This window comes from Pseudomonas sp. PDNC002, from assembly GCF_016919445.1.
Classification (GTDB): Bacteria; Pseudomonadota; Gammaproteobacteria; order Pseudomonadales; family Pseudomonadaceae; genus Pseudomonas.
In genome coordinates this window covers 6,351,657-6,393,486 of record NZ_CP070356.1, presented here as the reverse complement: position 1 = coordinate 6,393,486, position 41,830 = coordinate 6,351,657, and the positions used below count along the sequence as shown (strand labels likewise).

At 64.4% G+C, this 41,830-nt stretch carries 38 protein-coding genes and 3 tRNA genes (1 of these 41 running past the window's edge); 24 read left to right on the top strand and 17 right to left on the bottom strand.

Annotated elements, in window-relative coordinates:
* Window positions 1-113: 113 nt before the first annotated feature.
* The 3 genes from JVX91_RS28950 to JVX91_RS28940 are packed head-to-tail and all read left to right on the top strand — an operon-like array spanning window position 114 to window position 3,670.
* Entirely contained in the window at window positions 114-770 is a 657-nt protein-coding gene (locus JVX91_RS28950) for a paraquat-inducible protein A (RefSeq protein WP_205337444.1), read from the top strand.
* Entirely contained in the window at window positions 757-1,377 is a 621-nt protein-coding gene (locus JVX91_RS28945; protein ID WP_205337443.1) for a paraquat-inducible protein A, read from the top strand. The genes JVX91_RS28950 and JVX91_RS28945 overlap by 14 nt, the downstream gene beginning before the upstream one ends.
* Window positions 1,370-3,670 (top strand): MlaD family protein, encoded by a 2,301-nt coding sequence (locus tag JVX91_RS28940; protein ID WP_205337442.1) that lies wholly within the window; start codon window positions 1,370-1,372, stop codon window positions 3,668-3,670. The genes JVX91_RS28945 and JVX91_RS28940 overlap by 8 nt, the downstream gene beginning before the upstream one ends.
* Window positions 3,671-3,834: 164 nt before the next feature.
* Here the strand turns inward: JVX91_RS28940 and mksF are convergent, their stop codons facing one another.
* Genes mksF through mksB form a run of 3 tightly spaced genes read right to left on the bottom strand, consistent with a single transcriptional unit; the run spans window position 3,835 to window position 8,682 of the window.
* Window positions 3,835-6,669 (bottom strand): Mks condensin complex protein MksF, encoded by a 2,835-nt coding sequence (mksF, locus tag JVX91_RS28935; protein WP_205337441.1) that lies wholly within the window; start codon window positions 6,667-6,669, stop codon window positions 3,835-3,837.
* Complete coding sequence (mksE, locus tag JVX91_RS28930; protein ID WP_205337440.1) at window positions 6,666-7,415, bottom strand: Mks condensin complex protein MksE; 750 nt, start codon at window positions 7,413-7,415, stop codon at window positions 6,666-6,668. Before mksE ends, mksF begins: the two co-directional genes overlap by 4 nt.
* Window positions 7,405-8,682, bottom strand: coding sequence for an Mks condensin complex protein MksB (gene mksB, locus JVX91_RS28925; RefSeq protein WP_205337439.1), 1,278 nt, complete (start codon window positions 8,680-8,682; stop codon window positions 7,405-7,407). Before mksB ends, mksE begins: the two co-directional genes overlap by 11 nt.
* Before the next feature lie 203 nt (window positions 8,683-8,885).
* Here mksB and JVX91_RS28920 point away from each other — a divergent pair, with 203 nt between their 5' ends.
* The 13 genes from JVX91_RS28920 (at window position 8,886) to JVX91_RS28860 (ending at window position 22,044) form a co-directional block, all read left to right on the top strand.
* Window positions 8,886-9,491, top strand: a complete 606-nt coding sequence (locus JVX91_RS28920) for a hypothetical protein (RefSeq protein WP_205337438.1) — start codon at window positions 8,886-8,888, stop codon at window positions 9,489-9,491.
* 235 nt (window positions 9,492-9,726) lie between these two features.
* On the top strand, window positions 9,727-10,809 hold the full coding sequence (locus JVX91_RS28915) for a hypothetical protein (protein ID WP_205337437.1): 1,083 nt from the start codon (window positions 9,727-9,729) through the stop codon (window positions 10,807-10,809).
* 1 nt (window position 10,810) lies between these two features.
* The gene (locus JVX91_RS28910) at window positions 10,811-12,379 is read left to right on the top strand and encodes a hypothetical protein (RefSeq protein ID WP_205337436.1); all 1,569 of its coding nucleotides are present in this window, start codon (window positions 10,811-10,813) and stop codon (window positions 12,377-12,379) included.
* An 18-nt stretch (window positions 12,380-12,397) separates the two neighbouring features.
* On the top strand, window positions 12,398-12,913 hold the full coding sequence (locus JVX91_RS28905) for a DUF6160 family protein (RefSeq protein ID WP_240201679.1): 516 nt from the start codon (window positions 12,398-12,400) through the stop codon (window positions 12,911-12,913).
* Between the two features lie 113 nt (window positions 12,914-13,026).
* Entirely contained in the window at window positions 13,027-13,842 is an 816-nt protein-coding gene (locus JVX91_RS28900; protein WP_205337434.1) for an energy transducer TonB, read from the top strand.
* Window positions 13,839-14,291, top strand: coding sequence for a ribosomal protein S18-alanine N-acetyltransferase (gene rimI, locus JVX91_RS28895; RefSeq protein WP_205337433.1), 453 nt, complete (start codon window positions 13,839-13,841; stop codon window positions 14,289-14,291). The genes JVX91_RS28900 and rimI overlap by 4 nt, the downstream gene beginning before the upstream one ends.
* A gap of 965 nt (window positions 14,292-15,256) precedes the next feature.
* Window positions 15,257-16,735: a flavin monoamine oxidase family protein gene (locus tag JVX91_RS28890; RefSeq protein WP_345890300.1), complete on the top strand. Its 1,479-nt coding sequence runs from the start codon at window positions 15,257-15,259 to the stop codon at window positions 16,733-16,735.
* Entirely contained in the window at window positions 16,710-17,954 is a 1,245-nt protein-coding gene (locus tag JVX91_RS28885) for a C69 family dipeptidase (RefSeq protein WP_205337431.1), read from the top strand. Before JVX91_RS28890 ends, JVX91_RS28885 begins: the two co-directional genes overlap by 26 nt.
* Before the next feature lie 63 nt (window positions 17,955-18,017).
* A complete protein-coding gene (gene can, locus JVX91_RS28880; RefSeq protein WP_205337430.1) occupies window positions 18,018-18,662 on the top strand; it encodes a carbonate dehydratase in 645 nt (214 codons plus the stop codon).
* Between the two features lie 10 nt (window positions 18,663-18,672).
* The gene (locus JVX91_RS28875; protein ID WP_205337429.1) at window positions 18,673-19,680 is read left to right on the top strand and encodes an isocitrate/isopropylmalate dehydrogenase family protein; all 1,008 of its coding nucleotides are present in this window, start codon (window positions 18,673-18,675) and stop codon (window positions 19,678-19,680) included.
* A gap of 118 nt (window positions 19,681-19,798) precedes the next feature.
* Window positions 19,799-20,338 (top strand): hypothetical protein, encoded by a 540-nt coding sequence (locus JVX91_RS28870; protein WP_205337428.1) that lies wholly within the window; start codon window positions 19,799-19,801, stop codon window positions 20,336-20,338.
* A gap of 4 nt (window positions 20,339-20,342) precedes the next feature.
* Window positions 20,343-21,035 carry an SOS response-associated peptidase gene (locus JVX91_RS28865; protein WP_205337427.1) on the top strand — a complete coding sequence of 231 codons (693 nt, stop codon included), beginning with the start codon at window positions 20,343-20,345 and terminating at the stop codon, window positions 21,033-21,035.
* 631 nt (window positions 21,036-21,666) lie between these two features.
* Window positions 21,667-22,044, top strand: a complete 378-nt coding sequence (locus JVX91_RS28860; RefSeq protein WP_205337426.1) for a hypothetical protein — start codon at window positions 21,667-21,669, stop codon at window positions 22,042-22,044.
* A gap of 553 nt (window positions 22,045-22,597) precedes the next feature.
* On the opposite strand, the gene JVX91_RS28855 is transcribed toward JVX91_RS28860, so the two are convergent.
* The 10 genes from JVX91_RS28855 to JVX91_RS28810 all read right to left on the bottom strand — a co-directional run bounded on the left by JVX91_RS28855 (window position 22,598) and on the right by JVX91_RS28810 (window position 29,829).
* A tRNA-Met gene (locus JVX91_RS28855) sits at window positions 22,598-22,674 on the bottom strand.
* A gap of 178 nt (window positions 22,675-22,852) precedes the next feature.
* A complete protein-coding gene (ychF, locus tag JVX91_RS28850) occupies window positions 22,853-23,953 on the bottom strand; it encodes a redox-regulated ATPase YchF (protein WP_205337425.1) in 1,101 nt (366 codons plus the stop codon).
* 40 nt (window positions 23,954-23,993) lie between these two features.
* Window positions 23,994-24,578 carry an aminoacyl-tRNA hydrolase gene (gene pth / locus JVX91_RS28845; RefSeq protein WP_024767097.1) on the bottom strand — a complete coding sequence of 195 codons (585 nt, stop codon included), beginning with the start codon at window positions 24,576-24,578 and terminating at the stop codon, window positions 23,994-23,996.
* Between the two features lie 38 nt (window positions 24,579-24,616).
* Window positions 24,617-25,231, bottom strand: a complete 615-nt coding sequence (locus tag JVX91_RS28840; RefSeq protein WP_205337424.1) for a 50S ribosomal protein L25/general stress protein Ctc — start codon at window positions 25,229-25,231, stop codon at window positions 24,617-24,619.
* A 112-nt stretch (window positions 25,232-25,343) separates the two neighbouring features.
* The gene (locus JVX91_RS28835) at window positions 25,344-26,285 is read right to left on the bottom strand and encodes a ribose-phosphate pyrophosphokinase (RefSeq protein ID WP_015478849.1); all 942 of its coding nucleotides are present in this window, start codon (window positions 26,283-26,285) and stop codon (window positions 25,344-25,346) included.
* A gap of 52 nt (window positions 26,286-26,337) precedes the next feature.
* Window positions 26,338-26,412 (bottom strand) — tRNA-Gln (locus tag JVX91_RS28830).
* Between the two features lie 62 nt (window positions 26,413-26,474).
* Window positions 26,475-26,549, bottom strand: a tRNA-Gln gene (locus JVX91_RS28825).
* 30 nt (window positions 26,550-26,579) lie between these two features.
* On the bottom strand, window positions 26,580-27,428 hold the full coding sequence (gene ispE, locus JVX91_RS28820) for a 4-(cytidine 5'-diphospho)-2-C-methyl-D-erythritol kinase (protein ID WP_205337423.1): 849 nt from the start codon (window positions 27,426-27,428) through the stop codon (window positions 26,580-26,582).
* A gap of 1 nt (window position 27,429) precedes the next feature.
* Window positions 27,430-28,059: a lipoprotein insertase outer membrane protein LolB gene (gene lolB, locus JVX91_RS28815; protein WP_205337422.1), complete on the bottom strand. Its 630-nt coding sequence runs from the start codon at window positions 28,057-28,059 to the stop codon at window positions 27,430-27,432.
* 3 nt (window positions 28,060-28,062) lie between these two features.
* Window positions 28,063-29,829 carry a tetratricopeptide repeat protein gene (locus tag JVX91_RS28810; RefSeq protein ID WP_205337421.1) on the bottom strand — a complete coding sequence of 589 codons (1,767 nt, stop codon included), beginning with the start codon at window positions 29,827-29,829 and terminating at the stop codon, window positions 28,063-28,065.
* A gap of 145 nt (window positions 29,830-29,974) precedes the next feature.
* Between JVX91_RS28810 and hemA the strand changes: the two genes are divergently transcribed.
* The 6 genes from hemA (at window position 29,975) to JVX91_RS28780 (ending at window position 35,356) form a co-directional block, all read left to right on the top strand.
* On the top strand, window positions 29,975-31,243 hold the full coding sequence (gene hemA, locus JVX91_RS28805; RefSeq protein ID WP_205337420.1) for a glutamyl-tRNA reductase: 1,269 nt from the start codon (window positions 29,975-29,977) through the stop codon (window positions 31,241-31,243).
* Window positions 31,240-32,322 carry a peptide chain release factor 1 gene (gene prfA, locus JVX91_RS28800; protein ID WP_205337419.1) on the top strand — a complete coding sequence of 361 codons (1,083 nt, stop codon included), beginning with the start codon at window positions 31,240-31,242 and terminating at the stop codon, window positions 32,320-32,322. The genes hemA and prfA overlap by 4 nt, the downstream gene beginning before the upstream one ends.
* A gap of 30 nt (window positions 32,323-32,352) precedes the next feature.
* Entirely contained in the window at window positions 32,353-33,183 is an 831-nt protein-coding gene (prmC, locus tag JVX91_RS28795) for a peptide chain release factor N(5)-glutamine methyltransferase (protein WP_205337418.1), read from the top strand.
* Window positions 33,177-33,932, top strand: a complete 756-nt coding sequence (locus tag JVX91_RS28790; protein ID WP_205337417.1) for a molybdopterin-synthase adenylyltransferase MoeB — start codon at window positions 33,177-33,179, stop codon at window positions 33,930-33,932. Before prmC ends, JVX91_RS28790 begins: the two co-directional genes overlap by 7 nt.
* Window positions 33,925-34,719, top strand: coding sequence for a glutamate racemase (murI, locus tag JVX91_RS28785; RefSeq protein ID WP_205337416.1), 795 nt, complete (start codon window positions 33,925-33,927; stop codon window positions 34,717-34,719). The genes JVX91_RS28790 and murI overlap by 8 nt, the downstream gene beginning before the upstream one ends.
* A gap of 115 nt (window positions 34,720-34,834) precedes the next feature.
* Window positions 34,835-35,356: an acyloxyacyl hydrolase gene (locus JVX91_RS28780; protein WP_205337415.1), complete on the top strand. Its 522-nt coding sequence runs from the start codon at window positions 34,835-34,837 to the stop codon at window positions 35,354-35,356.
* A 199-nt stretch (window positions 35,357-35,555) separates the two neighbouring features.
* Here JVX91_RS28780 and phrB read toward each other — a convergent pair whose 3' ends face one another.
* The 4 genes from phrB to JVX91_RS28760 all read right to left on the bottom strand — a co-directional run bounded on the left by phrB (window position 35,556) and on the right by JVX91_RS28760 (window position 40,066).
* A complete protein-coding gene (gene phrB, locus JVX91_RS28775) occupies window positions 35,556-36,983 on the bottom strand; it encodes a deoxyribodipyrimidine photo-lyase (RefSeq protein ID WP_205337414.1) in 1,428 nt (475 codons plus the stop codon).
* Complete coding sequence (locus JVX91_RS28770) at window positions 36,980-37,930, bottom strand: MerR family transcriptional regulator (RefSeq protein ID WP_205337413.1); 951 nt, start codon at window positions 37,928-37,930, stop codon at window positions 36,980-36,982. The genes phrB and JVX91_RS28770 overlap by 4 nt, the downstream gene beginning before the upstream one ends.
* Before the next feature lie 18 nt (window positions 37,931-37,948).
* A complete protein-coding gene (locus JVX91_RS28765; protein WP_240201678.1) occupies window positions 37,949-38,923 on the bottom strand; it encodes a DUF523 and DUF1722 domain-containing protein in 975 nt (324 codons plus the stop codon).
* A 159-nt stretch (window positions 38,924-39,082) separates the two neighbouring features.
* A complete protein-coding gene (locus JVX91_RS28760) occupies window positions 39,083-40,066 on the bottom strand; it encodes an NAD(P)/FAD-dependent oxidoreductase (RefSeq protein ID WP_205337412.1) in 984 nt (327 codons plus the stop codon).
* Between the two features lie 274 nt (window positions 40,067-40,340).
* On the opposite strand from JVX91_RS28760, the gene JVX91_RS28755 reads away from it, so the two are divergent.
* Together JVX91_RS28755 and hemH are read left to right on the top strand one after the other, a co-directional pair.
* Complete coding sequence (locus JVX91_RS28755) at window positions 40,341-41,246, top strand: TIGR01777 family oxidoreductase (protein ID WP_205337411.1); 906 nt, start codon at window positions 40,341-40,343, stop codon at window positions 41,244-41,246.
* A 111-nt stretch (window positions 41,247-41,357) separates the two neighbouring features.
* Window positions 41,358-41,830: the 5' end (the start) of a ferrochelatase gene (gene hemH, locus JVX91_RS28750; protein ID WP_205337410.1), read on the top strand. Its footprint extends 550 nt past the window's final position; the window shows 473 of its 1,023 coding nt (coding positions 1-473); its start codon is at window positions 41,358-41,360; the stop codon falls past the right edge of the window.

Genomic DNA, 41,830 nt, shown 5'->3' with positions numbered 1-41,830 from the left:
GAAAGTTGGTGACTGCGGCGCGGCCGATCTTCCAGTTTGTTTGAGACATTCTCACGGCACCGAAGAGGGGGTGGCGTCGTCTACAATAGCGACAAATTTCTCCGAGTCTCTCCATGCCTCACATTGAAGGACAGGCCTTGCGGGATCTCCCTCTGGAAGAGCTGATGGCTTGCCACGAGTGCGACCTGTTGATGCGCCGCGAGCCGGTTCCCCTTGGACACAGATCGGTTTGCCCGCGCTGTGGCTACGAGCTGGAAATCCACCGCCCCCATATGGTTCGTCGAGCGCTGGCATTGGTGCTGACGGCGTTGTTCCTGTACATACCGGCCAATTTCCTGCCGATCATGCACATCACCATTCTTGGACAGACCAGCATGGATACTGTCTGGAGTGGGGTACTCGGGTTGTACGGATCGGAGATGAGAGGCGTCGCCGTGCTGGTGTTCCTGTGCAGCATGGTGATCCCACTGGCGAAGCTTCTCTGCCAGCTGTTCGTCTTGCTGACACTGCGCTTCAAGGTCCTGCGCGAACACGGCATGCTGATGTTTCGCGGCTACCAGCATCTGCGTGAGTGGGGGATGCTCGAGGTGTACCTGATGGGCATCATCGTGGCCATCGTCAAGCTGATCGATATGGCGGAGCTGCATATCGGCGTCGGCCTCGCCTGTTTCGTGGCCCTGTTGTTCACCCAGGTGTGGCTGGAAGTGACCATGTCCCATCATCAGGTGTGGGCTGAGCTGTCCGGGGAGTTCGACGATGCGGGCCATTGATGCGGATATCCTCGTTTGCGGTGAGTGCCATCTGCTCAACCGTCGCGACGAGGATGACGAAACCCACTGCAGCCGTTGCGGAGCGCTCATCCATGATCGCCGCCCCAACAGCATCATTCGTACCTGGGCGCTGCTGATCACGGCGGCGATCCTGTACATCCCCGCCAACCTGCTGCCAATCATGACGGTGAACTTCCTTGGCAATGGCATGCCGGCAACCATCATGGAAGGCGTGGTAGAGCTGATCAACGCCGATATGCTGCCGGTGGCGGCGGTGGTGTTCATCGCCAGCATCCTCGTGCCTACTTTCAAGTTGGTGGGCATCGCCCTGCTGCTTTACTCCGTGCAGCGGCATCAGCCGCTTTCTGCCAAGCAGCGGATCGTGATGTACCGCTTCATCGAGTGGATCGGCCGTTGGTCGATGCTCGACATCTTCGTCATCGCCATCCTGGTGACGCTGGTGAACTTCGGCAATCTGGCCAGTATCGAGGCAAACCTTGGTGCTGCTGCCTTTGCCAGTGTGGTGGTGCTCACCATGCTGGCGGCTGTGACTTTCGATCCCCGGTTGATCTGGGATAACACGGACGCGGAAAACGACGATGAGTGATCTCCCCACCCCCAAGATGCGCAAGACCACCAACTGGTCGGCTATCTGGATCCTGCCGTTGATTGCACTGGCGATTGGCGCCTGGCTGGCATGGCGTGCCTACGACCAGGCAGGGATCATGATCAACATCCAGTTCGAGAGCGGCGAAGGGATCCAGGCCAACAAGACCGAGGTGATCTTCAAGGGCATCGGTGTCGGCAAGGTCGTCGACCTGCACGTCAACAAGCCGACCATGGGCGTAACGGCAGCCGTGGAGATGCGCAAGGAAGCCGCTGAATACCTGAGCAAGGGCACGCGCTTCTGGTTGGTCAAACCGCGTGTATCGATTGCCGGTGTCACCGGACTGGAAACGCTGGTTTCGGGCAACTACATCGCCATCGATCCGGTAAAGGGCGAGCAGGAAAAGGACTTCGTCGCGCTGAAGGAGCCGCCGCCGCTCTCGGATTCGCTGCCGGGCCTGCACCTGACTTTGAAGGCCGAGCGCCTCGGCTCGCTGGAGCAGGGTAGCCCGATCTACTATCGGCAGATCCAGGTGGGCCAGGTGAAGAGCTATCGACTGGCCGAGGACCAGAAAACCATCGAGGTGAAGATTCACATCGAGCCGGCCTATGCCAACCTGGTGCGCAAGCACACCCGCTTCTGGAACGCCAGCGGCATCACTCTCTCCGGCAGTCTGAGCGGCCTGAAGCTGCGGACTGAATCCCTGGCGAGCATCGCCGCCGGTGGCATTGCCTTCTCCACGCCGGATAACTATCCGGATAGCCCGCCCACCGACCCGACCAAGCCCTTCCGCTTGTATGAGGACTTCGACGCCGCCCAGGCCGGCCTCAGCGTCAAGGTGAAGGTCAGCGACGTCAGCGGCCTGACCCCGGGCAGCACGCCAGTGATGTACAACGGCGTACAGGTCGGTACGGTGAAGAGCATCGACATGGACAAGGACTTCAACGGCGCCACCGCCACCCTGTCCATGGACCCGCGCACCGAGGACTTCCTCAACAGCAAGACCGAGTTCTGGATGGTCAAGCCGAGCATCTCGCTGGCCGGCATCACCGGGCTCGAGGCGCTGGTGAAGGGTAATTACCTCAGCGTGCGATTCGCCAGCGACGGCGAGCCAACCCGTGATTTCGTCATCCGGCCGAAAGCGCCGCCGTTGAATCTCGATGCGCCTGGGCTGCACCTGGTGCTGACGACGGACAAGCTGGGCTCCCTGGAAGTTGGCACGCCGATTCTCTACCGCCAGATGAAGGTCGGTAGCGTACAGAGCTACCAGCTCTCGCGTCATGACCCGTCGCGGCTGGTCATTGGCGTCCATATCGAGCCGGAATACGCCCAACTGGTGAACACCTCGACCCGCTTCTGGAATGTGAGTGGCGTTACCGTCAGTGGTGGGCTGGACGGCATCAAGCTCAAGAGCGAATCGCTGCAGACATTGATTGCCGGCGGTATCGCTTTCGATACGCCCGATCCCAAGGCTGCGCCCGTGACCCGTGTGCGCCGCTTCGCGTTGCTCGATAGCGAGGAAGCCGCGCATACCGCGGGCCAGATGATCGAGCTGCGTGCGAGCACGGCCGATGGGCTCAAGGAAGGTACCGTCCTGCGCTACAAGGGCCTGGAAGTGGGCCGTGTCGAACAGGTCGAGCTCAGCAAGGACCTGCAGGGCGTACAGCTGAAGGCGCGCCTGACCCGTGCGGCTGAGCGCATCGCTCGCCAGGGCACGCGTTTCTGGGTGGTCAAACCGGAAGTCGGCCTGTCCGGCGTTGCCAACCTGGGCACCATCGTCAGCGGCCAGTACATCGAAGTGCTGCCGGCCGAGACGCCGGGTCAGGCGCAATCGAGTTTCAGCCTGCTGGAGAACGAACCGAACCGACTGCTGGATGCCGATGGCCTGCGCCTGACCCTCAGTGCCGCCCGTCGCGGTTCGCTCAAGCCGGGGGTGCCCGTGACTTACCGTGAAGTGCAGGTGGGCAAGGTGACTTCCTTCGAGCTGGGGGAGACCGGCGATCGCGTGCTGATCCATATCCTGATCGAGCCGCGCTACGCGCCGCTGGTGCGCACCGGCAGCCGCTTCTGGAACACCAGTGGCTTTGGCGTGGACGCCGGTCTGTTCAAGGGGGTGAAAGTGCGTACCGAGTCGATGGAGACCATCCTCGCTGGCGGAGTGGCCTTTGCGACGCCGAACAACAATGAAATGGGCTCGCCGGCCAAGCCGGGGCAGACTTACGCGTTGTTCGACGAGGCCAACGACGCGTGGCTGGACTGGGCGCCGAAAATCCCGCTGGGTAAGGCGAAGTGAGTTAAAGCTGCTCAAAAAAGGGCCGCATTTGCGGCCCTTTTTATTGGGTGATCAAACGGGGAGGGGAGCGGACGGAGTCCGCTTCTACGCAAGACCGGGCCATTGTGCTCCGGAAAAGAAAAAGCCCTCCATCGGAGGGCTTTTTCGTTAACGCTGAGAAAGGATCACGCCGGCTCGGCGCTCGCTTCCACGTCGTTGTGCGCGGCTTTCTCGGTGTCGCGGCGACGGATGTACTTCCAGTCCGCTTCATCGATGTAGATGCCGCTGGGGCCGCTGCCGCCTTCCAGGTCGATGGCTACCTGCGCCGAGACCTGCGGCTTCACGCTCGCCAGGATCGGCACGAAGCCCAGCTGCAGGCTGGTCTCCAGCAGTGCCGACTGGTTGCGTTCGTCGATGTCCGCCGCTTCGTCGAGGTAGTAGGGCAGACGCACGCGGCCGGCCTGCTCGCGGTCCATCAGGTGCAGCAACAGGTACATGTTGGTCAGCGCCTTGATGGTCATGGTGGTGCCGTTGGATGCCGCACCGTCGATGTCGGTGTGCATGATCGGCTGGCCGCCCATCTTGGTGATTTCGAACGCCAGCTCGAACAGGTCCTTCAGGCCCAGCTGGTTGTTGTTCGCCGCCACCAGGCGCGACAGGTAGTCCTTGGCTTCCTCGTTCTTCGCATCCTGCTCGGCGCTCTGGGTCAGGTCGAAGACGGAGAGGTTCTCGCCTTCCTCGTACTGACCGGCGCTGTGGATGATCTGGTCGATGTGCTTGAGTGCGTCCTTGTTCGGCGCCAGCACGATGCGGAAGCTTTGCAGGTTCGACACCTGGCGCTTGTTGATCTCGCGGTTGAACAGCGCCAGCTGGTGTTCCAGGCTGTCGTAGTCGCTGCGGATGTTGCGCAGGGTCCGGGCGATGTCGGTGACCGCCGCGCGGCGGGCCTTGGCCAGCGTCATAGCCTCATCGGTGCGGTGCGCGTAGGCGTTGATCAGAAGCTGCAGGCGACGCTCCGGATCATCCTCGCTGTCGAACTTGGCCACGCCCTTCAGGCGAACCTGGGCATACAGTGCCTCGATCTGGCCGTCCACGCGCTGCAGTGACTGCCAGGTGTCCTGGTAGTCGTTGAGCAGGGGCAGCAGGTTGTCCATGGAATCGTCGACCGGGTCCATGAACGGGATGCCGAAGGGTAGGTTGGCCGGCAGCAGCTGGCGGCGGCGCAGGGCGTCGTCGAGGGTGCGCTGCTTGGCTTCCATGTCGGCCAGTTGGCGGCCGATCAGTTGCAGCTTGGCGGAGATCTGCTGGACGCGTTCGGTGAAGGCGTCGGCGGAGCGCTTGAGTTCGTCCTGGGTCGCTTCCAGCTGGGCGAGCTGCTCCAGCTTGCCCGGCTCCTCGGCGTTCAGGGTCTGGCTGCGGCGGAAGTCTTCCAGCGCCTTCTGCGCATCGAGCACCTCCTGGTACAGCTTGTCCGCCTGCGCCTTGCTGGCGTTGCGGTCGGCGGCCACAGCCTGCTGGGTCTTGAGCTGCTTGAGCTCCTTCTCCAGGCGTTCCTTCTGGTCGCGCAGGGCGGCACGGTCGGCCAGGGCCTGCAGGGCCGGCGGCTCGATGGTGGAGATGTCGATGGAGAGGCCGGGCACTTCGAAGCGCTCGCCCTTGAAGGCATCGAGGATTTTTTCGACGCTGCCGACCCACTGGCCGGCTTCGTCCAGGTCCACGCCTTTCTCGCCCAGCGGTAGGCTGAACAGCGCGCCGTTGAACAGGCGCATCAGGCGCTCCACGTCCTGCTGGGAGAACTCCTCGCGCAGGCGGGCGTAGCTGTTGTTGTCGGCGTGTTCGAGCTGCTGGCGAACGCCCTTCAGGCGTTTCTCCAGGTCGCGCATGCGCTCTTCCAGGTCTTCGCTGGAGAACTGCCGGGAGTGCGCCAGGGCACCGGCCAGTTCGTCGTGGGCGTCCTTGGCGGCGAGCAGTTGCTGCTCCAGTACCTTGGCGTCCTCGACCAGCGCGAAGCGGTTCTTCAGCACGGCGAGCTCGCCCATCCAGCGCTGGAGTTCGCTGATCTCGCGCTCAAGGCGCATCAACTCGGCGGTGCTGCCGCGCTGCTCGTTCTGCAGGCCATCCTGTTCGCGGCGGTAGTGCTCGGCCTGGATGACCAGCTCTTCCTTGCGCGCGCCGGAATAGTCTTCCCAGGTGCCCAGCAGGTTATCCAGCAGCGGCGAGAGACGGTGCATCTTGCCGCGCAACAGTTCGCGCTGTTGCACGCCGTTGGCCAGCGCTTCGACCAGAGGGCCGGCGGCCACCAGGGCCTGGTAATCACCTTCCATGCGGCGTACGTCGCGGAAGGCTTCCTCGCAGGCGGCGATGTAGTCGACGCTACCCGAGCGCAGGCTGTGCTCGAAGGCGTCGAGGAACAGCTGCTTGAGCTTGGCCGCGGTGATCTCGCGCATGTGCAGCAGGTTGATGAACAGCGAGCGGAAGGTCTTCAGGCTCTGTTCGCTGGTAGAGCGCAGCGGGATCAGGGTCAGGTCCAGCGGGATCGACGTGTGGCCGCCAACCAGCAGGCGGCGCAGTTCGTCCGGCTTCAGCTCATAGGACTTGATGCCCTCGCGTTCGAGGTTGGCGTACAGCTCGCGCAGGCGCAGGCAGGTGCCGTTCTTCTGGTAGTGCTCCAGGTCCAGTCCGCCCTGGTAGGCGAAGAACTGGTGGCCGAAGCCGCCGCCCGGACCGCGCCCGCCGACGCCGATCACGTGGCGGCCGTGGGGCAGGTCGAGCTCGATGAGGATGTAGCTGGTGTCGGTGGCGAAATAGAACTTGCGCGAGGCTTCCAGGCTGTACTTGCCGAAGCTCATGTCGGACATGCGCGCGAGGATCGGGAACTGCAGCGCGTTGATCGACGCCGATTTGCCGAGGTTGTTCGCCCCGTAGACCGACAGCGGCTGTTCCAGCGGGAAGATGCCGAGGCTGTAGCCGGCGGTGTTGAGCAGGGCGAAGCGGCGGATGCCGTAGCGTTCCTGGGTCATGCCTGGGCCTCCTGTGCTTCGGCGATGGCGCGGGCGAGGGCGTCTTCTTCGCTCTCTTCTTCAACAATGGCCGCAGGCGTATCGATCACCACGATGGCGTCCGCAGAGTCTTCGATTGGCTCGTCGGCGTAGGATTCGAGGATCACCACCGGCTCGTCGTCTTCTTCCATCAGCACCGGCGCGGTGAACTGCATTTCGCTGGCGTGCAGGTTGCTGGCCAGGTCGCGGTCCTGCTGGACCGACAGGCAGACGTCGAGGAAGCGGTGGATCGGCGGGAGGAAACGGTACACGCCGTTGTCCTCGGCGGCGAAGCCGAGCTGGGTGAGGCGGCGCATGACCTTCTCTTCCAGTTCTTCCTGGGTGGTCACTTCGGCCTGCAGGAACAGGTCGCGGTACTTCTCCAGCAGCGGCGGCAGCTCGTCGCGGCCGATGCTGCCGCCGTCGAGCACGGCCAGCGGGTCGCGGCCCTGGTCGGCGAGGTGTTCGACCAGGATGAAGGTGAACAGCGCCAGGCGCTGGGCGGTCTTGTTCACCTGGGCGCCGGTCTGCTCGGGGACGAAGTAGTAGAAGCCACGGGTATCGCAGACCAGTTCGTAGCCCAGGCTGCGGAACAGCGCGCGGTAGGCGTCCTGCTGGTTGGACAGCTGGCTGTACAGCTCCGGGTCGCGGCGGCTGATGTGGAAGCCCTTGAACAGCTCGCGGAAGATCGGCGCGAGCTGGGTCATTTCGGTGAGATTAATCTGCATGCGATTCGCTCTTGGTGTCCTTGCCAGCGTTCGGGCCGGCGATCAGGGCGAAGGAGCACAGGCTGACGCTGTGCTGGAGAGTGTCGTATTGGGCGCGCTCAAGGCGGTCGCGCTGGAAGCGGGCATCGCGAGACAGGCGCGAGAACCAGTAGAGCAGTTCGTCGGTAGCGCCTTCGGGCTCCTGTTCCAGCAGCCATTGCATCAGGTCCGGCAGGGGCAGAGCGGCCTGGCAGCGGTCGAGCATTTCCCGCGCGGTGCGCGGTGAGCGCTGCAGGCCGTCGTTCTTGCGATTGCCGCTGGCCTTGGGGAAGTGCGCCGGCTTTGGCTGGAAGTTGGCCAAGGCGAAGACGTAGCTTTCCACCTGCGAGGCGGTGCCCAGGAAGTTGCTCTGCGGCCGGGTGAACATCGGCAGCGCGGCCTGGGGCACGGCGTCGATGCCCTTGCGGCGGATGACCGACAGTGCCAGTGCCGCGCCACGGGTGATCGCGTTGTGCCGGCGCGCTTCCTCGCGCAGCGGTAGCAGCAGTTCGCGGGCGCGGCGCAGGGTGAGCTGGGCGGTGGTCTGCATTTCCAGGATGCGTGCGTGGGTGCGCAGCAACTGGTCGTCGTCCACCAACTGGCCGAGGCGGGCCTGTTCGGTGAGCAGGCGCAGCAGCACCTGTTCCACGCGGTGCACGCCCTGTTCGAAGGCGCCGTCGGCGGAAACCAGCTGGATCATCGGTTCGACGTATTCGTCCCAGGTCGCCAGGACTTCCGCGTAGCGCTGGCGCAGCGGAATCTGCCGGTCCTGGGTCTTCGCCCGTTCGGCTACGGCGACCAGCGCCTGCTCATCGTTGGCGAGCTTCTTCAGCACATCGCGCACGCGCATGTCGAGCAGGCGCAGCTGGCGGGCCAGGTCGTTGCCATCGCGCACTTCGAAGGCGTCGCGGATGTAGCCGGCGAGGCGTTCCAGGTGGCGCAGATAGGCTTCGATCTCCAGGCACAGGCCCAGTCGATGTTCCTGGCGCAGGTAGGCGAGGAAGTCGTGGATCTGCGCGTTCAGCTCGAAACGGTTGGGGCTCTTGGCCACCGGGACGAGGATGTCCAGGCGCACCCATTGGTCGAGGAGGGCGGTGATGTCCACCGGCGTGCTGTCGGGCAACTGGCTGGTGAGCTGGTTGCGCAGCTCCACCAGGCTCAGGGTGCCGGCGTCGAAACGCTCGCACAGCGGCTCGAGCAGCACCCAGTGTTCGGCGAGGGCGCGTAGTACGCGTCGTGGATCGATCATCGGCTTGGTTGGGCCCGGAATGAACAAAGGGAGCGATTGTACTGCAAAGGTCCACCCCTGGCCGACAGGGTGACGAAACGCGTCAGATTGCGACTCCGCGAGCGGCGTCTGTGTGAAATGGCTCACGGAAAATCGAGTCTAAACGACTGAATTTTCTGGCATGTTTTCTGCCAGAGTCTGTCATCTGATTCTGATTTGCCGCCATGACATACGACGCTGCACTCGCCAAAGCCCGCTGGGCCGAGCTGGAACGCCAGAACGACCTCGACTGGGACCTGGATGCGATCACCGATCGCAACGAAGCCATCGCCTTCCTGCAGCGCTTCGAGAATCGCTTGTGCATCTATTCGTCATATGTCGAGAAGCTCTACAGCAACTACAGCTTCGTGATCCCGGAGAGCCAGGAGGGCGGCATCACCATCCTCCCGGACGAGCAGGCGTGGTTCGACACCTTTCACGACATTCCGGGCGACGCGGTGGAGCCCACCGGCATTCACATCCTGCCCGGCGAAACCATGGGCTACAGCGGCCTGTACCTGAAAATCCCCGGCGAGCACCGGCTGGTGGCATCCCGTGAGATGCCGTTCCAGGACGGCCTGAAGCTGTTGATCAACCGTTACCGCATGCGCGGCGACATCTTCCTGCCGGTCTTGGTGAAAGGCGACCTGCGCGAGTACGAGGCGCGCATGCCCTCGCTGCACCTGCATCGCCTGAACACCGCCAAGCTGCAGGCCCATTCGCGGCTGAACCTCGACGCCATCAAGGGGGCGATCGCCGAGCACCTGATCGGCCTGTTCCGCCATCAGTGAGCCTTCGGCTGCCCGCAGCTGTCACCCAGGTGTGACGATGGGTAACAACCCTGCCCGGACTTTCCTTTCCTCAGCTATCGTTCGGAGCGATTTACTCGACTATGGGTCGGCCCGCTGCCGTGGGTGAGTTCCTATAGTGGCATCACGGCGCCGAGTCTCGACCTGTTTCCCGACCCGCTGCGCCCGATGAATAACAACAGGCACCCGCGAAAGGGGGCCAGGAAAGGAGAGTGCCATGCGTCAGTCCTCCGGTCCGCTCATGCGTGCCCTTGCCTTGCTCTGCGGCGGCCTGCTGGCCTTTTCCGCCCAGGCGCGCATGCAGTCGATGGACGACGAAGAGCTGTCGTCGATCTCCGGCCAGGGCGCGATGCTCACCGTCGACGCCTCCACCTACCAGAACTACCAGTACACCCGGATCAACTTCGGCGCCGACGTCAGCCTGCTGACCAACATCGACCAGCTGAGCCTGGGCAACTACGCCCGCAGCGGTGCCAACACCGTGTCCAACCAGCCGTCGGACATCCTGATCAACAACTTCGCCCTGGGCCGGGTGGACAACTCCAACACCCCCGATGCCAAGGTGGTGCCGTTCCAGATCCAGGACCCGTACGTCGAGTTCGCCTTCCAGACCAACAACGGCGTGCGTCAACTGGTGGGCGCGCGGGTAGGCTTCGGCAAGGCGCAGGGCGACCTGTCCGGCGACATCCTTTCCATCACCGGCAACCTGCAGGGGCAGATCTACGGCCCGGCTTCCATCGCCTACGACTACTACACCCGCAACGGCTGCCCGAACATCATCAACTGCCTGGCGCTGGCCGTAGCCGGGGATACGCCGGTGTATGCCGACGTGGTGCTGCTCAAGGGCGGCACCGGCGAGGCGACCATCAATGGCCAGCCGATCAACCGCGCCACGCAGATCGGTATCGCCAAGGGCGACTCGCTGCATTCGGACGCCGGCGGCCTGATCGCCTCGCTGATCCCGACCCTGTCGACCACCAGCAACTGCCAGGCGCTGGGCCTCACTACCTGCTTCGACCTGACCAACTACAAGACCATTTACATCGGCAAGCCCGGGTCGACGGACATCAATACCGGCGCTCAGGGCATCTTCTTCTCCCTGCAGAATCAGAACGTGCCCTGGCAGGACCTGGCCAACGCCGGCAAGTTCGTGAACACCCAATCCGGCGCCTTCGCCAACTTCCCCAAGGTGGGCAGCGGCGCGGACACGGTCTACCCGATCCTGATCAACCTCTATGACGCCCTGCGCGGCCTGCCTCGGCAGCCGACCTGCATGGGCGCACAAGCGGCAGGGTGCTGACATGAGCTGGCGCGGTGCGGTACTCGTCCTGCTGGCCGGCTGTGTGGCGAGCCTGCCGGCGCTGGGCATGAAGGCGCTGGACGACGACCAGCTGGAAGAGGTGAGTGGCGCCGGCCTGGGCTTCTTCATCGATGGCTTCAGCTACGATCAGGCCACCGCCACCTCGAAGATCACCGGCGTGAAGAACAGCGCCAACCAGGACGTACAGGTCGATATCACCGGCGCCTACATCAAGGGCGCCGGCAGCCAGCGCGGCACGCTGGACACCAAGGCCTACATGGGCACGCCCATGCATCCCTTCACCCTTGGCCCGGTGAAGTACAAGGCCGGCCTGAATATCCCGGCCAACCAGGAAGCGTTGCAACTGATGACGCCGACCTGGACCGACCCGATCAACGACACCCACAAGTTCGGCCTCTGGTCCTACTACCAGGGCTGCCTCTATGGCGATGCTGGCTGCACCAACCCGAACCAGGCCACCACCAAGATCAACGGCGAGCTGACTGCCCTGAAGACCCAGCGCGATACGCTCCTCTCGACCTACTCGAACAACATGGTGAGCCTCAAGAGTGGTATCGACACGGACATGGCCGTGGTCAACCAGCGCGAGGCGCAGGTGGACGTGGCGCAGGCCTCGGTGAAGACCAACTACAACAACATGAACACCCGCTACAACGCCGCGCCTCCGCAGGTTTGCGGACTGTGGTGCGTGGACCGGCCAGCGCTTGGAGAAAAATTCGACTGCGGCATTCTCGCCGCCTGTAACAACAACACCGCGGTGAAAAACTACAACTCCTCGGTGGATACCTACAGCAGCAGCGCCAGCGACCTCACCGCCGCCCAGCAGAACCTCAGTGCCGCCTGGTCCGTCAGCCGCAACGGCGTCACCCTCAGCCAGCGTGCCAGCGACTACGACAAGTTCGTCCAGCTCTGCGGCACGCAGGGTGGAAGCGCCACCACCTGCGTCAGCGGCACCATCACGCGCACCGAGAAGAACGTCTCGACCGTGCAACTGGTCGCCGGCGCCATGCAGAACTCCTCCGGCACGCGTATCCAGGGCCTGGACATCGGCATAGCGACCAAATTCACCCTGCCCAGCACGGCCTACAACAGCAACGGCACGGCGGGCGCCACCACGACCCGGACGGACTTCTTCTCCATCGCCCTGGAGAACTTCACGCTCAACGGCTCCTATCTCAACCTGTGGGGCGACTCCGCCGGGCTGAAAGCCTCGATGAGCCTGCAGATGTACGCCGACAAGCTGATCATCTCCGGCTGCCAGACCTGCTCCGACAGCGACAAGGTGGTGGCCAAGAACGTCTACTTCGACCTCAACCTGGGCGACGCCAACTACCAGCCGGCAACGCTCTCGGTGGCCAGCAACGGCGACCTGATCCTCAGCGCGCCGGGCGTTACCTGGGCCAATCACGACGCCTTCTACCAGAATGTACAGAAGAGCAATATCAGCATTGGCAACCTGAACATCAGTGGCACCGACATCGGTTCGCAAGCCATACGCGGCATGCGCATCGACTACCTGAACGTGCGCACCGTCAACCTGCCGCGCTAGCGCATGAGGAGACTCGCCGTGAAACAAGCACGCCTTTCGAGCCGACTCCTGGGACCGCTGCTGCTCCTCGCCGCCGCCCTCGCCCACGGCGAAATGCGCGGCCTGGACGACAGTGAAATGGCCGATGTCAGTGGCCAGGATGGCGTCAGCCTGAGCGTCAACTTCAATCTCGCCGCCAATCCAGGCGATACCCGATGCACCGGCGGCTGCGGAGCACGGTTGGCGATCCAGCCGCTCAACAGCACCGGCTACATCGTGCTGGACAACATCAAGGGCACCTTCAGTTTCGACGGCATGTCCATCGACATGGTGACCATCAATAACGGCTTCAACGGCGACGGCGCATTGTTCAACCGCCAGGCCATGAAAGTCGGGCTGACCAACGCCAGCGCCACCAACCTGCAGTTCACCCTGGGGGGCTCCAACCAGGGCAAGGTCTCCGGCAGCGGCCTGCAACAGACCAACCTGTTGACCTACCAGGCCACCGGCGCGGTCAAGCTCACCGGCAACATCTACGTTTTCGGCACGCCGTAACCCGCAGGCCGGCTCTCCGCCGGCTGGCCTTTCCCCCCGGCGCGTTTCACGCGACAATCCTGCCTCGTCGTGTCGGCCTGCCCGTGCAGGCACCACCCACAGGTAAACGCCCCTTGATCGAAGAAGCCCGTCGCCGCGCCTACCTTGGCGCCATGCAGGTCGCCAGTTGGCTGCCGCGCGTGGCCTTGCCGTTCGCCGCCCCGTCGCGCCCGGAGCTGCTGGAAGCGCCCGAGCCCGTTGTCGTCGATACCGCGCCGCCGGCACCCATCGCCGAACGCGTACGCGAGGTTGCTCCGGTTGCCGCTCCGAGCGCGGCGCCGGGAGCCGAGCCCGGCTCGATCGCTGCTCGCCTGATGCCCAAGCCCACCGCGCCCGCCACCCCGACCGCGGCGGTACAGGCCGAGCCCGAAGCCGAGCCCGTGGTTCGTGCGCCCATCGCGCCGCCGCCGCGCTTCGCCCTGCAACTGCTGCGCGCCGGCGAGTGCACGCTGCTGGTGGAGTTGCCTACCGGCGAACCGCTGGCCAGCCGCGATCCGGCCTACCTGCTGCTAAAGGACCTGCTACGTGCTGCCGGCCTGCCGGACAGCCCACAATTGCTCGGCGAGCCGGTGCGCTGGCCGCTGTTTGCCGGTGGCAGCATGGACCAGGGCCCACAGGCTGCCCGCGAATTCGTCCAGGGCTTCGTGGCGGCGCGCCTGGAAGAGGGCGGCCCGAGCGCCTGCCTGTGGCTGGTTGGCATGCCCGCTGTGCGTTACGCCGGCGAGGCGGACGAAGAGTCCCTGCTGCGCGAGCTGCAGGTCGAAGGCCTGGGCGTCGCCTGGGCACTGCCGGGCCTCGAGCGCCTGGCCGAGGAACCTACTTTGAAAGCCGATCTCTGGCGCGCCATGCGCCGCGTTCGGCAGCGCTGGATGAGTCAGATACCCGCATGAGCGATGCCGTTACCTTCCGCCCGATGACCGAGGCGGATCTCGATGCCGTACTCAAGATCGAATACGCCGCTTTCAGCCACCCCTGGACGCGCGGCACCTTCACCGATGGCCTGAAGAGCTACGAGTGCTGGGTCATGTTCGAAGGCAGCCAGCAGGTTGGTCACGGCGTGATCCAACTGATCCTCGACGAAGCGCACCTGCTCAACATCACCGTCAAGCCGGAAAGCCAGGGCCGCGGCCTGGGCCTGGCCCTGCTGGAACACCTGATGAAGCGTGCCCATGAGCGTGGCGGGGTGGAGTGCTTCCTCGAAGTGCGCGCCTCCAACGGACCTGCCTACCGCCTGTACGAGCGCTACGGCTTCAACGAAATCGGCCGCCGCCGCGACTACTACCCCGCGGTGGGGGGGCGTGAAGACGCGTTGGTGATGGCTTGCACCCTGGTCGATTGAGCCGGCCCCGAAGGCCCCTCACCCTAACCCTCTCCCGGAGGGAGAGGGGACTGTTCGGCGCGGGCGGGAACCATGGCGTCAGCCGGCACTCACTGCCCCCTCTCCCTCCGGGAGAGGGCTGGGGTGAGGGAAAAACCACGCACCGAAACCCTGGGTTCTCGTAGGAGCGGATTCCATCCGCGATCCCCTGCACCCTCGCTATACGGTTCAGACCTTCGCGGCCAAGGTCCGCACCTACAAGGCGCCCCTTCCAGCATGTCGTAGCAGGCGTGCATCACGCTGTCAGCCGGCACTCACTGCCCCCTCTCCCTCCGGGAGAGGGCTGGGGTGAGGGAAAAACCCACGCACCGAAACCCCCAGCTCGCGTAGGAGCGGATTCTATCCGCGACTCCCTGCACCCTCGCTACATGGTCCATGTCCTTCGCGGCCAAGCTCCGCCCCTACAAGGCGCCCCTTCCAGCATGTCGCAGCAGGCGTGCATCACGCTGTCAGCCGGCACCCACTGCCCCCTCTCCCTCTGGGAGAGGGCCGGGGTGAGGGAAAAACCACGCACCGAAACCCCCAGCTCTCGTAGGAGCGGATTCCATCCGCGATCCCCTGCACCCTCGCTATACGGTTCAGACCTTCGCGACCAAGGTCCGCCCCTACAAGGCGCCCCTTCCAGCATGTCGCAGCAGGCGTGCATCACAGTGTCAGCCGGCACCCACTGCCCCTCTCCCTCCGGGAGAGGGCTGAGGTGAGGGAAAAAACCACGCACCGAAACCCCCGGCTCTCGTAGGAGCGGATTCTATCCGCGATTCCCGGCACCTTCGGCACACGGTGCAGGCCCTCGCGGCCAAGATCCGTTCCTGCCAGGGCATCTCTCCCGGCATATGGAAGCACGCCTCTATCTCGGCACCTCACACCGCGCGTGATTCCACCCCAGCGCGCCCCGCGCCGTCCGCGATCTCGACTCCCCCGCAGATATTGAGAAATTTCCCGCCGATCGGGTTTTTCCGACACCGATTCCTGGCTTACCCTTAAGGCCAATAACAACAAGAAAAAAGGTCGCAAACATGAATCGCAGCGATGTGATCGTGGTGGGCGCCGGTATTTCGGGGCTTACCGCGGCTTGGCGCCTGGCGCAGGCCGGACGGCGGGTGAAAGTGCTCGAAGCCAACAAGCGCGTTGGCGGGCGCACCCTCAACCACCGCTTCGCCAGTGGTGAAGTGGTCGAGGTCGGCGGCCAGTGGGTCGGCCCGACCCAGGAACGCATCCTCTCCCTGCTCGACGAACTCGACCTGTCGACCTACCCGCAATGGAACCGGGGCGACAACCTCACCCTGTTCGGCGGTCGGCTCAAGCCCTACCGCGGCACCATCCCCCGTCTCGCCCCGCACGCGCTGCTCGACGTGCTGCAAGCCCATGTGCGGCTGGACCGCATGGCGCGGGAAATCCCCCTCAACGACCCCAGCCTGCATCCGAAAGCGCCCCTCTGGGACAGCCTGACCTTCGCCGAATGGCTGCGCCGCAACGTGCGCACCGCTACCGGCCGCAAGATCTTCGAGCTGATGAGCGGCGCGGTGTTCGCCGCCAGCCCCCACGACCTCTCATTCCTCCACGTCCTCTTCTACATCCGCAGCGGCACCGACCTCGACACCTTGCTCGGCGTCGAAGGTGGCGCCCAGCAGGACCGCATCCTCGGCGGCTCCCAGCGTATCTGCCAGAACCTCGCCGAGCGCCTGGGCGATGAAGCGGTGATCACCGGCGAGCCGGTGCGCGCCTTGCGCCAGGACGACGGTGGCGTTGAGCTGGTCAGCGACCACGGCGTGCACCACGCATCGCGGGTGATCTTTGCCATCCCGCCCACCCAGTTGCTGCGTATCACCCAGGAACCGCTGCTGCCGAGCTGGCGCGACCAACTCCTGCAGCGCCTGCCGCAAGGCGCGGTGATCAAGTGCATGGCGATGTACGACAAACCGTTCTGGCGCGACAAAGGCCTCTCCGGCCAGGCCACCAGCGAGACCGGCCCGGTGCGCCTGACCTTCGATAACAGCGTCCCCGACTCCCAGCGTGGCGTGCTGCTCGGCTTCATCGAAGGCGACGAGGCGCGGCAGTGGAACGCGCGCCCGGCCGACCTGCGGCGCGCCCAGGTACTGGAATGCTTCGCCCGTTACTTCGGCGAGGAAGCGCTCAAGCCCATCGACTACGTGGACAAGTCCTGGGCCGAGGAACCCTTCGCCCGTGGCTGCTATGCCGCACTCTTCCCGCCAGGACTCTGGAGCAGCGGCGCGGCGCGTCTGCGCGAACCCTACGGGCGCCTGCACTTTGCCGGCACCGAGACGGCGACGCGCTGGATGGGCTATTTCGATGGAGCCGTGGAGGCCGGGGAACGCGCGGCGAGGGAAGTGCTCATCGCGACCGACGACGGAGAGGAGTATGTGCGACACCTTGGTATTGCGTAGCGGCGGCGCCACCTGGTTCGCCAAGAACAGCGACCGCGAGCCCGCCGAAGCGCAACGCCTGGTCCGCCTGCCGGCCGTGAGCGGTGATCGCGCGGCGACGGTACGCACCACCTACCTCGACATCCCCCAGCGCGCCGAGCGGCATGCCGTCATCCTCAGCCAGCCCGCTTGGCTGTGGGGCGCCGAAATGGGCGTCAACGACCGGGGCGTGGCCATCGGCAACGAAGCCGTATTCACCAAGCTGACCCAGCGCGAGGGCGAGGCCCTGCTGGGTATGGACCTGTTGCGCCTGGGCCTCGAACGCGGCGGCAGCGCCGGCGAAGCCCTGGCGGTCATCACCGAGCTGCTGGAGCGCCACGGCCAGGGCGGCCCGGCCGGCTTTCGCAACAAACGCATGCGCTACGACAACAGCTTCCTCATCGCCGACCGCGACGAGGCGTGGGTGCTGGAAACCGCCGGGCGCCTGTGGGCGGCGAAGAAGGTCGAGCGCTGGGCCATCTCCAACGCCCTGACCCTTGGCCATGAGTACGACCTCGCCAGCCCCAACCTGGAAACCCAGGCACGCCGCTTCGGCTGCTGGAACGGCCGGGGCGACTTTCACTTCGCCCGCGCCTTCGATGGCCGCGTACTGCCCTGGGTAGCCGGGGCGCACCAGCGCCGCCAGCTCAACGAAGACTTCCTCGCCCATTGCCCGACCCAGGTCGACTGGCTGGCGCTGGTCGTCGCCCTGCGCAGCCATGGCCATCGCGGCCATCACTTCCATCGCCATGACAACCGCCAGGTGTGCATGCACGCCGGCAGCTTCTGGCGCCCATCGCAAACCACCGCCAGCCTCATCGCCCGGCTCGACGGCGAATCGCCGAGCCTGGCCGCCACCGGCACCTCCGCTCCGTGCCTGTCGATGTTCCAGCCATTGGGCTTCGAGGAGGGCGCGGGGGAAGGGCTGCTCAGCCGCGAAGACGACCCCGTGGAGCGCTCCCTCTGGTGGCGCTTCGAAACCGTCCACCAGCGCGCCCTGGCCGATCCCGGATTCGCCGACGCCCTGCGCGCCGGTCATGGCTGGCTGGAAACCGAGTTGCTCAGCGCCCTGGATCGGCGCACGCTGGACTGGCCGCGCCTCGCCGCCGAAGGCGAGGCCTGGCACGACGCCTGGCACCAGCTGGCGCTGCAGCAGGCCCCGCGTCCGCCACGCTGGTGGCGCCTCAACGCGGCGCGCTGAACGCAGCTTGTCAGTCGCGCCCGCCCTGCGTAAGGTGCGGCAGCCAATGATGAGGAGCCGGACATGAACGACCTGCAGGAACTGTTCGATAACAACGCTCGCTGGGCCGAAGCCATCAAGGAGGAGGACCCCGAGTTCTTCGCCAAACTGGCCCGCCAGCAGACTCCCGAATACCTGTGGATCGGCTGCTCGGACGCCCGCGTGCCGTCCAACCAGATCGTCGGCCTGCTGCCCGGCGATTTGTTCGTCCACCGCAACGTCGCCAACGTCGTGCTGCACACCGACCTCAACTGCCTGTCGGTCATCCAGTTCGCCGTCGACGTGCTCAAGGTCAAGCACATCCTAGTCACCGGCCACTACGGTTGCGGCGGCGTGCGCGCCGCGCTGCAGCACACCCAGCTCGGCCTGATCGACGGCTGGCTGCGCACCATCCGCGACCTTGCCTACGAGTACCGCGACCACCTCGCCCAGTTCGAAAAGGAAGAAGAGCGCGTCGATCGCCTCTGCGAGCTCAACGTCATCCAGCAGGTGGCCAACGTCAGCCACACCAGCATCGTCCAGAACGCCTGGCACCGCGGGCAGAAGATTTCCGTGCATGGCTGCATCTACGGCATCAAGGACGGCATCTGGAAAGACCTCAACGTCACTGTCAGCGGACTCGACCAACTGCCGCCGCAGTACCGCCTGCGCCCGCTCGGCCAAGCGTAAGAGGCGCGCGGTGCGCCGCCTCTGCGTCATCCCCGGCGACGGCATCGGCCGCGAGGTCGTGCCCGTCGCCGTGGAGGTCCTGCAACGCCTGCTGCCCGACTTGCAGGTAGAGGAAGCCGAGGCCGGCTGGGATTGCTTCCAGCGCCACGGCACCTCCGTTCCCGACGCCACCTATGAACGCCTGCGCGCCTGCGGCGCCGGGCTGTTCGGCGCGGTCTCCTCGCCCAGCCACAAGGTCGAGGGCTACCGCAGCGCCATCCTCAGCCTGCGCCAGACGCTGGCGCTGAACCTCAACCTGCGCCCCGTGCGTTCGCGCCCGGTGGTCTCGCCCCGCGCCGGCATCGACCTCATGGTCCTGCGGGAGAACAGCGAAGGCCTCTACAGCGGCCGCGAACACTGGGAAGCCGAAGGCGTCGCCATCGCCGAACGGGTCATCAGCCGCGTTGCTTGCGAGCGCCTCGCCGCTGGCGCCGCCGAACTGGCCCGCCTGCGCCACGCAAGGCGCATCACCCTCGTGCACAAGGCCAACGTCCTGCCGCTCACCTGCGGCCTGTTCCGCGACACCTGCCGCGACATGCTGGCCGAAGACGGCTGGAGCGACGTTCTCGACGAACGCCTGGTCGACGTTGCCGCCCTGCAACTGGTCGAACGCCCCGAATCCTTTGACCTCATCGTCACCACCAACCTCTTCGGCGACATCCTTTCCGACCTCGCCAGCCACTGGGGCGGCGGCCTGGGCCTGGCGCCCTCGCTCAACCTCGGCATCGACCGCGCCCTGGCTGAACCCGTCCACGGCAGCGCCCCCGACATCGCCGGCACTGGCCGCGCCAACCCCCTCGCCGCCATCCTTAGCGCCGGCATGCTACTGCGGCATTACTGGCAGTTGCCGGAGTTGGCGGATCGGATTGACGCGGCAGTGGATGAGTTTCTGCGGGAGGAGGGGAGCGTGGATTTCGGGATCGAGACGACGCGGGTGGTTGGGCGGGGCGTATTGGAACGAATGGGCGTGAGGGCTTAGCTGAAGGTCCTCGCCTGTATAACGAATCTTGCGGTACTGGCTAGACTAATGTTCGTTCGGCGGGATGTGGTCGGAGTGTCGTGCGCTGAAGCATCTGAACCCTGCTTTCGGAGGCCGCATGAACTTCTATCAGCGCGCAAATCTCAGCATGGGGCTGGCCGTCATTCTGGGCCTCCAGCTTGCCATTACCACTTGGCTCAACACTCATCCTGAAGTCAACCTGAAGTCACTCATAGAGCTATGGGACGAAACGGTCTGGATCGCTTTTCAATTTATCTTCCGGCTCAAAATTACGATTGAAGACCACCAGCACTTTGCAGCGAGTGGCGAGCTCAAAGAGAAATGGATATTTGTGGATTTTCTGTGTTTCTCGATTTCCAGCTTTCTCCTCGTCATTGCAGCGGTTTTCTCGTTCCGTTACTCCGTAAGCTCAGCATTTTTCATCGCGGCCCTGGCAGTGGCGACGCTGTGGTTGTTCGTACACAACACCAAGAGACGCTGGCAATGGTTTGGCTTCAACCTGGTCTATGTCGGGTTATTGGGGCTGGCGATTTCAGGGAAGATGGAAATCTGGGCGGTGAATCTCGCACTCTTCGTTGTTTTGGTCTTTGACTTCCTGCTCAGCAAAACCGCCCAACAAATGCCATCGCGTAGTTGAGCTCATGTGCGGACGCTACGTCAGCCCCGAAGAGGCCGCCATTGAACGCTATTGGCACATCGGCGCGCGTACGCCGCCGCGCTGGCTGGAGGCCTGCTACAACGTCGCCCCGACCATGACCGTGCCCATCCTGCGTCACGACGAAAGCGGCCAGCTCGAACTGCTACCCGCCCGCTGGGGACTGATCCCCACCTGGTGGAAGGACTCCACCCCGCCGCGCTACTCCTTCAACGCCCGCAGCGAAGAAGCCGCCAGCAAACCCCTCTGGCGTCAGGCCCTGCGCAGCACCCGCTGCCTGATGCCCGCACTGGGCTGGTACGAATGGAACGAAAAGGAAAACCTGCGCAACCCCGCCGGCCGCCAAGTCCACCAGCCGTACTTCATCCATAGCCCAACCGACCCCATCATCGCCATCGCCGGCCTCTGGTCCCTGTGGATAAACCCCAACGGCGACACCGTCCTCTCCTGCGCCCTGCTGACCAAATCCGCAGCCCCGAGCATCGAACACATCCACCACCGCATGCCCGTGGTGCTGGCGCCGGAGAGCGTCGAGGAATGGCTATGCATTGCCACCAGTGCTGAAGCTCTGGGCGACCTGATCCACCATGCGCGGGAAGACCTTGTCGGGTATCGGGTGTCGTTGCGGGTGAATGATGCGAGGAATGATTCTTCGGAGTTGATTAAGGAGGACGAGTAATTGGGGAAAGGGTTTTTCTGGGTAAAAGAAGAGGGGGTTTAGCTTTCGACAAACCCCTGCTTTTATGTGATGGGTACACCGGGGTTTGAACCTGGGATATCAGCATTATGAATCGCATGAGCGATGCCCTCTTCTACCTCGATGCCCTATAAAACGGGCTTTCCGGCGTGTCCTTTCCCTTGGTATGTCCCGCTAACTCGCTGAAACAGGGCGATGTAGTCACCCAGGGAGCTGGTGAGGCATGGATGCCGCCCCGTGGCTCGGACGTCTCTTTGTCCGAGGTTCGGGCACCAGCATCGCCAGGGAGGGCGAATTATTGAGCGTGCCGCCCGTTTTGCGGATGGAATTGAGGCGCGAAGTCCACCGCAAACGGGCGGGCCGTTTCCCTCTGGGCGTGGTTGCGCGGCAGGCCGGGAGCGCCAGGCACGAGCGGTAGGCCAGCCGCGCGGCCGACGCCCCTGTAACACGTCGGATAGCTAACGAGTAAGCACCTCAATAGACCTCATGAGTGCACGCGCGCAGATTAGAGCGATCTAGTGGCGGCCCTTCAGTTAGCAGTTATACTCGTATGCAAAACTTATATAGGTTTTATATGAGAGCCGCTGATCGAAGACTGTGTTATGAGTTTCTGATGCAGGTAGGTCGTCGCTCGAAAGGTTCGGCAAAGACCTACTTTGAATCGTTGGGAGAAGCTCGCCGTTGTCGTCTGCTAGAGCATGCAACGGACTGGGTTTCTGAGGGGCGCCCGACTCGGGAAGACAGAGCTCAAGATGTGGCTACATCTTCTGAGGAAGTAGTCGCGTATCAAGAAATTGCGACGGCAGACGTCGAGACACCTGAGCCGGTCTTGAGCAAGAAGCGGGCAAAGAAGATTCTTTTTTCCTTGATGCTGCCTCCTGATGACCTTGATGAGCTCAGAGGGCTTTCGGAGCGAACAGGGGAGGCTGTTGCTTATCACGTTCGAGAAGCGATCAGACGCTATCTGAAGGATGAAGGGGGGGCAGTATGAAAGAGGTCGCTATTCTGCGTCCCACGATATCTCAGGCGATGGAGCTGCTTGGAAAGTGGGTAGTGTGCCGCGTTAATTATCCTGAATGTGGTGAGGTGCATTGCACTGAGCCATCCAGGATTGTGGGTGTTGTTGTCCCGGCTCCAGGAAGCTCAGTTCGCGCTCAGTTGCTGATGGCGGATGGGGAGGAGTGCGGAGGCCTAGCAGTGGAGGGATACGACTACTATCTCTTCCTGGAGGATGTGAGGTCGTTGCAGGTGGTGGATGCCGTAGCACAGGGCACGCCGAGCAAGGGTATGGGGACCAAAATACATGCTCGCGTTGTAGCAGCGTTGACAGCTGCATCCTCAGGACCTGAGCAGTCAGAGTACGACGATGAAAGTCTGGTGCGATTGATTGAGTCGCGATCTGCGGAGCGTGCTCGGGTGATCTCGTTAGACGAACTCTGAGGCGGTAGGAGAGGGTAGGGGATCTAGTAGACGGGATGTAGTCGTTTTGTAGTCTGCCGGCCAAAACGACAAAGGGTTAGCTTTCGCTAACCCTTTGTTTTGTATGGTGGCTACACCGGGACTTGAACCTGGGACATCAGCATTATGAATGCTGCGCTCTAACCGACTGAGCTATGTAGCCGAGTGGCGCGCATTTTCCGCAGATCGAGGGGGGCTGTCAACCCCTGTGTTTAGATAATTTTCTGATCTTTCAATCGTTTAGCCGGAAAGGTGCGAATTTGCACGACCAGCGGCGGGGTAGGGCGCCCATGAAAAAAGCCCCGGCGGATGGCCGGGGCTTTTTCGGGGGTGGCGGGCGCTTAGACGTTGAAGCGGAAGTGCATCACGTCGCCGTCCTTGACGATGTAGTCCTTGCCTTCCAGGCGCCATTTGCCGGCTTCTTTTGCGCCCTGTTCGCCTTTGAACTGGATGAAGTCGTCATAGGCGACGACTTCGGCGCGGATGAAGCCTTTCTCGAAGTCGGTGTGGATCACGGCGGCGGCCTGCGGGGCGGTGGCGCCGACACGTACGGTCCAGGCGCGGACTTCCTTCACGCCAGCGGTGAAGTAGGTCTGTAGGTGCAGCAGCTCGTAGCCGGCGCGGATCACGCGGTTCAGGCCGGGCTCTTCGAGGCCGAGGGACTCTAGGAACATGTCCTTCTCCTCGCCATCGTCCAGTTCGGCGATCTCGGCTTCGATCTTGTTGCACACCGGCACGACCATGGCGCCTTCTTCTTCGGCGATGGCGCGTACGACGTCCAGGTGCGGGTTGTTCTCGAAACCGTCTTCGGCGACGTTGGCGATGTACATGACCGGCTTGCTGGTGAGCAGGTGGAAGCCACGTACGCCGCGCTTCTCGTCATCGCTCATGTTCTTCATGAGCGAGCGCGCCGGTTTGCCTTCGCTGAAGTGGGGGATGAGCTTTTCCAGCAGGGCTTTCTGCGCCAGGGCTTCCTTGTCGCCGCCCTTGGCGTTGCGCGCAGCTTTCTGCAGTTGCTTCTCGCAGCTGTCGAGGTCGGCGAAGATCAGTTCGAGGTCGATGATTTCGATGTCGCGCTTGGGATCGACACTGTTGGAAACGTGGATGACGTTTTCGTCTTCGAAGCAGCGCACGACGTGAGCAATAGCGTCGGTCTCGCGGATGTTGGCGAGGAACTTGTTGCCCAGGCCTTCACCCTTGGAGGCGCCGGCTACAAGGCCGGCGATGTCGACGAATTCCATGGTGGTCGGGATCACGCGCTCAGGCTTGACGATCTCGGCCAGCGCATCGAGGCGCGCGTCGGGCATCGGGACGATGCCGCTGTTGGGCTCGATGGTGCAGAAGGGGAAGTTTTCCGCCGCGATGCCGGATTTGGTCAGGGCGTTGAACAGGGTGGACTTGCCGACGTTGGGCAGGCCGACGATGCCGCAGTTGAATCCCATGCTAGGTCCCTCGCGCCAGGTGGCGGAAAAAGAGGTGTGATCAGGCCTTCTGGCTGTGCAGCTTCTGCATCGCGCGGGTCCAGTCCCCGTCGAGCATTTCCGGCAGCACGCCGAGGGCGAAGTCGATGCTGGTATCGAGCAGTTCCTGTTCGGCGCGCGGGGCGCGGCCAAGAACGAAACCGGAGACCAGGCTGCTGTGCCCCGGATGGCCGATGCCAAGCCGCAGGCGATGGAAACCGTTCTGGTTGCCGAGCTGGGCGATGATGTCGCGCAGTCCGTTGTGCCCGCCGTGTCCGCCGCCTTTCTTGAGCTTGGCGACGCCGGGAGGCATGTCGAGTTCGTCGTGGGCCACCAGGATGGCTTCGACCGGAATGCGGAAGAATCCGGCGAGCGCCGCCACGGCCTGGCCGCTGCGGTTCATGTAGGTGGTGGGGATGAGCAGACGAACGTCGCGGCCCTTGTGGCTGAACTTGCCGACCAGGCCGAAGTACTTCTTGTCGAGAGACAAGTTCGCGCGTTGCGCGTCTGCCAGTCGCTCAACGAAAAGGGCCCCCGCGTTATGCCGGGTCTGGTCGTATTCAGGGCCTGGATTTCCCAGGCCAACGATCAGTTGTACGGCAGTCACGACGGGGGCCCCTTCCTTAAAGGCAATGGTGCGCGCGATTACTCGGCAGCAGCTTCGCCTTCACCTTCTTCTTTCACTACGCGGGAAGCGTGGATGTTGGCGACGGCCAGGTCGTTACCGTGGGCCAGTTGCACCAGCTCTACGCCTTTCGGCAGTTTCAGGTCGGACAGGTGAACGATCTGACCCAGGGCTACCTGAGCGAGGTCGACTTCGATGAATTCCGGCAGGTCTTTCGGCAGGCAGGAAACTTCGACTTCGGAGATCACGTGGGAGATCTCGCCGCCGCCAGTCTTGACGCCAACAGCGGTAGCTTCGTTCAGGAAGTGCAGCGGAACGTGAGCGGACAGCTTCTGGCCAGCAACGACGCGCTGGAAGTCAGCGTGCATGACGAAGCCTTTGGACGGGTGGCGCTGCAGGGCCTTGATCAGTACGGTTTCCTTCGCGGAACCGACGTTCAGGCTGATCACGTGGCTGAAGGCAGCCTCGTTTTCCAGCAGTTTGGTAATTTCGCGCAGTTCCAGGGTGACGGATTGCGGGGCTTTTTCGCCACCGTAGATCACAGCCGGGATCAGGCCAGCATTACGACGCAGGCGGCGGCTCGCACCTTTCCCCAGGTCGGAACGCTCTTGTGCATTCAGTACAAAATCAACCATTTCACTATCTCCAAAATGACAAGATCGCCCGGACGCTTGCGACCAGCGTTCGGGCGATTTTGCTAATGCTCCACCGACATGGCGGAGCGCTTTACGTCAGGCCTGTTCCGCCTTAGCGGAACATGGCGCTGATCGATTCTTCATTGCTGATACGGCGCATGGCTTCAGCGACAACCGGAGCGATGTCCAGCTGGCGGATACGGCCACAGGCTTGCGCAGCAGCGGACAGCGGGATGGTGTTGGTCACCACCAGCTCGTCCAGTACGGAATTTTCGATGTTCTCGATGGCACGGCCCGACAGCACCGGGTGGGTGCAGTAGGCGATGACCTTGGCGGCGCCGTGCTCTTTCAGAGCCTTGGCGGCGTGGCCGAGGGTGCCGGCGGTATCGACCATGTCGTCGACCAGTACGCAGGTACGGCCTTCGACATCACCGATGATGTGCATGACTTCGGACTGGTTGGCCTTCGGACGACGTTTGTCGATGATGGCCAGGTCGACGCCCAGGGACTTGGCGACGGCGCGAGCGCGCACCACACCGCCGATGTCCGGGGAGACGATCATCAGGTTCTCGAAGCGCTGGTCTTCGATGTCGTCGACCAGTACGGGCGAGCCGTAGATGTTGTCGACGGGGATATCGAAGAAGCCTTGAATCTGGTCGGCGTGCAGGTCAACGGTGAGAACGCGGTTGACGCCTACGACGGTCAGCATGTCGGCAACGACTTTGGCGCTGATGGCCACGCGAGCGGAACGCGGACGGCGATCCTGGCGGGCGTAACCGAAGTAGGGGATGACTGCCGTGATACGAGTCGCCGAGGAGCGGCGGAAGGCATCGGCCATCACTACCAGTTCCATCAGGTTGTCGTTGGTCGGTGCGCAGGTCGGTTGGATCAGGAAGACGTCCTTACCACGAACGTTTTCGTTGATCTCAACGCTGATTTCGCCGTCGGAGAACTTACCGACAGAAACGTCACCGAGGGGGATGTGCAGCTGCCGTACGACACGGCGTGCCAGATCGGGGTTGGCGTTCCCCGTGAAAACCATCATTTTGGACACGCTGCGGTACCTGTGTCGGCTTGAGGGTAGGCCCGGTTGAGCCAGAAGAAAATGGCAGGGGCGGCTGGATTCGAACCAACGCATGGCAGGATCAAAACCTGCTGCCTTACCGCTTGGCGACGCCCCTGTAGCTTACAACTTGCGGAGCAATGTGTTCGTTGATGCTGTACGTTCAACCCAGTGGGTTAATGGCAGGGGCGGCTGGATTCGAACCAACGCATGGCAGGATCAAAACCTGCTGCCTTACCGCTTGGCGACGCCCCTGTATCGTACAACCGATTACATTGCTGCTTCTCAGGCCTGGCTTTGCAGCTTGCGGTGCAACATCGAGATGTTACGACCCTGGGCAACAAAACTCGGCAGAGTGGCCGGAAGTTGGCGGCGAACTTTATCAGCATCGCCCTTGTTTGGGAAGCTCCCAAACACACAAGCTCCGGTGCCGGTCAATCTCGCTTCAGTAAATTTACCTAGCTGGATCAGTGCGTTACGTACATCCGGGTAACGCTTCTCGACGACCGGCTGGCAGTCGTTATGACCGTCCACCCCGAGAAGGCTGCGAACTTTAATGGGCGGAGTATCCCGTGTCAACTCGGGATCGGAGAAAACTTCTGCTGTTGAGACAAAGACTTGCGGCACGACAACGAGGAACCACGGCTCCTCCAGTTCGACCGGCGTGAGCTGTTCGCCGACACCTTCGGCAAACGCCGCGCGGCCGCGCACGAATACCGGCACATCGGCGCCCAGGCTCAGGCCCAGCGCGGCGAGGCGGTCTTCGTCCCAGTCGAGGTTCCACAATTGCTTGAGGCCGAGCAGGGTGGTGGCGGCGTCGGAACTGCCGCCGCCGATGCCGCCGCCCATGGGCAGGCGTTTGTCCAGCCAGATGTCGGCGCCCAGCGTCGTGCCGGATTGTTCCTGCAGCCGGCGCGCGGCTTTCACGATCAGGTTGCTGTCGTGGGGAACGCCGTCGATCTCGGTGTTCAGGCGGATTTCGCCGTCCTCGCGCAGGGCGAACTGGAGTTCGTCGCCGTGATCGAGGAATTGGAACAGCGTCTGCAACTCGTGGTAGCCGTCGGCGCGGCGACCGGTGATGTGCAGGAACAGGTTGAGCTTGGCCGGCGCCGGCAGGGTCAGGCGGTCTTGCATGTCACTGCGGGCTCGCCTGGCCCAACTGGCGCGGTTGCCAGGTCTTCACCACCAGGGTGACGTCCAGATCCTGGCCGTGCAGCTTCAGGCGCTCGGGCAGCCAGTAGCCGTTCTGCTCGCTGTAGCGGGTGTATTCCACGTCCCAGCCATCCTGTTGCAGCTTGGCCAGGCGACTGTCGCTGTCGAGGGTCAGGCGGCTCTTGCTGTCCGGCGCGGGCAGGCCGCGAATCCACCAGAGCAGGTGGGAAACCGGCAGCCGCCAGCCCATCTGTTGTTCCAGCAGCTCTTCGGGGGTGGCCGCTTCATAGCGGCCCTGGCCGGCGACTTCCAGGGTGACTGCGCCTTCGTGCCCGGTCAGGCGCGCCGCGCCGCGGCCCAGCGGGCCGGAGAGGCGAATGTCGTAGTAGTCCTGGCGCTGCAGCCAGAACAGGGTGCCGCTGCCGGAGTCCTTGGGCGCGCGGATGCCGACTTTGCCGTCGATCTGCCAGCCGTCGAGGGTGGCGATGCGGGCCTTGTGGGCATTCCAGGCGGTGGCGTTGCCCTGGCCTTCCAGGGCTTCGTGGGTGCCGAAGCTGGAGCAGCCGGCGAGCAGGGCAAGCGCGGCGGCGCCGAGGAGGTGACGTAAACGCATAAATCAGAGGGTTCCGGAGCCGGTCAGGCGCAGCATGGTGTCGCGCAGGACGGGGCTGTCAGGCTGGCTTTGCAGGGCGGTGGCCCAGACCTTGCGGGCTTCGCTTTGCTTGCCCTGAGCCCAGAGCACTTCGCCCAGGTGTGCGGCCACTTCGTGGTCGGGGAAGCGTTCCAGCGCCTTGCGCAGGTAGGTTTCCGCTTCGCTGAGGTTGCCCAGGCGGTAATTCACCCAGCCCAGGCTGTCGAGGATGGCGGGGTCGTCCGGGTTCAGCGAGTGGGCCTTCTGGATCAGGTCGCGGGCTTCGCTGTAGCGGGTGGTGCGGTCGGCCAGGGTGTAGCCCAGCGCGTTGAGCGCCATGGCGTTATCCGGCTCGCGCTGGATGATCAGCCGCAGGTCCTGCTCCATCTGCGAGAGATCGTTGCGCTTCTCGGCGAGCATGGAGCGGGTGTAGAGCAGGTTGAGGTCATCCGGGAACTGCTTGATGCCTTGCTGGATGATGCTCCAGGCGCGGTCCACCTGGTCACGGTTGGACAGGCCTTCGGCTTCGATCAGGTACAGCTGGATGGCGTAGTCCGGCTGGCGGTCGCGGGTTTCGGCGAGGCGGCGCGAGGCGTCGTCATAGCGTTTCTGGTCCAGCAGGATCTCGGTGGAGCGCAGCTGGGCCGGAAGGAAGTCGTTGCCCGGGCCGACCAGGGCGTATTCCTTGAGCGCGGTTTCCGGGTCCTTCTGCTCCTCGGCCAGGCGGCCCAGGTTGAAGTGGGCGGAGTCGACGTGGCTGTCGCGCTCGACCAGTTCCTGCAGGTAGACCTTGGCCTCGTCCCAGGCCTGGGCTTCGAGGCAGACCAGTGCCAGGGAGAAGCGCAGGTCGTCGTCGTCGGGGAATTGCTCGACCAGCGCGGAGAACTCGGCCTTGGCGTCTTCCAGGCGGTTCTGCTCCACCAGCAGGCGGGCGTAGGCGAGGTGGACGCGCTTGTCGTCCGGGTGTTCCTTGATGCCGTTCTTGAGCAGCGGCAGCGCTTCGTCGCTGCGCTTCATGCTCTGCAGCAGGCGGGCGCGCAGCAGCAGCGGGGCGACGTCATGCTTGCTGGCGGCGTTGTCCTCCAGCAGGTGCAGGGCTTCCTGCGGCCGGCCGTCCTGTTGCAGCAGCAGGGCCTTGCCGAAGAGCAGTTGGCCGTTGTCCGGGTACTTCTTCAGCAGGCGGTCGAAGCTCTGCAGCAGGCCGGCGCGGGTGTCCGGGTCGGTCTCGGCGGCGGACAGTGCGAGGAAGTCGAAGTGGGTATCGCCCTGGCCGTTGAGGACTTTTTCCATGTAGACCATGGATTCGTCGTATTGCCCGGTGCGCGCCAGCTGGATGGCGGCGGCGCGCTGGGCGTCGAGGTTGTCCGGCGCGGCCTTGGCCCAGATCAGCGAGGTATCCAGGGCTTCCTGGTCGGCGCCCAGGTATTCGGCGATGCGGAACGCGCGCTCGGCGACGCCGGGGTCCTGGGTTTCCTTGGCCTGCTCCACGTAGTTGGAGAGGGCGATGTCGAAGCGGTTGCGCTGGCCTGCCAGCTCGGCGGTCAGCAGCGAATAAAGGGTGTCCTCGCTGAAGGAACCGTACTTCTGGTCCTTCTGCGCAGCCGCGGCCTTGTCCTTCTCCGCGGAAGCACCATCGGGATTTTTCTGTGTAAGAGACTGGCAGCCGCCGAGCAGCAGCAGAGCAGTCAGCAGCGCAAGAGACTTGTTCATAGAGGAAGGACGAGGGCCTGACCTGCGAAATGGGACCATCATGACATAAGGAAAGTGCCAATCCCATGGGCAAGCGCCGCATCGGGGGTTGTATACGATTTGCAGTGTGCGATCTGTCGCGGGTGGTTGTCCTTCACAAGGCTAAGTAGGACAATTGCGGGCTTTCCGATCAGCTCAGCGATTCTGCATGGCCTTCATTGCTCTAGGCATCAACCACAAGACCGCGTCCGTGGCCGTTCGCGAGCGCGTGGCTTTTACTCCTGAGCAGATGGTCGAGGCCCTGCAGTTGCTCTGTCGGCTGACCTCCAGCCGCGAAGCTGCGATCCTCTCCACCTGCAACCGCAGCGAACTCTACCTGGAGATCGAGCACCCCGACGCCGGCGATGTGCTGGCCTGGCTGGCCGATTACCACAACCTGGGTATCGATGATCTGCGCGCCTGCGCCTATGTCCACCAGGACGAGGACGCCGTGCGCCACATGATGCGTGTCGCCGCCGGCCTGGACTCCATGGTGCTGGGCGAGCCGCAGATTCTCGGGCAGATGAAGTCCGCCTACGCCGTCGCCCGCGAGGCCGGCACTGTCGGGCCGATGCTGGGCCGGCTGTTCCAGGCGACCTTCAGCACCGCCAAGACCGTGCGCACCGACACCGCCATCGGCGAGAACCCGGTCTCCGTGGCGTTCGCCGCGGTGAGCCTGGCCCGGCAGATCTTCAGCGACCTGAGCCGCAGCCAGGCACTGCTGATCGGCGCCGGCGAGACCATCACGCTGGTCGCCCGCCACCTGCATGAGCAGGGCGTGAAACGCATCGTGGTCGCCAACCGTACCCTGGAGCGCGCCAGCGTCCTGGCCGAGCAGTTCGGCGCCCGCGCCATCCTGCTGGCGGACATGCCGGACGAGCTGGTCAACAGCGACATCGTCATCAGTTCCACCGCCAGCCAACTGCCTATCCTCGGCAAGGGCGCGGTGGAGCGTGCACTGAAGCAGCGCCGGCACAAGCCGATGTTCATGGTCGACATCGCCGTCCCGCGCGACATCGAGCCGGAAGTCGGCGAGCTGGAAGACGTCTACCTCTATAGCGTCGATGACCTCCACGAAGTGGTCGCCGAGAACCTCAAGAGCCGCCAGGGTGCCGCCCAGGCCGCCGAGGAACTGGTTGGCGATGGCGTCGTCGAGTTCATGCAGCGCCTGCGCGAGCTGGCCGCCGTCGATGTATTGCGCGCCTATCGCCAGCAGGCCGAACGCCTGCGCGACGAGGAAACCCAGAAGGCCCAGCGCCTGCTGGCTAACGGCGCCGATCCGATGGAAGTCATCGCTCAGCTCAGCCGTGGCCTGACCAACAAGTTGCTGCACGCCCCCAGCGTGCAGATGAAGAAACTCTCCGCCGAGGGCCGCATCGATGCGCTGGCCGTCGCGCAGGAACTGTTCGCCCTCGAGGAGGGCACTGACAAGCGATGAAAGCTTCCCTCCTGAAAAAGCTGGACATCCTCAGCGATCGCTTCGAGGAGCTCACCGCTCTGCTGGGCGACGCCGAGGTCATCAGCGACCAGACCAAGTTCCGCGCGTACTCTCGTGAATACGCCGAGGTAGAGCCGGTGATCCTCGCCTTCCGCGAGTTCCGCAAGGTGCAGTCGGACCTTGAGGGCGCCCAGGCGCTGCTCAAGGACAGCGACCCGGACCTGCGTGAGATGGCCGAGGAGGAAGTGGCCGAGGCCAAGTCCGCGCTGGTCGGCCTGGAGGATCGCCTGCAGCGCATGCTGCTGCCCAAGGACCCCAACGACAGCCGCAACGTCTTCCTGGAAGTCCGTGCCGGTACCGGCGGCGACGAGGCTGCGATCTTCTCCGGCGACCTGTTCCGCATGTACTCGCGCTACGCCGAGAAGCAGGGCTGGCGCGTGGAGATCATGTCCGAGAACGAGGGCGAGCACGGCGGCTATAAAGAGGTGATTGCCCGCGTCGAGGGCGAGAACGTCTACGCCAAGCTCAAGTTCGAATCCGGCGCGCACCGCGTGCAGCGTGTGCCGGCCACCGAATCCCAGGGCCGCATCCACACCTCCGCGTGCACCGTGGCAGTGTTGCCAGAGCCGGACGAACAGGCGGCCATCGAGATCAACCCGGCTGACCTGCGCGTGGACACCTACCGCTCCTCCGGCGCCGGCGGCCAGCACGTGAACAAGACCGACTCGGCGGTGCGCATCACGCACATTCCGTCGGGCATCGTGGTCGAGTGCCAGGAAGAGCGCTCGCAGCACAAGAACCGCGCCAAGGCCATGGCCTGGCTCGCCGCCAAGCTCAACGACCAGCAACAGGCGGCGGCCCAGCAGGCGATCGCCAGCACGCGCAAGCTGCTGGTCGGTTCGGGTGATCGCTCCGAGCGCATCCGCACCTACAATTTCCCCCAGGGGCGCGTCACCGATCACCGCATCAACCTGACCCTGTATTCCCTGGGCGAAGTGATGGAAGGCGCGGTGGAGCAGGTGATCGAGCCGCTGCTGCAAGAGTTCCAGGCCGACCAGCTGGCCGCACTTGGTGATTGAGAGAGCGGGCCACTGAGAGAGCGACAGACCATGGCAACCATCATGACCCTGCTCAACGAGGCGCAACTGCCGGACTCGCCCAGCGCGCGCCTGGACGCCGAGCTGCTGCTCGCCGCCGCCCTGGGCAAACCGCGCAGCTTCCTGCGCACCTGGCCCGAGCGCGTGGTCAGCCGCGAGGCTCACGACCTCTACGAGCGTTATCTCGCCCGCCGCGTGGCCGGCGAACCGGTGGCCTATATCCTCGGTCGCCAGGGCTTCTGGAGCCTGGACCTGGAAGTCGCGTCGCACACCCTGATCCCGCGCCCGGACACCGAGCTGTTGGTGGAAACCGCCCTCGAGCTGCTGCCCGCCTCGCCGTCCCGCGTGCTCGACCTGGGCACCGGCACTGGCGCCATTGCCCTCGCGCTGGGCTGCGAGCGTCTGAGCTGGCAGGTCCTGGGTGTGGACCGTATTCCTGAAGCCGTGGCCCTGGCCGAGCGCAACCGCGAGCGCCTGCGTCTGGCCAATGTCGCCTTCCAGACCAGTCACTGGTTCTCCACGCTGGGCGGCGAGCGTTTCTCGCTGATCGTCAGCAATCCGCCGTACATTCCCAGCACCGACCCGCATCTCCAGCAGGGTGATGTGCGTTTCGAGCCATCCAGCGCGCTGGTCTCCGGCCACGACGGGCTGGACGATATCCGCATGATCATCGACCAGGCGCCGAACCATCTGGAGAACGGCGGCTGGCTGATGCTCGAGCACGGCTTCGACCAGCCGGACGCCGTGCGCGACCTGCTGCTCGGCCGTGGCTTCACTGCCGTGGAAAGCCGCCGCGACCTGGGCGGCCACGAGCGCATCAGCCTGGGGCGCTGGACATGCTGAGCGATAGCGAACTGCTGCGTTACAGCCGGCAGATCCTGCTGCCGCAGATCGACGTGGATGGGCAACTGCGCCTGAAGGACAGCCGCGTGCTGATCGTCGGCCTGGGCGGTCTCGGAGCTCCGGTGGCGCTGTACCTCGCGGCGGCCGGCGTCGGTGAGCTGCACCTGGCCGATTTCGACACGGTTGACCTGACCAACCTGCAGCGGCAGATCATCCATGACACCGACAGCGTGGGCGTGAGCAAGGTGGATTCCGCCATTGCCCGACTCACTGCGATCAACCCGGACGTGAAGCTGGTCGCCCACCGTCATGCGCTGGACGCCGATTCCCTCGATGCCGCCGTTGCCGCCGTCGATCTGGTGCTGGATTGCTGCGACAACTTCGGTACCCGCGAGGCGGTGAACGCTGCCTGCGTCGCGGCGAAGAAGCCGCTGGTGAGCGGCGCCGCCATCCGCCTGGAAGGGCAGCTTTCGGTGTTCGACCCGCGTCGCGAGGAAAGCCCCTGCTACCACTGTCTCTACGGCCATGGCAGCGAGGCGGAACTGACCTGCAGCGAAGCCGGCGTGGTCGGTCCGTTGGTGGGCCTGGTGGGCAGCCTGCAGGCGCTGGAGGCGCTGAAGCTGTTGGCCGGTTTCGGCGAGCCGCTGGTGGGTCGCCTGCTGCTGATCGACGCGCTGGGCTCGCGCTTCCGCGAGCTGCGGGTCAAGCGCGATCCGCAGTGCGCCGTGTGCGGAGCCGCGCATGGCTGACGCCGCGCCGATCGGCGTGTTCGACTCCGGTGTGGGCGGCCTCAGCGTTCTCCACGAAATCCGCGCGCGGCTTCCCCACGAATCCCTGATCTACCTCGCCGACTGCGGCCACGTGCCCTACGGCGAGAAGACCCCCGAATACATCCGCGCGCGCTGCCGCGCCATTGCCGAGTTCCTCCTGGCCCGTGGTGCCAAGGCGCTGGTGCTGGCGTGCAACACGGCCACCGCTGCGGCGGCTGCCGATCTGCGCGAGCTGTATCCACAGTTGCCCATCGTGGCGATGGAGCCGGCGGTGAAGCCCGCCGCCGAGGCGACCCGCAGCGGCGTCGTCGGCGTGCTCGCCACTACCGGCACCCTGAAGAGTGCGCGATTCGCGGCGCTGCTGGATCGTTTCGCCAGCGATGTGCGGGTAATCACCCAGCCGTGTCCCGGGTTGGTGGAGCGCATCGAGCTGGGCGATCTGAATGGACCGCAGACTCGTGAACTACTGCAAGGTTACCTCGCACCCTTGTTGGCGGAGGGCTGCGACACCTTGATCCTGGGCTGCACCCACTATCCTTTCCTGCGCCCACTGCTGCGCGAGCTGGTGCCGGAGGACGTATCACTGGTCGATACCGGTGCCGCCGTAGCCCGCCAGCTAGAGCGGGTTCTGCAGTCCCGGGGAATGCTGGCCGAAGGCCGCGCAAAAAAAATTGAGCTATGGACGAGCGGTGCAGTCGAAGATTTTGAACGTGTCTTACCTGTGCTCTGGGGAACTGACGAACCTGTCAATTTGTTCTCCGGCTGATGGAAAAATAGCTAGCTACCTACTTTGGTCTGTCAGTAAATACTGACAAATGGCCTTATAATTGCCAGCTATTCGCGGGGATTTTTCATTCAGCTTTCTACTTAAGGATGTTTCGATGAAGAAACTGCTCTCGCTTGCCACTGTGGCAGCTCTGACTCTCGGACACATGGTCTCTTCGCAGGCTGCAAGCCTGACCGGCGCTGTCGGTTTCACCGGGCAGAACGACATGACCTACCGACTGGGCCTGGGTTTCGACTGGGACAAGAGTTGGTGGGAAACTTCGACGGGCCGCCTGACCGGATACTGGGACGCCGGCTACACCTACTGGGAAGGTGGTGACCGCGCCAGCGGGCGTCATTCGCTGTCGTTCTCCCCGGTGTTCGTCTACGAGTTCTCCGGTGAAAAGGTCAAACCTTTCATCGAGGCCGGTATCGGCGTTGCAGTGTTCAGCGGCTCGGAAGTGGGCGACCAGGACCTGGGCGGCGCTTTCAACTTCGAAGATCGTCTGGGCGTGGGCCTGAGGTTCAACCAGGGCCAGGCCATTGGCATTCGTGCCATGCACTATTCCAACGCCGGCATCAGCCAGCCGAACGACGGTATCGAGTCCTACAGCCTCTATTACACGCATCCGCTGTAACAGATCGCTGACAAAGAGCCGGGCCTTGCGCCCGGCTTTTTTGTGCGCGCCGCCCTGCGGATGCGTTTCCTGCCAGGTCACGCATGCAGGCTATTCGTAGGAGCGGATCTCATCCGCGATCCGGCCGCAGGCCGGTCAGGATCTTGCACCGCTATCGCGGTGATCGCGGAGAAGCTCCGCTCCTACGGGAAGCGCCGTCTCAGCGCCCGATGGTGAGGTTCTTGAAGGCTTCCAGCGCTCGTTCGCGGGTGGCGGACAGGTCGCACATCGGTTGTGGATAACCCTCCGCGCCGAACAGCCCGAGCTTCGATGGATCGTGCACCGCGCGCCCTTCGACTCCTGCCAGTTCAGGTACCCAGCGGCGGATGAAACGTCCGTCCGGGTCGAAGCGCTCGGACTGGGAAACCGGGTTGAAGATGCGGAAGTACGGCGCCGCATCGGTACCGGTGGAGGCGCTCCATTGCCAGCCGCCATTGTTCGCCGCCAGGTCGCCGTCGATCAGGTGGCGCATGAACCAGCGCTCACCTTCGCGCCAGTCGATCAGCAGGTTCTTGGTGAGGAACATCGCCACCACCATCCGCAGGCGGTTGTGCATCCAGCCGGTGGCGAGCAACTGACGCATGGCGGCGTCGATGATCGGGAAGCCAGTGCGGCCCTGTTGCCAGGCCGCCAGGTCGCTCTTGTCGTGGCGCCACTTCAGCCGCTCGGTGTCTTCGCGGAAGGCACGATGCCGGCTCACTCGCGGAAAGCCGACGAGGATGTGCTTGTAGAACTCACGCCAGAGCAGCTCGTTGATCCAGCTGACCGCGCCGCTGTTGCCGGTCTCGAATTCGCCATGGTTGTTCGCCAGTGCCGCGTGCAGGCATTGCCGGGAGGACAGCACGCCAGCGGCAAGGTAGGGCGAGAGGCGGCTGGTGCCGTCGCGGGCGGGCAGGTCGCGGGTTTCCTGGTAGGTCTTGAGGATTTCGTCGACGAACAGCTCCACCCGCTCGTGGGCGGCCTCCTCGCCGGCGGGCCACTCCTCGCGCAATGCAGGGGCGGGCGTGTCGAAACCCTCGACCTGTCGTGGTATCTCGTCGCTGCGGATGTCCAGTTTCGCCTGAGCGCGGGGCGTCGGCAGCAGACTGGGCACGCCGAGGTTCAGGCGTTCGTAGCAGACCTTGCGGAACTGGCTGTACACCTGGAAATAGGTGCCGCCCTTGGTGAGGATGGTGCCCGGCGTGAAGAACAACTGGTCGAGGTGGTTGCGCAAGCGCACACCGCATTGGTCCAGGGCTTTCTCAACGGCGGCATCGCGGGTGGCCTCGTTGACGCCATATTCCTCATTGACGTGCACCGTCTCGATGTCCAGTTGGCCGCAGAGGGTGGCGATGGCGCTCGCCGCGTCGCTCCAGTGGTCCACGGTGCGGATCAGCAAGGGAATGTTCAGCGCGTCCAGCCCGGCGCGCAGCTCCTGCAGGTTGCGCAGCCAGAAGTCGACCTTGCTGGCCGCATCGTCGTGCTGCCGCCACTGGCCGGGGCTGAGCAGGTAGAGAGCGATCACCGGGCCGCGTTCGGCGGCGGCGTGGAGGGCGCTGTTGTCGCGCAGACGCAGGTCGGTGCGCAGCCACACCAGGTTCCGCTTCATGGCGCCTCCCCGTTCAGCAGGCGCAGTTCACCCAGGCGCTCGAAGGCGTCCAGCGGGTCGCGTGCGAGGTGCAGCGGCGGTTCTGCCAGGGCGAGTTCTGCCAGCTCGGCGGGATGGATGCAGGTGGCGGGGCCGGCGAGCAGCACGGGGCAGGCAATGCCGGTGAGCAGGCGGGGCAGCAGGGGCAGGTTCAGCGCGTGGCTGGCATAGAGAACCAGGCCGCGCGGTTGAACGCGCTCCACGGCCAGGGCCAGTTCGCCCGGTGGTAGCGGCCAGTCGAGGATTTCCAGCGGGCAGCCGGCGCTGCTGGCGAGCCAGGCGGTAAGCCACAGGCCCGGTTCCAGCGGCAGGTCGGACTGGTTCACCAGCAGCAACGGGGCGCCGCGCTGCTGGCGGTTGTGGTGGTAGAGGCGGGTGCCGAACTTGGTGCGCAGCCAGGTGTGGAAGAACACGCGCTCCAGTTGTGCGCCGAACTGGCCCTGCCAGCGCCGCTCCAGGTCGTCCAGCAGCGGTAGCATCAGCTGCCCGCACAGGGTTTGCGCCGGGTAGATCGCCAGGGCGCCGTTGAACAGTTCGTCCAGCTGGCGCTCGTTGATCCGGGCGATGGCGGCAATGCACTGCTGGCGCAAGTCGTCCCAGGGCGACGCGGTGTTTTCCACGGGCAGCGGCGCGTCTTCGTCGAGTAACGTGCGGATCTTGCTCACCGCCACGCCTCGTCCCAGCCAGGTGAGGATGGCCTGGATGCGCGCGATCTGCGCTTCGGAGTAGAGGCGATGGCCCTTGGGCGTGCGTTGCGGCACGACCAGGCCATAGCGACGTTCCCAGGCGCGCAGGGTGACCGGGTTGACCCCGGTGCGCCGGGAGACGTCGCGGATCGGCAGCCAGCCATCGGCCAGCGCCTGACGATAATCGTCGTCCGATTCGCGGTGAGGATGGTCGGGATTCATGAGATTCCTGTCGGTACGTCAGATGGCATTGCGCAGGCTCAGGTCTTCGGGATGCGGTTGCAGATAGGCCTGGGCGTCGATGTAGGGATGCGGGTGCAGGCGGAAGTGATGTTTGAGCAGCGTCAGCGGCACCACCAGCGGGATCACGCCGTCGCGGTACTGGTCGATCAGCCGCTGCATCTCGGCCTTCTCCGTCGCGGGCAGGTCGTGCTTGAGGTAGCCGGCCAGGTGCTGCAGCACGTTGCTGTGCGTACCGCGCGTGGCGCAGGTGCCCAGCGCCTGCATGAAGTCGCGGAAATAGTCACCGGCGAATGGCTCCAGCGGGTGCTCGGCGATCTTCGCCAGGCGCTGGCCGAGGGCGCTGTACTGGCGCGGGTTGTGGGCCATCAGCTGGTACTTGTAGCGCGAATGGAAGGCGATCACTCCATGGCGCGTGAGTCCCTCGGCGCAGAGTGCTTGCCAGGCGGTGTAGGCGAACACACGGGTGAGGAAGTTCTCGCGGATCACCGGATCGTTGAGCCGGCCTTCCTCTTCCACCGGCAGTTCCGGGCGCGCGGCGCAGAAGGTTTCCGCATACAGCCCGCGCACGCCCGGCGGGCGCAGTTGGCCGTCGAGGCGATAGAGCTTGACCCGCTGCAGACCGCAGGAGGGCGATTGCTGCATGAAGATGTAGCCGCAGATGTCCTGCAGCAGCTCGGCCTGCTTGCGGCCGAAGTCGTGAAGCGCCTCGCTGACGTCGCGACCACCTTCGCGCTGGATCAGCGCTCGCGGATCGTCGTGGCCGCCCACCAGGCGCAGCGTGGGACGTGGAACACCCAGGCCGATGGCAACCTCCGGGCAGATCGGGATGAACTCGAAATGCCGGCTCAGCACGTCCAGGCACAGGCGCGAGGCCTTGTGCCCGCCGTTGTAGCGCACCGGCTCGCCCAGCAGGCAGGCGCTGATGCCGAGCGTGGGACGAGAGGTGGTGGGCATGGCGATTACCGAGTTCATGTGCCGAATTCATGGTCCAATGATGTTGTACAGGAGTTATTGGCTTGTACAAGTATTGGCAAGAATAGGCGTTGCCTTGTACAAGTGCAAAGGCTTGTACAGGTCCGCAGGCGGTAAAGCGGGGCAGGGCGCCCTCTCCGCACGGAGAGGGCGGGGCACTCAGAGGTGTTCGAGCAGTCGGCGGGCGGCTTCCAGGCCGCTCAGCCAGGCGCCTTCCACGCGACCGGAGAGGCACCAGTCACCGCAGGCATAGATGCCCAGGTCGGCGTCGGCGAGGGCGCCGAACTGGTGGGCTTCCATCGGCCGCGCGTAGAGCCAGCGGTGGGCGAGGGCGAAGTCCGGGGCGTGCACGGCGCAGCCGATCAGTTCGGCGAAGGCGCCGCGCAGGTGTTCGATCACGCTTTCCTTGGGCAGGTCGATGTGCTGCTTGCTCCAGCCGCTGGCGGCGTGCAGCACCCAGGTGTCCAGCTGTTCGTCGCGGCCTGGCTTGGAGTGATTGCTGGCCAGCCAGGACAGCGGCCCTTCATGTACGAAGCAGCCTTGCACCGGCGTATCCAGTGGCTCGCGGAAGGCCAGCGCGACCGCCCAGGTTGGCTCCATCGGAATGCTTGCGGCGGCGGCGGCCAGCTTCGGCGCGCTGGCCAGCAGGGCGGCGGCCTGGGGCGCGGGCGTCGCCACCAGCACGCGGCTGAATGGGCCGTGGGTCTGGCCCTCGGAGTCCTGCAGGTGCCAGTGTTCTTCACCGCGGTAGACCTCGGTGATGCGGCAGGTGAAGGTCACCACCTGGTCCTGCAGCAGTGCGCGGGTGATCGCGCTCATCCTCGGGGTTCCGACCCAGCGTGGCTGCTCGTCCGGGGACGGGCTCAATTCGCCGTCGCGATACTGGTAGAGGGCCGGGTCCCACTCGGCGACCCAGCCGTGCTCGCGCCATTTCTGGATGGCATCGAGAAAGCGTCGATCGCGTGCGGTGAAGTACTGCGCGCCGAGATCGAGGGCACCGGCCTCGCTGCGCTTGCTGGCCATTCGACCGCCGCTGCCGTGGCCCTTGTCGAACAGCTGGACGACCTGTCCGGCGTCGCGCAGGGCGTGGGCGGCCGAGAGTCCGGCGATACCGGTGCCAATGATGGCAATGGGGGCGCTCATGACGTGCCTCGCAAAGTGTGTTCTTTCAGCGTAACGAGCGGGATCTTCTTGTACAAATGAAATGATCTGTACAATTGCGTTGATGATAAGCGCGCTCGTCAACGATAGAGTTCGATCATCGGAACCTTCCGCGCTGCATCGGTTCATTCAGGAATGAACGCAGCTCCGGTCCCGGCATTTACAGCGTAGACCCTTGCCGGAGTGGAGAGTGAATGCAAGCGCCGTTCCCTCGTCCAGACTGATGGAAGGTGGAACATCGCAAAAGGAGTTCGCCATGCACATTTTGCTGACCGGCGGGACCGGTCTGATCGGCCGCCGTCTCTGCCGCCAGTGGCTCGCCGAAGGGCACCAACTCACGGTGCTGAGCCGCCAGCCGCAGCGCGTTGCCAGCCTCTGTGGCGAGCAGGTGCGCGCCATCGCCGATTTCGAGGCTTATGGAGACGGACCGCTGGACGCGGTGGTCAACCTGGCCGGTGAGCCCATTGCCGACAAGCCCTGGAGTGCGCGGCGCAAGGCGCTGCTGTGGGATAGCCGGGTGCGCCTGACCGAGCGCCTGGTCGCCTGGCTGGAAAGCCGCAGCCAACGCCCGGCGGTACTGATCAATGGCTCCGCGGTGGGCTGGTACGGCGATGCCGGCGAACGCCCGCTGGAGGAGGGCAGTGCGGCGGCCGGCGAGGATTTCGCCAGCGAGCTGTGCCTGGCCTGGGAGCAGATCGCCCGCGAGGCCGAGGCTTTTGGGGTGCGCGTGGTGCTGGTGCGCACCGGTCTGGTGCTGGCGCCCGAGGGCGGATTCCTCAAGCTCATGCTGCCGCCGTTCCGCATGGGAATGGGCGGACGCCTGGGCGATGGACGCCAATGGATGTCGTGGATCCATATCGAAGACCAGATCGCCCTGATCGATTTTCTTTTGCGCAAGGCCGACGCCGAGGGTCCTTATAATGCGTGCGCGCCGCAGCCAGCACGCAACCGCGATTTCACCCAGGCACTGGGCCAGGCGCTGCACCGGCCGACGTTGATGCACGTGCCGGGTTTCGCCCTGCGCATGCTGCTGGGGGAGATGTCCGGCCTGCTGTTGGGTGGCCAGCGCGTGGTGCCGCGGCGCCTGCTGGATGCCGGCTTCAGTTTCCGCTTCGAGGAGTTGACGGATGCCCTGGCCGATGTGCTGCGCGAGCCCCGCTGAACCCCTGCGACATCGGCGACAGCCCCTGATCCGCTCTTGAGAGAGCGGGCTGCGTGTAAACTGCGCAGCCCGCACGACGACCCCGAACCGTACCTTTTCCAAGGACACTGCATGACCCAAAAAGCCCTCCTGCTGGTCAACCTGGGATCGCCGGCCTCCACCCAGGTCGAGGACGTGCGCCGCTACCTCGACCAGTTCCTCATGGACCCTTACGTGATCGACCTGCCCTGGCCGATCCGCCGGCTGCTGGTGTCGCTGGTGCTGCGCAAGCGCCCGGAGGAATCCGCCCACGCCTATGCGTCGATCTGGTGGGATGAGGGTTCGCCGCTGGTCGTGCTGAGCCGCCGCCTGCAGGAGGCTATCCGGCCGTACTGGCCACATGGCCCGGTGGAGCTGGGCATGCGCTATGGCGAGCCGTCCATCGAGGGCGCGCTGCTGCGCCTGAGCCAGCAGGGCATCACCCAGGTGACCTTCGCGCCGCTCTATCCGCAATTCGCCGACAGCACTACGACCACTGCCATCGAGGAGGCGCGTCGGGTGATGCGCGAGCATGGCCTCACGCTGGATCTGAAGGTGCTGCCGCC

Bases quoted from the DNA above. Each gene is read 5' to 3' on its own strand.
- JVX91_RS28790 (WP_205337417.1), top strand. From the start codon at position 33,177: ATGCTGAGCGATAGCGAACTGCTGCGTTACAGCCGGCAGATCCTGCTG.
- JVX91_RS28865 (WP_205337427.1), top strand. From the start codon at position 20,343: ATGTGCGGACGCTACGTCAGCCCCGAAGAGGCCGCCATTGAACGCTAT.
- mksF (WP_205337441.1), bottom strand. From the start codon at position 6,669: ATGACCCAGGAACGCTACGGCATCCGCCGCTTCGCCCTGCTCAACACC.
- JVX91_RS28950 (WP_205337444.1), top strand. From the start codon at position 114: ATGCCTCACATTGAAGGACAGGCCTTGCGGGATCTCCCTCTGGAAGAG.
- JVX91_RS28915 (WP_205337437.1), top strand. From the start codon at position 9,727: ATGCGTCAGTCCTCCGGTCCGCTCATGCGTGCCCTTGCCTTGCTCTGC.
- JVX91_RS28780 (WP_205337415.1), top strand. From the start codon at position 34,835: ATGAAGAAACTGCTCTCGCTTGCCACTGTGGCAGCTCTGACTCTCGGA.
- murI (WP_205337416.1), top strand. From the start codon at position 33,925: ATGGCTGACGCCGCGCCGATCGGCGTGTTCGACTCCGGTGTGGGCGGC.
- can (WP_205337430.1), top strand. From the start codon at position 18,018: ATGAACGACCTGCAGGAACTGTTCGATAACAACGCTCGCTGGGCCGAA.
- JVX91_RS28760 (WP_205337412.1), bottom strand. From the start codon at position 40,066: ATGAGCGCCCCCATTGCCATCATTGGCACCGGTATCGCCGGACTCTCG.
- mksB (WP_205337439.1), bottom strand. From the start codon at position 8,682: ATGATCGATCCACGACGCGTACTACGCGCCCTCGCCGAACACTGGGTG.
- ychF (WP_205337425.1), bottom strand. From the start codon at position 23,953: ATGGGATTCAACTGCGGCATCGTCGGCCTGCCCAACGTCGGCAAGTCC.
- rimI (WP_205337433.1), top strand. From the start codon at position 13,839: ATGAGCGATGCCGTTACCTTCCGCCCGATGACCGAGGCGGATCTCGAT.
- JVX91_RS28860 (WP_205337426.1), top strand. From the start codon at position 21,667: ATGCAGGTAGGTCGTCGCTCGAAAGGTTCGGCAAAGACCTACTTTGAA.
- phrB (WP_205337414.1), bottom strand. From the start codon at position 36,983: ATGAAGCGGAACCTGGTGTGGCTGCGCACCGACCTGCGTCTGCGCGAC.
- JVX91_RS28870 (WP_205337428.1), top strand. From the start codon at position 19,799: ATGAACTTCTATCAGCGCGCAAATCTCAGCATGGGGCTGGCCGTCATT.
- ispE (WP_205337423.1), bottom strand. From the start codon at position 27,428: ATGCAAGACCGCCTGACCCTGCCGGCGCCGGCCAAGCTCAACCTGTTC.
- prmC (WP_205337418.1), top strand. From the start codon at position 32,353: ATGGCAACCATCATGACCCTGCTCAACGAGGCGCAACTGCCGGACTCG.
- JVX91_RS28940 (WP_205337442.1), top strand. From the start codon at position 1,370: ATGAGTGATCTCCCCACCCCCAAGATGCGCAAGACCACCAACTGGTCG.
- JVX91_RS28840 (WP_205337424.1), bottom strand. From the start codon at position 25,231: ATGGTTGATTTTGTACTGAATGCACAAGAGCGTTCCGACCTGGGGAAA.
- JVX91_RS28945 (WP_205337443.1), top strand. From the start codon at position 757: ATGCGGGCCATTGATGCGGATATCCTCGTTTGCGGTGAGTGCCATCTG.
- JVX91_RS28910 (WP_205337436.1), top strand. From the start codon at position 10,811: ATGAGCTGGCGCGGTGCGGTACTCGTCCTGCTGGCCGGCTGTGTGGCG.
- lolB (WP_205337422.1), bottom strand. From the start codon at position 28,059: ATGCGTTTACGTCACCTCCTCGGCGCCGCCGCGCTTGCCCTGCTCGCC.
- mksE (WP_205337440.1), bottom strand. From the start codon at position 7,415: ATGCAGATTAATCTCACCGAAATGACCCAGCTCGCGCCGATCTTCCGC.
- JVX91_RS28765 (WP_240201678.1), bottom strand. From the start codon at position 38,923: ATGAACTCGGTAATCGCCATGCCCACCACCTCTCGTCCCACGCTCGGC.
- JVX91_RS28810 (WP_205337421.1), bottom strand. From the start codon at position 29,829: ATGATGGTCCCATTTCGCAGGTCAGGCCCTCGTCCTTCCTCTATGAAC.
- hemA (WP_205337420.1), top strand. From the start codon at position 29,975: ATGGCCTTCATTGCTCTAGGCATCAACCACAAGACCGCGTCCGTGGCC.
- JVX91_RS28755 (WP_205337411.1), top strand. From the start codon at position 40,341: ATGCACATTTTGCTGACCGGCGGGACCGGTCTGATCGGCCGCCGTCTC.
- JVX91_RS28885 (WP_205337431.1), top strand. From the start codon at position 16,710: ATGTGCGACACCTTGGTATTGCGTAGCGGCGGCGCCACCTGGTTCGCC.
- JVX91_RS28770 (WP_205337413.1), bottom strand. From the start codon at position 37,930: ATGAATCCCGACCATCCTCACCGCGAATCGGACGACGATTATCGTCAG.
- prfA (WP_205337419.1), top strand. From the start codon at position 31,240: ATGAAAGCTTCCCTCCTGAAAAAGCTGGACATCCTCAGCGATCGCTTC.
- JVX91_RS28920 (WP_205337438.1), top strand. From the start codon at position 8,886: ATGACATACGACGCTGCACTCGCCAAAGCCCGCTGGGCCGAGCTGGAA.